Genomic DNA, 56,903 nt, shown 5'->3' with positions numbered 1-56,903 from the left:
CCACCCGGCCAGCCAGACCAGCGCGTCCCCCAGCGGCGGGACCACGACCGTCGCCAGTGCCGCGAGCAGGCCCAGCACGGTGGCCGCGGGGACCGCGGGCGCGGCGAGGAGGTTGGCCGGCAGGGAGACCGGGCTGACCAGCCCGGACAGCGCGGCGACGAGCGGCGCGGTGGCCAGTCCGGCGGCCGCCGCCACGGCCACCGCGTCGGCCACCGACCGCGGCCAGCCCCGGCCGCGGAGCCGTCGTGACCAGTTCCGCGCGAGCAGGACGATGGCCGCCGTCGCCGCGAACGACAGCGCGAAGCCGGCGTCGCGGGCCAGGTCGGGCTCCACCAGCAGAAGCACGACGACGGCGCCGAGGAGTGCGGGGAGGGCCGCCCGCGACCGGCCGCTGGCCAGCGCGAGGAGGGTGACCGCGCCCATCGCCGCGGCCCGGAGCACGCTCGCGCTCGGCCGGGCCAGCAGCACGAACCCGACCAGCGCCGCGGCGGCCACGAGGGCCTGGACCCGCCGGTCCACCGCCCGGCGGCGCAGCGGGGCGAGGACCCCGGTGAGCACGATGGCCACGTTCGCGCCGGAGACCGCGGTGAGGTGGGCGAGCCCGGCCCGCTGGAAGTCCTCCACGAGCACCGGGTCCATGGCGCGGGTGTCGCCGACGACCAGGCCCGGCAGCAGCCCGCCCGGCCGCGGGCCCAGGACGCGGACGGCGGCGTCGGCCAGGCCGTCGCGCAGCGCCCCCGCGGCCCGCTGGGCCCAGGGCGGCTCCCCGAGGACGGCCGGTGGCCCGCGTGCCGACAGCCGGGCCACCAGTCCGTCCGTGGGATCGGCCGGTGACACGGTGGCCCGCAGCCGCACGGGCTGTCCCGGCAGCATCCCGAGCCAGTCCTCCGCGGGCCCGAACAGGACGACGTCGTCGTCCAGACCGACCGTGGAGCCGCCGTCGTCGAAACGGGTGACAGTGCCCTCGACCACCACACGAGCCGGCCCGACGCCGCGCACCGGACGGGGGTCGCCGGCCAGGACGAGGTCGACCACCACGGTCCGCCGCGCCTCAGCGACCGTCGCGAGCGGCGACGCCTCCCGCGCGGCGGCACGGACGGCCGCCGTGGTCGCCGTGACCGCCACGGCCGCGAGCACGCCGAGGAGCACGACCGCCCACGCCGAGTTGCGCCACCGCACGGCCAGGAGCGCGGAGGCCACGGCGACCAGTGCCGCTCCGACCAGGCCGGCGGGACCCGTCAGCGGAGCGAGGAGCGTGGTGGCCCAGGTGGCCGCGGCGACCGGTGCCAGCCGCAGGTCGACCCACGCCCACCGCCCGGAGGAGCCGCTCACACGGTCACCAGCTCGGCGAGCTCGGCGTAGATGGCCGGGCCGATCCCGGGGACGTCGTCGAGCTGTTCGACACTGGTGAAGCGGCCCTGCCCCTCCCGGTGGTCGACGATCCGCTGGGCCAGGACCGGCCCGATGCCGGGGAGGGCGTCGAGGTCGGCGACGGTGGCCGTGTTGAGGTCCACGGGGCCGCTCCCGGTGGACCCTCCGGGAGCCGGGCCGGCCGGAGCGGCTCCCGGCACGCCCACCGCGACCTGCTGCCCGTCGGACACCACCGCGGCGAGGTTGACCGAGGCGGGATCGGCCTCCGGCAGGAGGCCGCCGGCGGCCGCGACCGCGTCGGCGACGCGCGCTCCCGTGGGCAGGGTGACCAGGCCGGGCCGGTGGACGAGGCCGACCACGGAGACCACGACGGTCGTCGCCGCGTCGGCCGCCACCCCGACCGACGGGGTCGCCGGTGCCGCGGCCGACGACGGGGACGGCACCGCCGGGGTGGACGGTTCGGGTGCCGGCTCCACGTGGGGGCGGTCGAACCAGGTCCCAGCTGCCACCGCCAGCGCGGCGAGCAGCCCGGCGAGCCACAGCGCCCACGCCCCACGCCGCGCCGGGGCCAGGCGCACCGCCGGGCCGGGCACGCGGTGCCGGCCGATGCCGCCCGGCAGCCCCGACGGCGATCCCTCGTCGTGCGTCCCCGGTCCGAGGGCCGGCTCCACCGGCTCCGGATCGTCCGTCGGGTCGAGGTCGTCGTCGGGGACCCAGCCCCGCGCGCGCCCGCCCTCGGCGAGGAGGACACGCAGGCGAGCGCGGATGAGATCGGCGTCGTCGCTGCGGCGAGGAGGGAGGCGCACCGGCCGGACGCTAGGCAGGTCGGTGCGCGGTCGAGGCGGTCCCGGGACGACTGTGGACACGACCCCCGCCTGTGGACGACGGGACCAGTGGTCCGGCGGCGCGGGTGCAGGCTGCCCGGGTGCCTCCGCTGGGTTCCTCAGTCCGCCGGCTGCTCGCCGTCCTCGACGGTCTGCTGGAGCAGCGGCACCGACGCCGGCGCCACGACCAGCCCCACGGCCCCGGGCCCGACGTGCGCACCGATCGCCGCCCCGAGCTCGCTGACGTAGAGCTCGCGCAGCCCCGGGAGCCGGTCCTCGAGCTCGGCAGCGAGGCGCTCGGCCCGCTCCGGTGCGGCCAGGTGGTGGACGGCGACCGACACCGGCCCGCTGTCGGCGGCCTCAACGCCGCGCTGGACCAGCCGCGACAGCGCCCGGGCGGAGGTCCGGACCTTCTCCAGGGGGACCACCCGTCCCTCCGCGACGTGCAGCACCGGCTTGACCGCCAGGGCGGTGCCGATCATCGAGGCCGCGGCCCCGATCCGGCCTCCGCGGCGCAGGTGCTCGAGGGTGTCGACGACGAAGAGCGTCCGGGTCGCGGCGGCCGTCTCCCGCGCCCTGGCCACGACGGTCGCTGCGTCCGCTCCGGCCGCGGCCGCCCGGGCGGCGGCGACGACGGCGAACCCGCTGCCCATGGCCGCCGAACGCGAGTCCACCACCGTGACGATGTGCTCGCCGACCTGCGCGGCGGCCAGGCGCGCCGCGTCGACGGTGCCCGACAGCTCCGCCGACAGGTGGATCGAGACGATCCGGTCGGCGCCCTCGGCCAGCCGCCGGCGGTAGGCGCTGACGAAGTCCCCCGGCGTCGGCCGCGAGGTGGAGACGGTCTGCCCGCGGACGCCGAGGGCACGGGCGACGTCCGCCGGACCGATCTCCGCCCCCTCCTGGCCGGAGTGGCCGGCCATGACGACGTAGAGCGGGACGACCTCGACCGAGTACTGCTCGACCAACCGCGGTGGCAGGTAGGCCGTGGAGTCGGTGACCACGGCGACGGACACGCGGCGAGGCTAGCCGCCCGTGCGCGCCGACCGGCGGCGGCCGGTCACGGCGGGCTCCCGGCGACGCCCGGTCACAGGACGGCGTCGGCGTCCTGTGCCGGCGCGGCGGCCCCCTCCTCGGGGCTGGCCCCGGCCGCCAGGGGGCCGGCTCCGGCTGGGACCGGAGGGCGCGGCTCGGAGGGCACCTGTGGCGCCGAGGTGTTGTGCCGCAGCAGCCGCCAGCGGTCGCGCTGCACCGCCAGCTCGCTCCAGGCGCAGTTGCCCAGGGGGCCGAACACCCGGCGGTGCTCCGGCCCCAGCTCCAGCAGGGCCTCCAGCAGCCGCGCGGCGGTGCCGCCGTGGGTCACCACCACCGCCGCCGGTGCCTCCGGCAGGTCGCGGAGCGCGGCGAGCGCCCGCCGCGGCACGTCCGCCGGGTCCTCGCCGCCGCGCCCGCGCACCGGCCGGCCGGCCAGCCAGTCGGCGTACTGCTCGGGGTGGCGCTCGGCGACCTCCTCGCGCGTGAGCCCCTCCCACGACCCGATGCCGACCTCGCGCAGCCGGGGGTCCAGCCGGAGCGGCACCCCGAGGACGGTGGCGAGCGACGCGGCGGTCTCGGCGGCCCGGCTCAGGTCACTGGCGACGACGACGGTCCCCTCGGGGAGCGCCCCGGTCACGGTCAGGTGGGCGGCCGCCTCGACGGCCTGCCGGCGGCCCTCCGCGTCCAGCGGGGGGTCCTGTTGGCCCTGGAACCGCCCGATGACGTTCCACTCCGTGCGCCCGTGCCGCCAGACGACCAACCGGGGCACGGGCAGCCGCAGGGCGGCGTCGGTCACCGGCCGGTCGCCTCCGAGGACACCCCCGGGTCGGCGTCGTCCTCGGCGGGCTCGGGTGGGAGGGGGGTGGGATCGGCGCTCATCGGGTCGACGTCGTCGGCCGACAGCGTCTGCCGGCTCGCCGGGAGCGGGGTGTCGGCGTCGGTGGCGGCCTGGCCGTCGGTCGGCGCGACCCGGTCGGCGAACGGGATGGTCGGGCAGTCCTTCCACAGCCGCTCGAGGGCGTAGTAGGCGCGCTCCTCGGCGTGCTGGACGTGCACGACGACGTCGATGAAATCCAGCAGCACCCACCGGGCCTCGGCGACGCCCTCCCGGCGCACCGGCTTGACGCCGTGCTGCCGCAGCCGCTCCTCGACCTCGTCGACGATCGCCTGCACCTGGCGCTCGTTCGGCGCCGATGCCAGCACGAAGGCGTCGGTGATCGCCAGCCGGTCGCTGACGTCCACGATCGAGACGTCGGTGGCCAGCTTGTCGGCGGCGGCCTGCGCCGCCAGCAGTGCGGTCTCCCGCGCCTCGGGCGAGGCGGTCATCGGGGTACCTCCTGGAGATGGGGGGACGGTGGTTCGGGAGGCTGTCCGCCGGGGCCGGTGGGAGCCGGCGGCCGGTCGTAGCTGGGGCGGTCGGCCGGCGGGGCGCCCGGGCCGTCACCGCGGGCGACGTCCTCACGCACCACGGGACGGGGGGCGACCCGCGAGTGGTAGAGCTGCCGCTTCTCGATGTACTGCACCACGCCGTCGGGGACGAGGTACCAGACCGGCATGCCGCGGCCCACCCGCTCGCGGCAGTCGCTGGAGCTGATCGCCAGTGCCGGCACCTCGACCAGGCTCACCGCGCCCTCGGGCAGGTGCGCCGCACCCAGGTCGAAGCCGGGCCGGGTCACGCCGATGAAGTGCGCCAGCTGGAAGCACCGGTCGCTGTCGCGCCAGCTCAGGATCTGGGAGAGCGCGTCGGCCCCGGTGATGAAGAACAGCTCGTCGTCGGGGCGCTGCCGCTGGAGGTCGCTGAGGGTGTCGATCGTGTACGTCGGCCCGCCGCGGTCGATGTCGACGCGGCTCACCGAGAACCGGGGGTTGGAGGCAGTGGCGATGACCGTCATGAGGTAGCGGTCCTCCGCCGGGGCCACGTCGCGGTCGCTCTTCTGCCAGGGCTGACCGGTCGGCACGAAGACGACCTCGTCCAGCCCGAAGAGGACGGCGACCTCGCTCGCCGCCACGAGGTGCCCATGGTGGATGGGATCGAACGTCCCACCCATCACCCCGACCCGCCGACCTGCCACCGATCGAGCCTATCCGGGCCGCCGAGGAGCGGCGGAGGAGGACCGGCGCCGGACGGGAGCACGGGACCCGCGGCCGGCGCCGGACGAACCCGGTCCCCACCGGCTCAGAGCGTGGTGACGAAGTCGGCCAGCTGGGCGGCGGTGCGGCACTCGACCATGTCGATGACCTCGCCGTACCGGTCGGCCGCCGAGTCGCCGCTGCCCCACAGCCGGCGCGGCTCGGGGTTGAGCCAGTGCGCGGAGCGGGACCGCCGGACGAGGTCGGCCAGCACCGGCAGTCCCGGCGGTCGGTGGTTGGTGCGACCGTCGCCCAGCACGAGCAGCGAGGTCTTCGGGCCCACGACGCCGGGCCAGCGATCGGCGAACACCTCGAACGCGGTGCCGTAGTCGCTGTGCCCGTCGAAGCCCACGACGTCGGCCTCGCGACCGATGCGCGCGACCGCGTCGGCCACGTCCGCGCCGGGGCGGAAGAACCGGGTGACCTCGTCGGTCGAGTCCACGAACGCGAACGCCCGCGCCCCGGTGAAGTGCTCGCGCAGCGCCTGGGTGAGCATCAGCGTGAAGTGGCTGAACCCAGCCACCGAGCCGCTGACGTCGCACAGCACCACCAGCTCGGGCTTGTGCACCCTGCGCGGCCGGTGGTGGGTCACCACCGGCACGCCCCCGGTCCCCAGCGACGCCCGCACCGTCTTGCGGAAGTCCAGCCGGCCCTCCCGCCCGTGCCGGCGGCGGGCCGACAGTCGGACCGCGAGGCGCCGGGCCAGCGGTGCCACGGTCCGGCGCAGCTCGGCGAGGTCGGCGGACTGGGCGCGCAGGAACTCCACCTGGTCGGCCAGCGGGCGCACCGCGTTCTTCGCGACCCTGTCCCGGCCGCGTTCGGCCGCCGTCCGCCGCCGGACCTCGGCCTCCACCGCCGCCCGGAACGCCGCCAGCCGCTCGCGGACGGTCTGCCGGGCCACCTGCTCGGCCAGCCCCCCGCGCTCGCCGTCCCCCAGCAGGCCGGCCAGCAGCTGCGCGACCAGGGTGTCCGGTGACAGGGCGCGCATCACCCGGTAGCCGAAGAACGACTGCCCGGACGGCGAGGGCGTGGCCCGACCCAGCCGGTCGACGGCCTCGCGGGCGAACCGGCGCAGCGCCTCCTCGTCGCCGTCGAGCAGCAGCTGCGCCAGCCGGTCGCGCAGCAGCCCGGCGAGGTCGACGCCGTCGGGCAGGTCGAGGGTCGACTCCGGGGCCTCCCCCGCGTCCCCGTCCCCCGCGGCGTCGTCGGGGACCGCCGGACGGTCGCCCAGCGGCCACCACAGGTCGAACAGCACGTCGTAGGCCGGCCGCTGCGCCGCCCGCTGCAGCAGCACCGCGGCCAGGCCGTGCCGCAGCTGCTCGCGGTCGAGCAGGTCGACCACGGTGAGGATCTCGGCGGCGTCGACGGCCTGGCTGATCCCGACCGGGATGCCGGCCTCCCGCACGGCCCGGACGAAGCCGTCCAGGTGCCCGGCCAGCCCGCCGGGCTCGGCCGGGGACGACGCCACCGGGGTCGCCATCAGTTCAGCCGCAGCTCGGCCGCGGCCCGCTCCTGGTCGCTGGCGTGCTTGAGCACGACGCCCAGGGTCGACCGCACCGCCGACTCGTCGAGGGTGTCCAGGCCGAGCTCGAGCAGGGTCTGCGCCCAGTCGAGGGTCTCCGAGATCGACGGGGACTTCTTCAGCTCCAGGGCCCGCAGCGCCCGGATGGTGCGCACCAGCTGCTCGGCCAGCCCCGGCGCGAGGTCGGGCACGCGGGAGAGCACGATCTCGCGCTCCCGCTCGGCCGACGGGTAGTCCAGGGCGAGGTAGAGGCAGCGCCGCTTGAGCGCCTCGGACAGCTCGCGGGTGGCGTTGGAGGTCAGCACCACCATCGGCCGGCGCACCGCGGTCACCGTGCCGAGCTCGGGGATGGTGACCTGGAAGTCGCTGAGCACCTCCAGCAGCAGGCCCTCCACCTCGACGTCGGCCTTGTCGGTCTCGTCGACGAGCAGCACCGTCGGCTCGGTGCGGCGGATGGCGGTGAGCAGCGGCCGGGAGAGCAGGAACTCCTCGCCGAAGATGTCGTCGTGGACGGTGCCCCAGTCGGCGCCGTCGGAGCCCTGCGCCGCCTGGATCCGCAGCAGCTGCTTCTTGTAGTTCCACTCGTACAGCGCCCGCGCCTCGTCCAGGCCCTCGTAGCACTGCAGCCGGATCAGCTCCGAGCCCGTCGCCGTGGCCAGCGCCTTGGCCAGCTCGGTCTTCCCCGTGCCGGCCGGCCCCTCCACCAGGAGCGGCTTGCCCAGTCGGTCGGCCAGGAAGACCGTCGTCGCGATCTGCGCGTCGGGCAGGTAGCCGGCCGTGGCCAGCCGCTTACCGACGTCGGCGACCGAGGAGAACTGCGCGGACTGCGACGGCGGGCGCGCCATGCGGCTCCTGTCAGGCGGATGTCAGGCGGAGGTCAGCCGGGTGTCCGGCGAGGGCGGCGGTCAGCGGCGGGTGTGGCCGTTGCCCGTCACGACGTAGGTGGTCGAGGTCAGCTCGGGCAGGCCCAGCGGCCCGCGGGCGTGCAGCTTCTGCGTCGAGATGCCGATCTCCGCGCCGAAGCCGAACTCCCCGCCGTCGGTGAACCGCGTGGAGGCGTTGACCAGCACCGCGGCCGCGTCCACCCCGGCGGTGAACTCGGCGATCGCGCGGGCGGAGTCGGCCACGATCGCCTCGCTGTGCCCGCTCCCCCACCGCTCGATGTGGTCCAGCGCGGCGGGCAGGTCGTCGACGACGCGGACGGCCATGTCCATCGACAGGTACTCGGTGGCCCAGTCCTCGTCGGTCGCCGGGCGGACGGCGTCGTGGGCGGCCTGCGCGGCGGCGTCCCCGTGCAGGGTCACCCCGGCGTCGGCCAGCGCGGACAGCAGCCGCGGCAGGAACGGGACGTCGCGGTGGACCAGCAGCGTCTCCGCGGAGTTGCAGACGCTCACCCGGTGGGTCTTGGCGTTGAGCACGATCGCCTCGGCCATCGCCGGGTCGGCCGACGCGTCGACGTAGACGTGGCAGTTGCCCTCACCGGTCTCGATCACCGGCACCCGCGCCTCACGCACCACCCGCTGGATCAGCGACGCCCCGCCGCGCGGGATGACCACGTCCACCAGGCCGCGGGCGCCCAGCAGCTCGCCCACCGAGGCACGGTCCGCGGGCAGCAGCTCGACCGACCCCTCGGGCAGGCCCGCCTTCGACCCCGCCTCGGTGAGGACGGCGACCAGCGCGGTGTTGGTGCGGAACGCCGAGGCCGAGCCGCGCAGCAGCGCCGCGTTGCCGCTCTTGAGGCACAGACCCGCGGCGTCCACGGTCACGTTGGGGCGGGCCTCGTAGACGATGCCGACCACGCCGAGGGGTACCCGCACCTGGCGCAGCTGCAGCCCGTTGGGCAGCGTCGAGCCGCGGACGACGTCGCCGACCGGGTCGGGCAGCGCCACCAGCTGGCGCAGCGCGTCGGCGACCCCGGCGATGCGGCCGGCGTCGAGCCGGAGCCGGTCGAGGATCGCCGAGGGCGTGCCGTCGGCCGCGGCCGCGTCGACGTCCGCGGCGTTGGCGGCCAGCACCTCGTCGGCGCGCTCGACCAGCGCGTCGGCCATGGCCAGCAGCGCGGCGTCCTTGGTGTTGGTGGGCAGGGTGCGCAGCACCCGGGCGGCGGCGCGGGCACGCAGCGCCGCGGCCCCGATCAGCGGCAGGTCGGAGACGTCGGACACGCCCGCGAGGGTACGCGGGCAGCACCACCGCCCGGCCGCTCAGACCCGCCCCGACATATGCGAGAATGATTCTCATGAACGTGACGACGACGCGCACGGTCGTGACCGCGGCGGCTGCGGCCGCCACCCTGCTGCTGGCCGGGTGCGGCGACGACGCGGCCGGCGACGCCGCGGAGGGCCAGGGCGCCCTCACCGTGGTGGCGGGCTTCTACCCGTTGCAGTGGGCCACCGAGCGGGTCGGCGGCGACCGCGTCGACGTCTCCTCGCTCACCCAGCCGGGCGCCGAGCCGCACGACCTCGAGCTCACGCCGCAGGACGTCGCGGCGGTCGCCGAGTCCGACCTCGTCGTCCACCTCTCGGGCTTCCAGCCGGCGCTGGACGAGGCCGCCGACTCCGAGGCCGCCGACCACTCCTGGGACGCCGGCTCGGCCGCGGACCTGTCGCGCACCGCCGAGGAGCACTCCCACGAGGGCGAGGCCGAGGAGCACGCGGAGGAGGGCGAGCACGCGGAGGAGGGCGGGGAGGCCGTCGACCCGCACTTCTGGCTCGACCCCACGCGGCTGGCCGCCGTCGGGGACGCCCTGGCCGACCGCCTCGCCGAGGTCGACCCCGACGGCGCGGCCACCTACGAGCAGAACGCCGCGGCCCTGCGCGCCGACCTCGAGGCACTCGACGGCGAGATGACCGCCGGGCTGGCGAACTGCCAGGTGGACACCCTGGTCACCAGCCACGACGCGTTCGGCTACCTCGCCGACCGCTACGGTCTGGAGGTGGTCGGCATCAGCGGGCTGAGCCCGTCCCAGGAGCCGAGCCCGGCCCAGCTCGCGGAGATCTCCACGCTGGTGCGCGAGCGCGGCGTCACCACCGTCTACACCGAGACCCTGGTCGACCCGGCGGTGGCCGACACCGTCGCCGCCGAGGCCGGGGTGCAGACGGCCGTCCTCGACCCGCTCGAGGGGCTGAGCGACGAGTCGGCGGGGGCGGACTACCTGTCGGTGATGCGCGCCAACCTGTCGACGCTGCAGGAGGGCCAGTCCTGCTCATGACCGACTCCCCGGCCATCCGGCTGCGCGGCGCCAGCATCGGCTACGGCGACGTGGCCATCGTCCAGGACGTCGACCTCGCCGTCGGGCCCGGCGAGGCGGTCGCCGTCCTGGGCTCCAACGGGTCGGGCAAGACGACGCTGGCCCGCGGCGTGCTCGGCCTGGCCGGCGTCCTGGGCGGCGAGGTGGAGGTGCTCGGCGCCCCGGTCGGCCGGCTGCGCGAGCGCGGCCGGGTCGGGTACGTGCCCCAGCGGCACACCGTCAGCGGAGCCGTCCCGGCCACGGTGCGCGAGGTGGTGTCGGTGGGGCGACTGGCGCGGCTCGGGGCCTTCCGGCGGCTGCGTCCCGCCGACCGTGCCGCGGTGGCCGAGGCCGTCGCCGCCGTCGGGCTCGCCGACCGGCTCCGGGACCCGGTGGCCTCGCTCTCCGGCGGGCAGCAGCGCCGCGTGCTCGTCGCCCGCGCGCTGGCGGCCGAGCCGGAGCTGCTGGTCATGGACGAGCCGACCGCCGGCGTGGACGCCGCCAGCCAGGAGGCCCTGGCCGGTGTCCTGGCCGGGGTGTCCGCCGCCGGGACCACACTGGTCGTCGTGACCCACGAGACCGGCCCCCTGAGCGGCGTCCTGACCCGGGCGGTCGTGGTGGACCACGGCCGGATCCGCTACGACGGTCCGCTGACCGGGGCCGGGCCGCAGACCGGCGGCCACCACCACGCCGACGAGCCGGCCGGTCCCCCGGCCACGGGTTACCGCATCGACCAGCCCCGGGTGACGACGGACGGGGGGCGCTGACGTGGAGATCCTCGACTTCGGGTTCATGCAGCGCGCCCTGCTGGCGTCGCTGATGGTCGGGCTGGTCGCGCCCGCGGTCGGCGTCTTCCTGGTGCAGCGCCGGCTCTCGCTGCTCGGCGACGGGCTGGGCCACGTGGCGCTGACCGGCGTGGCGATCGGGGTGCTCACGTCGACCGCCCCGGTCGGGACGGCGCTGGTCGCCGCGGTCCTGGGGGCGGTGCTCATCGAGCTGGTCCGGGCCCGCGGGCGCACCAGCGGGGACGTCGCCCTCGCCGTCCTGTTCTACGGGGGCATCGCCGGCGGCGTGGTGCTGCTGTCGCTGGCACCCCGGGGTCAGGCGACCAACCTGGAGTCCTACCTGTTCGGCGCGATCACGACCACGAGCACCGCGGACGTGGTGGTCTTCGCCGTCATCACCGTGGTCGTCCTGGCCGCCGTCTGGGGGCTCGGGCAGCGGCTCTACGCGGTGAGCGACGACGAGGAGTACGCGCGGGCGGTCGGACTGCCGGTGCTGACGCTCAACATCGTCCTCGCCGCGCTCGTCGCCTCGACCGTGGTGCTCTCCATGCGGGTGGTGGGCCTGCTGCTCATCAGCGCGCTGATGATCGTGCCCAGCGCCGTGGCCCAGTTGCTCGCCCGCAGCTTCCGGCAGACCCTCTACCTGGCCTGCGCGATCGGCCTCGTGGTGAGCGTATCGGGGACCGCCGCCTCGTACTACACGGGCACGCCGTCGGGCGGCACGATCGTGCTGCTGGCGATCGCGGTGTTCCTCGTCGTCACCGCGGTCGTGGCGCTGCGCGAGGCGACCGCCCGCCGGCGCCACCGCGGCCGCGCCGAGGTGCACGCCGCCCACCCCCACGAGCACGGCGAGGGCTGCGGGCACGCGCCCGTGCCGCACGGCGACCACGTCGACTACGACCACGACGGGCACCTGCACGCGCCGCACCGGACCGGCACCGGGGTGCACTACGACGAGCACGGGGAGCACGCCGCGCCCCCGGCCGACCCGGTGCGGCGGGCATGAGCGCGCAGACCCCGGCCGAGGTCCCCGGCCGCCGGCAGACCCGGCAGCGCAGCGCGGTCCTCGCCCTGCTCGAGGACCTCGACGGGTTCCGCACCGCCCAGGACCTGCACGCCCTGCTGCGCGAGCGCGGCGACCCGGTGGGGCTGGCGACGGTCTACCGGGCGCTGCAGGCCCTGGTCGACGACGGACTGGTCGACGTCCTGCGCGGCAGCGACGGGGAGGCCGCGTACCGGCGCTGCTCCCCGGTGCACCACCACCACCTGGTCTGCCGCTCCTGCGGGCGCACGGTCGAGGTCGCCGACCCGCCGGTCGAGCGGTGGGCGGCGCGCGTCGCCGCCGAGCACGGGTTCGCCGACGTGCAGCACCAGCTGGAGGTCTTCGGGACCTGCTCGAGTTGCGCGAGCGCCGGTCAGCGATAGGGGTCGGTGATCTCCCGCAGCCGGGTGAGCGCCTCACGCAGCCGGCTCGTCGTCTCCTCCCCGAGGTGCGCCGTCCACTCCGCCTCGACCTCGGCCTCCACCCGCCGGGCCAGCGCCACCGCCCGCTCGCCCCGCTCGGCCATCTGCACCAGCCGGGCGCGGGCGTCGGTCGGGTCGGGGACCCGCCGGACGTACCCGGCCCGTTCCAGCTGGTCGACCAGGTGCCCCGCGGTCTGCTTGGTCACCAGCGCCTGCTCGGCCAGGTCGGTGAGGCGGGTGCCGCCCACCCCGATCCGCGCGGCGATCCGGCCCTGCGCCGCGGTGAGGTCGTCGAAGCCGGCCGCGGCGAGGGCCGCGAGGATCCGCGCCTCCATGGCCCGGTGCGGGTAGAAGCACAGCAGCCCCAGGTTCTGCCGGTCCTCGGTCACGAGCCCCCTTGACGATGGTCAGATCCTCTGACGGAATGGTCAGATCATCGTACTGACTCGGGAGGGGTCATGGACCTCGACGACGTGTGGCGCAGCATCGACTCCGAACGGTCGAGCCTGGCCGACCTCCTGGAGGAGCTCTCGCCCGCCGAGTGGGAGGCGCCGTCCCTGTGCGACGCCTGGCGCGTCCGCGACGTCGCCGCCCACCTCACGCTGGCCCACATGGGCCCCGCGGCGGCCACGGTCGCCGTCATCCGTGCGCGCGGCAGCTTCGACCGGATGATCCGCGACACCGCCCTGCGCGCGTCGCACCGGCCCGTCGAGGAGTACCCGCGCCGGTTGCGCGCGATGGTCGGCTCCCGGCGGCGGGCGCCGCTGGTCACCCCGCTGGAGCCGCTCGTCGACGTCCTCGTGCACGGCCAGGACGTCGCCGTCCCGCTCGGCCGCGACCGGCCCGTGCCGGCTGCGGCCGGTGCCGCGGCGGCCACGCGGGTGTGGGAGATGGCGTTCCCGTTCCGGGCACAGCGGCGACTGCGCGGGCTGCGCCTGGCCGCGACCGACGTCGGGTGGTCCGCCGGCTCGGGCCCGGTCGTGGCGGGCCCGATCGCGGCACTGCTGCTGCTCCTCACCGGGCGGGAGGAGGCGGCCCTCCCCCGGCTCGACGGGGAGGGGGCGGCGCGCCTGGCGGCCGGCCGAGCGGCGGGCACGTCCCGCTGACCGGCCCGTCGGCCACACCTCACCCTGGCGATCGATAATCGTTATCAGCTACGGTCGGCGCTGAGCCCGCTCGACACGGAACTGCCCGGAGCACGCCCGGCGGCACGGGAGGGTGCGCGGACGACGTCGACGGGGGACCACGCATGTCGAGCCACCTGCCCGAGCCCGTCGCCCCGAGCGCCGACCGGTCGCCGTCCCCGTCGTCGATCGAGCGGGACTCGCGGCTGCCCGGTCCCCGCGACTTCCTCGTCGGGCTGCTGGTCCAGATCGTCGTCGTGCGGCTGCTGTGGCCCGACCTGTTCGACATCCCGGCGCTGCAGGCGTGGTCGACCGTCTTCGTGGCGGTCTGCCTCCAGGCGCTGCCCTTCCTGGTGATCGGCGTGCTGCTGTCGGCCGCCATCACGGCCTTCGTCCCGCCGTCCTTCTTCGAGCGGGCCCTGCCGCGGCGGTCGGCCCTGGCCGTGCCCGTGGCCGGGCTCTCGGGCGCGGTGCTGCCCGGGTGCGAGTGCGCGTCGGTCCCGGTCGCCGGGAGCCTGGTCCGCCGTGGGGTGGCCCCGGCCGCCGCCCTCGCCTTCCTCCTCTCGGCGCCGGCGGTCAACCCCGTCGTCCTGGTGGCCACGGCCGTCGCCTTCCCGGAGGAGCCGCTCATGGCCGTCGCCCGCTTCGCCGCCTCGATCGCGGTCGCCCTGGTCATGGGGTGGCTGTGGGCCGCGTTCGGCCGCGGCGACTGGCTGCGGCTCCCCCGCCGGGCCGAGCACCCCTCGGGTGCGGGGCGGCTGGAGGTGTTCCGGGAGGCCGCGCAGCACGACCTGCTGCACGCCGGTGGCTTCCTCGTGATCGGGGGGCTGACGGCGGCCACGCTCAACGTCGTCGTCCCGCGGACCTGGCTGGACGGCGTCGCGGACTCGGCCGTCCTCTCGATCGTGGTCCTCGCCGTGCTCGCGGTCGTGCTGGCCATCTGCTCGGAGGCCGACGCCTTCGTCGCCGCCAGCCTGACGTCGTTCAGCCTCACGTCCCGCCTGGTGTTCCTGGTCGTGGGTCCGGTGGTGGACGTCAAGCTCGTGGCACTCCAGTCGGGCACGTTCGGCCGCCGGTTCGCCCTGCGGTTCGCCCCGGTGACCTTCGCCGTCGCGGTGCTGTCCGCGCTCGCGGTCGCCTGGGTCGTGTGGTGAGGAGGCCGACGTGGACCGCCTGACCCGGTACCTGCTGCTCGTCCTGCTCGGGGGCATCACCCTGCGGGTCGCGCTCACCGACGCCCACCTGGCCTACGTGCAGGCCGGGTTCCGACCGCTGCTGCTCGGTGCGGCCGTCGTCCTGCTGGTGCTCGGCCTCGTGGGGGTGGTCCGGGAACGGCCGCGGGCCCAGGCGGCCGCGCCCCCGGAGGAGACGGCCGCGCCCCGGGAGCACGACCACGGGCACGGCAGCCCGCGCGTGGGGTGGCTGCTGCTCCTCCCGGTCGCGGTGCTGCTGCTCGTGGCGCCGCCGGCACTCGGGTCGTTCACCGTCGCCCGCCAGGCCCAGCAGGTCGTGGTCCCGGAGGACCGGCAGGCCGTCGCGATCGGCCCGGACGACCCCGGCACCGACCACCGGACGATGACCCTGTTCGACTACTCGCTGCACGCGCTGGCCGCCGACACCGGCGACCTCGACGGGCGGCTCATCCGGCTGGTCGGGTTCGTCACGCCGCGGGAGGGCGGCGGCTGGTACGTCTCCCGCATCGGCATCAGCTGCTGTGCCGCCGACGCGGTCGCGTTCACCGTCGTGGTCGACGCCCCGCAGGGGGACCTGGCCGCCGACCAGTGGGTGGAGGTCGTCGGCACGTGGGCCCCGCCCCGGCCGCACCCGGCAGCCGGCTATCCCGAGGCCGTCATCTCCCCCCGTTCGGTGACGCCCGTCGACGCGCCCGCCGACACCTACCAGGGGTGAGCGGCGCTCCGGCTGGGGTGCTCTCAGCCGCCGCGGCGCGCCAGCCGGTGGCGCAGGCCGGCGCGGACGGCGGGCCACTCGGCGTCGGTGATGGAGAAGACGACGGTGTCGCGCAGGGAGCCGTCCGGCTGCCGCCGGTGGTTGCGCAGCACGCCGTCCTGCTTGGCGCCGAGCCGGGCGATCGCCGTCCGGGACTGCAGGTTGTGCCAGTGCGTCCGGAACTCGACGGCCAGGCAACCCAGGACCTCGAAGGCGTGGGTCAGGAGCAGCAGCTTGCTCTCGGCGTTGACCCCGGTGCGCTGCGCCGAGGCGGCCGTCCAGGTCGAGCCGATCTCCAGCCGCGGGACGTCGGCCTCGACGTTCATGTAGGTCGTCATGCCGACGGCGGCCCCGCCGGTCCGCCGGACCGTGAACGGCAGCATCGTCCCGGCGGCCTGCTCGGCCAGGCGGCGCTCGATCTCCCCGCGCATCCCCTCGGGCGAGGGCACCGAGGTGTACCAGAGCTCCCACAACCGGCCGTCGCGGACGGCGTCGACGAGCTCGTCGTGGTGCTCGGGGCCCAGCGGCTCGAGGGTGACCAGGTCGCCGGTCAGGGTCACCGGCTCCAGGCCGGCCACGTCAGCGGTCCCGCAGCGCGCGCAGGGCGTTCTTGCGGGCCTCGCCGGTCAGCCGGTCGAGGAAGACCTTGCCGTCGAGGTGGTCGACCTCGTGCTGCAGCGCCCGCGCCATGAGCCCGGTGCCCTCCAGGCGCAGGGGCTCGCCGTGCACGTCGAACCCCTCGACGACGGCGTGCATCGCCCGGACCGTCGGCGCCCAGATGCCGGGGATGGACAGGCAGCCCTCGTCGCCGTCCTGGACCTCCTCGGACAGCTCCGCGATCCGCGGGTTCACCACGTGCCCGATGACGCCGTCGACGTTGTAGGAGAAGACCCGCAGCCCCACCCCGATCTGCGGCGCGGCCACGCCGGCCCGCCCGGGGTTGTCCACGGTGTCCTCCAGGTCGCGGACCAGCGCGGCCAGCTCCTTGTCGAAGGAGCGCACCGCGTCGGCGGGGGTGCGCAGGACCGGGTCTCCGAGCTCGCGGATCGGGCGGATCGTCACGCGCGGCAGTCTCTCAGCCCAGGGAGGGACGCCGGACGAGCACCAGCTCGTCGCGGTGCACGATCTCCCGCTGGTACTCCGGGTCCAGCTCGCTGGACTTGCGGCCGAGCAGCGGCGGCAGCTCCCGCGCGTCGTAGGCGACCAGGCCCCGCGCGACGACGACGCCGTCCGGGCCGACCAGCTCGACGGGGTCGTCGGCGAGGAAGTCCCCCACCACCCCGGTGATGCCGGCGGCCAGCAGCGAGGCGTGCCGCTCCCGGACCGCGCGCACCGCGCCCTCGTCGAGCAGCAGCCGGCCGCGGGGCCGGGTGGCGAACCGCAGCCAGAACTGGCGGGCCCGCGGCCGCGGGCCCATGACCGCGAAGAAGGTGCCGACGGACTCGCCCGCCAGCGCGGCGGCCGCCCGGGCGGTGGAGGTCACGACGACCGGGACGCCGGCGTGCGCGGCGATGAGCGCGGCCTCCACCTTGGTCGCCATGCCCCCGGTGCCCACGCCGTTGCGGCGCGCGCTGCCCAGGGCCACGACGTCGAGGTCCGCGGGGTCGCGCACGGTCTCCAGCAGCCGGGCCGGGCCCTTGCGCGGGTCGCCGTCGTAGACGCCGTCGACGTCGGAGAGCAGCAGCAGCGCGTCGGCCCGGGCGACGTGCGCCACCAGCGCGGCCAGCCGGTCGTTGTCCCCGAACCGGATCTCCTCGGTGGCCACCGTGTCGTTCTCGTTGACGATCGGCAGCACCCCGAGGGTGAGCAGCCGCTCCACGGTCCGCTGGGCGTTGCGGTAGTGGCTGCGGCGGGTGAGGTCGTCGGCGGTGAGCAGCACCTGGCCGACGGTGACCTGGTGCTTGGCGAAGGCGTCGGCGTAGGTCTGTGCCAGCCGCACCTGCCCCACGCTGGCCGCGGCCTGGGCCGTGGCGAGGTCCCGGGGGCGGCCGGTCACGCCCAGCGGCGCGAGCCCCGCGGCGATCGCGCCGGAGGAGACGAGCACGACCTCCGTGCCCCGGGCGCGCAGTGCGCCGAGGACGTCGACCAGCGCGGTCAGCCGTACCTCGTCCAGGCCGCCGGGGAGCGTGGTCAGCGAGGAGGAGCCGACCTTGACCACGACCCGCCGGGCGCCGGCGATCTCGGAGCGGAGGGTCATGCGTCGTCGTCCTCGTCGGGCAGGTCGTCGTCGGTCCAGGTCTCGGTGAGCTCGTAGGGCACCCGGCGGGCCCGCTTGGCCGCCAGTCGCTCCTCGGCGCGCACCCGGTGCGGCGCGTCGATCCGGGCGTCGGTGCCGCGCCCGCCGAGGCCCGCGGTCTCCTCCGCGGTCAGCGTGCCGGCCGGGAGGGTCGGCACGAAGTCGAAGGTGACGTCGCCGATGGTGACCGCGTCGCCCTCCCTTGCCCCCGCCTCGGCGAGGGCGTCCTCGACGCCGAGCCGGTTGAGCCGGTCGGCGAGGTAGCCGACGGCCTCGTCGTTGGTGAAGTCGGTCTGGCGCACCCAGCGCTCGGGCTTGACGCCGCGCACGACGAACGCGCCCTCGTCCTCCGGGTCGGCCTCGACGGTGAAGCCGGTGTCGTCCACCGCGCGCGGGGTGAGGGTGATCCGCACCGGCTCGGGGGCGGGCAGCGCGGCTCGGTACTCCTCCACGGCCGCCGCCAGCGCGAAGCCGAGCTCCTTGAGCCCCTCCCCCGTCGCCGCGCTCACCGGGAAGACCAGCAGGCCGCGGGCCTCCAGCGGCTCGCGGACCAGGTCGACCAGGTCGCGGGCGTCCGGGACGTCGATCTTGTTGAGGACGGCGATCCGCAGCCGGCCCACGAGGTCCTCGCGGTACTGGGCGAGCTCGTGGGTGAGCGCGTCGATGTCGCTCTCCGGGTCCCGGCCGGGCTCCATCGTGGCCATGTCGATGACGTGCACGAGGACGGCGCAGCGCTCGATGTGCCGGAGGAACTCCAGCCCGAGGCCCCGCCCCTCCGAGGCGCCGGGGATCAGCCCGGGGACGTCGGCCATCGTGAAGGCGACGTCGCCGGCCCGGACCACGCCGAGGTTCGGGACCAGCGTGGTGAACGGGTAGTCGGCGATCTTCGGGCGGGCCGCGGACATGGCGGCGATCAGGGAGGACTTCCCCGCCGAGGGGAACCCGACCAGGCCGACGTCGGCGATGCTCTTGAGCTCGATGACCGCGTCGAAGGCCTCGCCCGGCTCACCGAGCAGCGCGAAGCCGGGCGCCTTGCGGCGGGTGTTGGCCAGCGCGGCGTTGCCGAGGCCGCCCTTGCCGCCGGAGGCCAGGACGACGCGGGTCCCGGCGCCGACCAGGTCGGCGATCACCCGGCCGTCGGGCGTGCTGACCACCGTGCCGGCGGGGACGCGCAGGACGCGGTCCTCACCGCGGGCGCCGTGGCGGTTGCTGCCCTCCCCCGGGCGGCCGTTGCCGGCCTTCTGGTGCGGCCGGTGGTGGAAGTCCAGCAGCGTGTGGACGTTGGGGTCGACCTCGAGGACGACGTTGCCGCCATCCCCGCCGTTGCCGCCGTCGGGACCCCCGAGCGGCTTGAACTTCTCGCGGTGGATCGACGCGACACCGTGGCCGCCGTTGCCGGCTGCCACGTGCACGACCACGCGGTCGACGAAAGCGGCCATGTCAGTTCTGTGTCAGTTCTCTGTCGTCAAGCGCCACGAGCGCACGGGCCGACGGCCCGTGCGCTCGTGAGCGGAGTGGAGGAGGTTCAGGCCTCGACCGCGGAGATGGAGACGGTCTTGCGACCCCGCCGCGTGCCGAAGGTGACCGCGCCCGGCTGCAGCGCGAACAGCGTGTCGTCGCCGCCGCGGCCGACGCCGAGACCCGGGTGGAAGTGGGTACCGCGCTGGCGCACGATGATCTCGCCGGCCTTCACGACCTGACCCCCGAAGCGCTTGACGCCGAGGCGCTGCGCGTTCGAGTCGCGGCCGTTGCGGGAGGACGAGGCGCCCTTCTTGTGAGCCATGTCGGCGTCAGCCCTTCGTGATGTCGCGGATGACCACGTCGGTCAGCGGCTGACGGTGGCCCTGACGCTTGTGGTAGCCGGTCTTGTTCTTGAACTTGTGGATGCGGATCTTCGGGCCCTTGCCGTGGCCGACGATCTCGCCGGTCACGGTCACGCCCGCCAGCGCCTGCGCGTCGCTGGTGACGGTGTCACCGTCGACCAGGAGCAGGGCCGGGAGGGTGACGGTGTCGCCCGCCTCACCCACGAGACGGTTGACCGTGAACCGGTCGCCCACGGCCACCTTGTGCTGCCGGCCACCGGCCTTCACGACTGCGTACACCACTGACTCCTCGATCGCTTCGTGTCCTGCGTGCACCCCGGCGTCGGACGCCGGTGCTGGACGGGCTGCTCGCCTCCCAGGCGGCACCGAGTGGTGCCCCGCCCGGGGCGGTGCAACCCGACCAGCGTACCCGAGCGGGCGGCACCGGGTCGAACCGGTGCCGGACCGCCCGGGGTGAGGGCCGTCTCCGTCAGGAGGCCGGCGGCCCGGCCGGGCGGCTGGCGGCCCGGCGACGGCGCGGGCGGGTGACCACGGCCGCGGTGCCGGTGCCGTCGTCCGCCGCCGGCGGTGCGGCCTCCGGGGCCTCCTCGGCGGGCTGCTCGTCCATCGGCCCGGCGTCGTCCGGCCCGGCCCCCGCGGGCACCGTCTCCTCGTCGGCTGCGCCCACCGGCGCCTGAGCCTGCGGCGCCGGGGCCGCAGGCTCAGGCGACTCGGGTGCCGGGGCCTGCGGCGCCGGCGACTCGGGTGCCGGCGAGGAGGGCTGCTCCGCGACCGGCGCGGTCCCCTGCTCCGGAGCCGGTGGTCCCGGCACCTCGGCCGGGACGACCGCGTCGGGCTGGTCGGGCTCGGCGGCGGCGACGGTCTCCGGGACCGGCTCGGCCGCCGCCGCACCGGTCTCCACGACCGTGCCCACGACTGTGACGTCCGGGTTGGTGTCCGTGTCCGGCGCCCCGGCCGCCGCCAGCACGGCCGCGTCCTCGGCGGCGCGCTCCTCGCCGGCCTGGCCGCGGTTGCGGCGGCCGCGGTTGCGGCGACCGCCGGAGCGGCCCTCGCCGTCGGGCTCGCCGGCTCCCGGGACCTCCGCCGCGACCGACACCGTCTCGCGGACCTCGGGCTCCGGAGCCGCGGCGTCCCTGCGGCCGGCGTCCTTGCCGCCGCCGCCGGAGTCCTTGCCGCCGCTGGAGTCCTTCTGCGCCGCGTCCTTGCCGCCGCCGCCCCGGTCCGAGCGGCCCTGGTCGCGCCGGCCGTTGCCGCCGTTGCCCGCGCCACCGCCGGAGCCGTTGCCACCGCCCCGCCGGCGCTCGTCCACCGGGTCGGTGTGCACCAGCACGCCCCGGCCGCGGCAGTGCTCGCACGGCTCGGAGAAGACCTCCAGCAGGCCCTGGCCGACCCGCTTGCGGGTCATCTGCACCAGGCCCAGCGAGGTGACCTCGGCGACCTGGTGCTTGGTGCGGTCACGGCCCAGGCACTCGGTGAGCCGCCGCAGCACGAGGTCCCGGTTGCTCTCCAGCACCATGTCGATGAAGTCGATGACGATGATGCCGCCGATGTCGCGCAGCCGGAGCTGGCGGACGATCTCCTCGGCCGCCTCCATGTTGTTGCGCGTGACGGTCTGCTCCAGGTTGCCCCCGGAGCCGGTGAACTTGCCGGTGTTGACGTCCACGACCGTCATCGCCTCGGTGCGGTCGATGACCAGCGAGCCGCCCGAGGGCAGCCACACCTTGCGGTCGAGGGCCTTGGCCAGCTGCTCGTCGATGCGCAGGTCCCGGAAGACGTCGCCCTCGCCGGTGAAGCGGGTCAGCCGGCCGGTCAACTCCGGCGAGACGTGCGCGACGTAGGCCTCGACGGTGTCCCAGGCGTCGCCCCCCTGCACGACGAGCTCCTTGAAGTCCTCGTTGAAGACGTCGCGGATGACCCGGATCGCGAGGTCGGGCTCGCCGTAGAGCAGCGCCGGCGCGCTGGACGAGGACTCCGACTTCTTCGAGATGACGTCCCACTGCGCCTGCAGCCGGGCGACGTCCCGGGTCAGCTCCTCCTCCGACGCCCCCTCGGCGGCGGTGCGGATGATGACGCCGGCGTCCTCGGGGACGATCTTCTTCAGGATGTCCTTGAGCCGCTGCCGCTCGGTGTCGGGCAGCTTGCGGCTGATGCCGGTCATCGAGCCGCCGGGCACGTACACCAGGAAGCGGCCGGGCAGGTTGATCTGCTGCGTCAGCCGGGCGCCCTTGTGGCCGATCGGGTCCTTGGTGACCTGCACCAGCACCTTGTCACCGGACTTCAGCGCCTGCTCGATGGAGCGCTGCTTGCCGGTGAGGCCGGCGGCGTCCCAGTTCACCTCGCCGGCGTAGAGGACGGCGTTGCGGCCCTTGCCGATGTCGACGAACGCCGCCTCCATGCTGGGCAGCACGTTCTGCACCCGGCCGAGGTAGACGTTGCCGGCGAAGGACGTCGCCTGCGCCTGGGTGACGTAGTGCTCGACGAGGACGTCGTCCTCGAGGACGGCGATCTGCGTGCGCTCGCCGCGCTGCCGGATGACCATCTTCCGGTCGACGGCCTCGCGGCGGGCGAGGAACTCGGCCTCGGACAGGATCGGCGCGCGGCGGCGGCCGCTGTCCCGGCCCTCACGGCGGCGCTGGCGCTTGGCCTCCAGCCGGGTGGACCCGGTGACGCCCTTGACGTCGTCGTCACTGGTGGTGCGGCCGTCGCGGCCGGCCCGCTCGGGGCGCTCCTCCTCGGCGCTCTCCGCGCGGTCCTCGCTGCTGCCCCGGCGGCGGCGCCGACGCCGGCGGCGGGTGCTCGAGCCGGCCTCGCCCTCGTCGCCCTCGGCGGTGTCCTCGCCGGTGTCGGTGTCGGACTCGTCCTCGTCGGAGTCCTCGGCGCCCTGCTCGTCCGCGGCGTCCTCGTCCTCGGACTCGTCGGCGTCCTCGGCGTCGGCGCTGTCCTCACCGCTGCGGCCCCGGCCCCGGCCCCGGCGGCCACGGCGGCGGCGCCGGCTGCTCCCGGCCCCGCCGTCCTCGCGGTCCTCGGTCGCCTCGTCGGTGTCGGCGTCGGTCTCGGGAGCGTCCTCGTCGGTGTCGACGTCCTCGGCGGGGCCGGTCGGCTCGTCGGTGCCCGCGCGCCGGCGGGACCGGCTGCGCCGGCTGCGCGGCGCCGGGGTCTCCTCGTCCTCGAGGTCGTCGGCGGTGTCGACATCGGGTTCGTCGACCGCGGGGGACTCGGCGACGGGGCGGCGGCTGCGCCGGCGCGGCGCGGGCGGCGCCTCGGGCTCGGCCGGGGCGACGAAGCTGACGAACGCGGGCACGGTCGGGGCGACCGGCGGCGGGGCGACGTAGGCGCCGGGGTCGGCGGCACCGGCCGGGCGGGTGGCCCGCCGGCGCGGGCGGGCGATGACGGCCGTCGGTTCCGGGGAGCTGAACTGCGCGCCGAACCGGGAGACCGGGTGGTCCTCCGGCTCGGGGTCGCCCTCCTCGGTCGCGGCCTCGGACTCCTCGGGGTCCGGCGTCGCGGCCTCGAGGTCCTCCTGGGCGTCGTCGGCGGCGGAGGGGTCGGCCCCCTCCTCGGGGGCGGCCGGGGCCGCTCCGCTCTCGTCGGTCCCGGCCGGGGTCGCCGTGGTGGTGTCGTCGTCGTTCTGGTCGGCCACGAGGGCTCGCCTCCTGTGCGGTGCTCCCGGGCGCCGATCACGAGGACTGGCGGCCGCGCAGGAGCACGGGTTGGGCGGGTCGGGCGGCCGCGCCGATCAGGGCGGCGCGCTCGACTCGCGAAGTCTGTGGGCCGGCGCCCGGCGACGGGATGTCGCGGCCGGGTGCCGGGTGGTGCGGTGGAGCAGGTCTGCGGTGGTGCTGGGGGTGCGTCACGTCTGGCAGCCGTGTCGCGCGACGGCGCGAGCCCCTCCGGTCAGATCGCCGCGTGCTCCCCCTGGCAGCGGGTGCGCGCCGCGCGGTCCGGACCGAGCGGGTCGGCCACGGTCCCGCTGTCGTCGAGCCGGCCCTGCGCCTCACGCACGGCCCGAGGGGGCGACGGCGGGCGCAGGTCGGCGACGGCAGCCAGCGCGGCCAACACGTCGTCGGGTCGAACGGCGGGCGTCACCTGCCGGACGACCATGGTCAGTATGGCACAACCTGCTGTGCCCCCCGCCGCAGCGGAGGCCACGGCCCCCCGCGCGTCGACGTCCCGCAGGCCGTTCTTGGTGCGCTTGGCGACCGTGACCTCGTCCCGGGCCAGGAAGGCCGCGACGGCGGCCGCGAGGTCCTCGGGCGCCACGCCCGGGAGCTCGACGCGCCAGGCGCCGGCGTCGATGCGGTCGGCCAGGGAGCCTCCGCCCTCGGCCGCCTCGACACACTCGAGGACGTCGATGCCCGGGGGCAGGGAGGCGTCGAGCGCCGCCCGCACCGCCTCGGGGTCGCACCGCTCGGCGAGGCCGATCTCGACGTACTCGGCCTCGCTGGCCGCGCCGGTGGGCGCCGCGCCGACGTAGCTGATCTTCGGGTGCGGGGTGAACCCGGCGGAGAACGCCATGGGCACCCGCGCCCGGCGCAGCGCCCGCTCCAGGGCCCGGGCGAGGTCGCGGTGCGAGGCGAAGCGCAGCGGGCCGCGCTTGGCGTAGCGCAGCCGCAGGCGCTGCACGGTCGGCGGCGGGGGCGGACCCTCGGGCTGGCGGGCCACTACCGGCCGACGACCGTGAGCGGCAGCAGGCTGCGCCCGGTCGGCCCGATCTGGATCTCGGTGCCGTTGGTCGGGCAGACGCCGCAGTCGTAGCAGGGGGTCCACCGGCAGTCGGCGACCTCCTCCTCGGAGAGCGCGTCCTGCCAGTCGTCCCAGAGCCACTCCTTGTCCAGCCCGGAGTCCAGGTGGTCCCAGGGCAGGACCTCGTCCTGCGTGCGCTCGCGGGTGGTGAACCAGGCCAGGTCGACACCGAGGGGGGTGAGCTCCGCGGCGGCGGCCGCCGTCCAGCGCTCGTAGGAGAAGTGCTCGCTCCAGCCGTCGAACCGCCCGCCCTCGCGCCACACCCGCTCGATGACCCGGCCCACGCGGCGGTCACCGCGCGAGAGCAGGCCCTCGACCACGCCGGGCTGACCGTCGTGGTAGCGCAGGCCGATGGAGCGGCCGACGCGGCGGTCGGCGTTGATGGCCTGCCGGAGCAGCCGCAGCCGGGCGTCGATCGTCTCGGCGCTGGCCTGGCCGGCCCACTGGAACGGCGTGTGCGGCTTGGGCACGAAACCGCCGATGGAGACGGTGCAGCGGATGTCCTTGCGGCCGCTGGCCTCCCGGCCGGCGCGGATCACCTCGACCGCGAGGTCGGCGATCTCCAGCACGTCCTCGTCGGTCTCGGTCGGCAGACCGCACATGAAGTAGAGCTTCACCTGCTGCCAGCCGTTGGCGTAGGCGGTCGTGACGGTGCGGACCAGGTCGTCCTTGGAGACGGTCTTGTTGATGACCCGGCGGATCCGCTCGCTGCCGCCCTCGGGGGCGAAGGTCAGCCCGGAGCGGCGGCCGTTGCGGGAGAGCTCGTTGGCGAGGGTGACGTTGAAGGCGTCGACGCGGGTGCTCGGCAGCGACAGCCCGGTGTTGGTGCCCTCGTAGCGGTCGGCGAGCTCCTTGGCGACCTGGCCGATCTCGGAGTGGTCGGCCGACGAGAGCGACAGCAGGCCGACCTCCTCGTAGCCGGTCGCGCGCAGGCCCTGGTCGACCATCGAGCCGATGCCGGTGATGGACCGCTCCCGCACCGGGCGGGTGATCATGCCGGCCTGGCAGAACCGGCAGCCGCGGGTGCAGCCGCGGAAGATCTCCACGCTCATCCGCTCGTGCACGCTCTCGGCCAGCGGCACCAGCGGCGTCTTCGGGTAGGGCCACTCGTCGAGGTCCATGACGGTGCGCTTGCCGACCCGCGCGGGGACGTCGTCCCGGGTGCGGGTCACGGCCGCGATGGCGCCGTCCGCACCGTAGGAGACCGCGTAGAAGCGCGGGACGTAGACACCCTCCACCCGGGCGAGGCGGGCCAGCAGCTCGACGCGCCCGCCGGGGCGGCCCTGCTCCTTCCACGCCTTGACGACGTCGGTGATGTCCCCGACGACCTGCTCGCCGTCGCCGAGGACGGCGCAGTCGACGAAGTCGGCGATCGGCTCCGGGTTGAACGCCGCGTGCCCGCCGGCGACGACCACCGGGTGGGTCTCGTCCCGGTCCACGGCGTGCAGCGGGACGCCGGCCAGGTCGAGGGCCTCGAGCAGGTTGGTGTAGCCCAGCTCGGTGGCGAAGCTGACGCCGAGCAGGTCGAAGTCGCCGACCGCGCGGTGGGCGTCGACCGTGAACTGGCCGACGCCGTGCTCGCGCATCAGCGCGGCGAGGTCGGGCCAGACGGCGTAGGTGCGCTCGGCCAGGGCGTCGGGGCGCTCGTTGAGCACCTCGTAGAGGATCATCAGGCCCTGGTTGGGCAGCCCGACCTCGTAGGCGTCCGGGTACATGAGCGCCCAGTGGACGGCGACGTCGTCCCACGCCTTGACCTGCGCGTTGAGCTCGCCGCCGACGTACTGGATCGGCTTCTGCACCTGCGCGAGGAGCGGTTCGAGACGGGGGTAGAGCGTCTCCCCGACGGTATGGAGCGTTTCACCGTTCATGACCCGTCCAGGGTAGACGGCGGTCCTCGCCCGGCGAGATCTGCACACCGGCGGCCGTCACGGGCCCGGTGACCGCCGGTGGCAGATCTCGCCGGGAGTACCCGCTCAGCCCAGGTCGGGGAAGAACAGCTTGATCTCGCGCTCGGCGGACTCGGGCGAGTCGGAGCCGTGCACGATGTTGCTCTGCACCTCGAGGGCGAAGTCGCCGCGGATGGTGCCGGGCCCCGCCTTGACCGGGTCGGTGGCGCCGGCCAGCGCGCGGAAGGCCTCGATCGCGCGGGGGCCCTCCACCACCAGGGCCACCAGCGGCCCGCTGGTGATGAACTCGACCAGCGAGGCGAAGAACGGCCGCTCGCGGTGCTCCGCGTAGTGGGTCTCGGCGACCTCGGCGGTCAGGGTGCGCAGTTCGGCGGCGACCAGGCGCAGCCCCTTGCGCTCCAGGCGGGTGATGACCTCGCCGACCAGGCCGCGGGCGACGCCGTCGGGCTTGACGAGGACCAGAGTGCGTTCAGTCACGAGGCGGGAGCCTACGGGGACGCGCCGCCGGACCACCCGGCGTGCCCTGGACAGGGCGTTCATCACCCCGGCGGGTGGGGTTCCTCCAGTCGGCCCGAGGCGGGGCCGATGGGCCTCCCATGCCGTTCTGCAGGATGCTGCTCCGCGCCGCCGCCGTGGGCACGACGGCCCTCGTGGGCCTCGCCGTCGCCTCCCCCGCGTCTGCGGAGGAACCGGTGAGCCCCGAGGTCGACGCCGTCCCGGCGGTGCTCGACGAGGAGCTGTCCGCTGCCGAGGAGCGGTCGCTGTCGGCGCTGACCGACGGCACGGGCGTGCAGCTGGACGCCTTCGTCGTCACGCCCGACGGCCCGGAGGTCATCACGCTCGACGCCGGCGACGCGGCGGACGCCGAGGCGGCGGTGGACCTGCTCGAGGCCCAGCCCTCGGTGGAGGCGGCCGACCTCACCGTGCCGGTCCACCCCGACGCGGGGGCCCGTGCGCAGTACGGCAACACGATGCTCCGGACCGCGGAGGCCGTCGCGGAGGTCGACAACCCGCTGTCCGACGTGATCGTCGCCGTCCTCGACACCGGCGTCGCGCCACACGCCGAGCTGGCCGCCGCGATGGTGCCGGGCCAGAACTTCACGACCTCCCCGGGCGGGGCGCTCGAGACCACCGACCGGCACGGGCACGGCACGCACGTCGCCGGCACCATCGGCGCCGACGCCGGCAGCCAGGTCGAGGGGGTCGCTCCCGGGGTGCGGATCATGCCGGTCAAGGTCCTCTCGGACGAGGGACCCGGGCAGTCCACCTGGATCACCCGGGGCATCATCTGGGCCGCGGACAACGGCGCTGACGTGATCAACATGTCGCTCGGCGGCGGGAGCGGCTCCGGGACCTACCGGTCCTCGGTCGCCTACGCCCGCTCCAAGGGCGTCACCGTCATCGCGGCGGCCGGCAACGACAACACCTCGCTCCCGCACTGGCCGGGAGCCGAGGCCGGCGTGATCGCGGTCGCCGCCGTGGACGACGCCCAGGAGAAGGCGTCGTTCTCCAACTACGGCAGCTACGTCGACCTCGCCGCACCGGGCGTCTGGATCACCTCCACCGACGTGTCCGGCGGCTACTCGGACATGAGCGGCACGTCCATGGCCTCTCCTCACGTGGCAGGCGTGGCCGCTCTCGTGAAGGCCGCTGCCCCGGGTTCCACGCCCGACCAGGTCGAGCAGGCGATGATCGCCGGCGTCGCGGACCTGGGCGCGGCCGGCCGCGACGACGTCTTCGGGCACGGCCTGGTCAGCGCGCTGCGGGCGGTGCGCGCCGCCAACGCCATGGAGGCCGGCACGGCACCTCCGGCCAACCGGGCACCGGTCGCCGACGACGAGGCGGTCAGCCTGTCCTACGACTCCGGCCCGCAGGTCATCGACGTCCTCTCCGGCGACACCGACGCCGACGGCGACGCGTTGGCGGTCGCGTCCTCCACCCAGGGCTCGCGGGGCACGGTCACCGCCGACGGTGCCGGGCTGCGCTACACGCCGTCCGGCCCCGGGCCGTTCACCGACAGCTTCACCTACGTCGTCACGGACCACAGGGGCGGCACCGCGACCGGCACGGTGCGCATCGAGGCCGGCGGACCCGACCCGTCGAACCGCGCGCCGGTCGCCGGCGACGACCGGGTGAGCCTCACCTACAACTCGTCTCGCACCCAGGTCTACACGTGGGGCAACGACACCGATCCCGACGGGGACCGCCTCCGGGTCGTGGCCGTGTCCCAGCCGTCGTTGGGGACGGCGGAACTCAGCTCCGGGTACGTCTACTACACGCCACCGCGGGACACCTCCGGTGCCACCTCGTTCGAGTACCAGGTGGCCGACGGCCGGGGCGGGCTCGACACCGCCCGGGTCGACGTCGTCATCCGCGAGCCGAACCGGGCACCCGGCACCGCCCCCGATCGCCTCGTGGTGCGCCACGACGCCCCGTACGCGGACATCGACGTGACGGCCAACGACACGGACCCGGACGGCGACGCGTTGCGCGTCTCCGCACTCGGGACGGCGACCGCAGGCACACCGAGCCAGCTGTGGGACTCCCGGACGGTGCGCTACACGCCGTCCGGCGACCTCCCCGACGGCGCCACCGACACCTTCACGTACACGGTGGTCGACGGCCACGGCGGCACGGCCACCGGGCGCGTCGAGGTGGTCGTGGACCCGACCCCCGTGGCCGGCGCACCGGGCGCTCCCGGCCTCGCCGGCGTGACCACGGGTGACGGCAGCGTGGTCCTGCGCTGGAACGCTCCAGCCGCCGGCGGCACGTCCCCCATCAGCGGCTACCGGGTGCGCACGTTCGAGAACGGCAGCCTGGTGTCGACGACCACCACGGGGGCGGTGACCAGCACGACGGTCACCGGGCTGCGCAACCGGCAGGTCCACACCTTCGCCGTCGCTGCCGTCAACGCGACGGGCACCGGTCCCGACTCCGGCCGCCTCACGGCGGTTCCCGGGGCATCCGCTCCTGGCGCCCCGGTCGTCACCGCGGTGTCGGCGGGCGACGGGTCGGTCACGGTGACGTGGTCGCCACCGGCGGACGACGGTGGCATGCCGATCACCGGCTACAGCCTGTTCACGTACCGCAACGGCTTCAACACCGGACCGAACTACGGGCTGTCGACCGGGATGCGCAGCCTCGTGATCCGGAACCTGACCAACGGCACCCCCTACGCCTTCACCCTGACGGCCTCCAACGCCGTCGGGGCCGGCGCGGCCTCCCCGCGCACCACGGCGGTCACCCCGCGGACGGTGCCGGGGGCGCCGGTGATCGGCGCCACGACCGCTCGCAACGGTGCCGCCGTGGTCTCGTGGTCGGCGCCGGCCTCCGACGGCGGCGCGCCGATCACCGGCTACACGGTGCGCACCCACGCCGACGGGGCTCTGGTGCGCAGTGACTCGGTGGCGGCGTCCGCCCTCGACACCACCGTGGGCGGCCTGGTCAACGGCACCGCCTACACGTTCACGGTGGCGGCGACCAACGCCGCTGGCCCCGGGCAGGAGTCGCTGCACAGCGCGCCCACCGTCCCGGACGCGTCGGCCACCGCGCCCGACGCACCGACGATCGGGCGGGTCGAGCCCGGCAACGGGTCGGTGCGGGTGCACTGGACCGCCCCGTCCTCGGACGGCGGCAGCACGATCACCGGCTACGAGGTCCGGACGTTCCGGAACGGCACCCTGTTCTCTACGTCGACGGCGCCGGCCACGGCGACCAGCGCCCTCGTCACCGGCCTGGGCAACGGGACCGCCTACACCTTCCGCGTGGCCGCGCGGAACGCGGTGGGCGTCGGGGCCGGCTCGGCCACGAGCCCGTCCGTCGTCCCCCAGGCACCGGCCGCCGTCCCGGGGACGCCGGTGCTCGGCGCCCCGGTCGCGGGCCGCTCCTCGGTGACCGTCCGGTGGACCGCGCCGGCCGCGAACGGGTCACCGATCACGTCCTACACGATCCGCGCGTACCGCGGGACGGTGTGGGTGCGGACCGTGACCGTGGCGGCCACCGCCCGGGCCACGACGCTGACCGGCCTGGCCAACGGCAGCGCCCACCGGTTCACCGTCACCGCCGTCAACGGGGTCGGCACGGGTCGGGCGTCGGCCCTCAGCGCGGCCGTCACGCCGCGGACCGTGCCGTCGGCCCCGCGCGTCGGGACGCCGACCGCCGGGCGGGGCGCGGCCGTCGTCCGCTGGACCGCCCCGGCCACCGACGGCGGGTCCGCGATCACCGGCTACGTCGTGCGCGCCTACCGCGGGTCGGTGTGGGTGCGGACCGTGACCGTGCCGGCCACCGCCCGGGCCACGACGCTGACCGGCCTGGCCAACGGCAGTGCCCACCGGTTCACCGTCACCGCCGTCAACGCGGTGGGAACCGGTGCGGTCTCCGGGTACAGCGCCGCCGTCACCCCGCGCACCGTGCCCTCGGCTCCGGCGATCGGCCGGCCCACGGCGGGCAACGCGGCGGTGACCGTGCGCTGGGCCGCACCGTCGAGCACCGGGGGGGCCGCGATCACCGGCTACACGGTCCGCGCCTACCGCGGCACCACGCTGGTGAAGACGGTCACCGCCCGCGCCGGCAGCACCGCCCTCACCGTTCCGGGCCTGGTCAACGGCGCCGCGTACCGGTTCACCGTGGCCGCGGCCAACGCCGCCGGCACCGGCCCCGCCTCCGCGGTCAGCGCCACGGTCACGCCGCGGCGTTAGCCGGCGCTCGGGCCGGCGTCCCCCCGGGACGGCCGGTCGGTCGGGCCGGCGTCGTCCTCCTCCGCGAGGCGCGCCGGCCCGGGCTCGCCGAACGGGGAGCCGAGCAGCTCCTTGCGGATCTGCAGCAGGTAGAGCCAGATCAGCACGAACGCGCCGGCGACGAACCACATGACGCTGTTGAAGAAGCCCGTCGCCAGCAGCGGCAGCTGCAGGACGGTGCCGGCCACCAGTCCCCAGGACCGGCGCTGCACGCCGGAGGCGAGGACCAGCACCACGGCCAGCACGAGCAGCGCGGTGAGCCGGCCGCCGGTCAGCCCGGGGCCGCTCTGCGCGATGCCGCGGGGCACGAAGAGGACGGCGATCCCCTCCAGCACCAGCACGGCGGCCGCCGCACCCCGCAGCGCGCGGGCCGCCCGGACCGGGTCGGGCGCGGTCACGGGACCTGCCCGCCCATCAGCGTCCGGGCCTCCCCCGCCGTGACGACGCTGCCGGTCACGAGCACACCCGAGCCGCCCAGCGCGTCGTCCGGGCCGGCCTCGGCGAGCTCGATCGCGGACTCCAGCGCCTCGGGCAGCAGCGGGTGCACGCTCACCCGGTCGCTGCCGAAGACGTCGACGGCCAGCGCGCCCAGCTCGTCGGCGGGCAGCGCGCGCGGCGAGCTGTTCTGGGTGACCACCAGCTCGGCGCAGACGGTCTCCAGCTCCCGGAGCATCCCCTCGAGGTCCTTGCCGCGCACCGCGCCGACCACGCCGACCAGCCGGGTGAAGTCGAACGACTCGCGGATCGCCTCCACCGTCGCGGCCATCCCGGCCGGGTTGTGCGCGGCGTCGACCAGCACCGTCGGGCTGGTGCGCACCCGCTCCAGCCGCCCGGGTGAGCGGACGGCGGCGAACGCGGTGCGCACCGTCTCGACGTCGATCGTCCCGGTCGCCGCCCCGGCCCCGAGGAAGGCCTCGACGGCGGCCAGCGCGGTCGCGGCGTTCTGCGCCTGGTGGGCGCCGAACAGCGGGAGGTAGACCTCGTCGTACTCGCCGCCCAGGCCCTGCAGCCGCAGCTGCTGCCCGCCGACGGCGACCCGCCGGTCGAGGACGCCGAACTCGGTGCCCTCGCGGGCGACCACGGCCTCCACCTCGACCGCCCGCCGCACCAGCGCGTCGAGTGCCCCCGGCTGCTGGTGGGCGAGGACGGCGATCGCGTCGCGCTTGATGATCCCGGCCTTCTCGCCGGCGATCGTGGCGACGTCGGGCCCCAGGTACTCGGCGTGGTCGAGCGCCACGGGCGTGACGACGGCGACCCGTGCGTCGGCGACGTTGGTCGCGTCCCAGGTGCCGCCCATGCCGACCTCGATGACGGCGACGTCGACCGGCGCGTCGGCGAACAGCGCGTAGGCCATGCCGACCATGACCTCGAAGAAGCTCATCGGGTGCTCGCCGGCGGAGTCGACCATCTGCACGTAGGGCGCGATGTCGTCATGGGTCTCGACGAACCGCTGGGCACCGACCGGCTCGCCGTCGAGGACGATCCGCTCGCGCACCGACTGCAGGTGCGGGCTGGTGAAGCGGCCCACCCGCAGGCCGAAGCCGCGCAGCAGCTCGTCGACCATCCGCGCCGTCGTCGTCTTGCCGTTGGTGCCGGCGACCTGGACGACCGGCATCGCGCGGTGCGGGGAACCGAGCAGGTCGACCAGCGCGGAGATGCGGCCCAGGGACGGTTCGAGCCGGCTCTCCGGCCAGCGGGCCAGCAGTTCCTTCTCGACGCGGGTGAGGTCGGCGTCGTCCCCGGAACCGGTGCTGCTCATCCTCCCCAGGATGCCAGCCGCCGCCTTCTTAGGATGAGGGACATGGACACCCGCATCGCGACCCCGGACACAGCTGCCCCGGGAGCCGGGAGCGGCGTACCCGAGAAGCCGTCACTGGACGGGCTCGAGGAGAAGTGGATCGCCCGCTGGACGGCGGAGGACACCTACGCCTTCGACCGCGCGGCCGCGCTGGCGGCGCCCCGCGAGCAGGTCTACTCGATCGACACCCCCCCGCCGACCGCCAGCGGCTCGCTGCACGTGGGGCACGTCTTCAGCTACACCCACACCGACATCGTCGCCCGCTACCAGCGGATGCGCGGCAAGCACGTCTTCTACCCGATGGGCTGGGACGACAACGGCCTGCCCACCGAGCGCCGCGTGCAGAACTACTACGGCGTGCGCTGCGACCCCTCCCTGCCCTACGACCCCGACTTCGAGCCGCCGGCCAAGCCCGGCAGAGACCAGCAGCCGGTCTCCCGGCGCAACTTCGTCGAGCTCTGCGAGCGGCTGACCGCCGAGGACGAGCTGGCCTTCGAGCAGCTGTGGCGCCGCGTGGGCCTGTCGGTGGACTGGACCAACGTCTACCGGACGATCTCGGCGTCCTCCCGGGCCACCGCCCAGCGCGCGTTCCTGCGCAACCTGACCCGCGGGGAGGCCTACGCGCAGGAGGCGCCGACCCTCTGGGACGTCACCTTCCGGACGGCGGTCGCCCAGGCCGAGCTCGAGGACCGCGAGCGGCCCGGCGCCTACCACCGGATCTCCTTCCACGCTGGTTCCGGGCCGGTCTTCATCGAGACCACCCGCCCCGAGCTGCTGCCCGCCTGCGTCGCGCTGGTCGCCCACCCCGACGACGAGCGCTACCAGCCGCTGTTCGGCCAGACCGTGCGGACGCCGGTGTTCGACGTCGAGGTGCCGGTGGTGGCGCACCGCCTGGCCGAGCCGGACAAGGGCTCGGGCATCGCGATGATCTGCACTTTCGGCGACCTCAACGACGTCACCTGGTGGCGCGAGCTGCAGCTGCCGACCCGCGCGGTCATCGGGTGGGACGGCCGGCTGGTCGCCGACCCGCCGCCGGGGCTCTCCTCCGACGGCGCGGCCTCGGCCTACCGCGAGCTGGCCGGCAAGACCGCGCACGCCGCCCGCGAGCGGATGGTGGAGCTGCTGCGCGAGTCCGGCGACCTGCACGGGGAGCCCAAGGCGATCACCCACCCGGTCAAGTTCTTCGAGAAGGGCGACCGGCCGCTGGAGATCGTCACCACGCGGCAGTGGTACATCCGCAACGGCGGGCGGGACGCCGACCTGCGAGAGGCGCTGCTGGCCCGGGGCCGGGAGATCCAGTGGGTGCCCGAGCACATGCGGCACCGGTACGACAACTGGGTCGAGGGCCTCAACGGCGACTGGCTGATCAGCCGGCAGCGCTTCTTCGGCGTCCCGTTCCCGGTCTGGTACCGGCTCGACAGCGAGGGCGAGCCCGACTACTCGCAGCCCCTGCTGGCCCCCGAGGAGTCCCTGCCGGTCGACCCGTCGTCCGACGTGCCCGAGGGCTACACCGAGGACCAGCGCGGCGTGCCCGGCGGCTTCATGGCCGACCCCGACGTCATGGACACCTGGGCCACCTCCTCGCTCTCGCCGCAGGTGGCCTCGGGCTGGGACACCGACCCGGAGCTGTTCACGCACGTCTTCCCGATGGACCTGCGCCCGCAGGCGCACGACATCATCCGGACCTGGCTGTTCTCGACCGTCGTCCGGTCGCACTACGAGTTCGGTAGCGTGCCGTGGTCGCACGCGGCGATCTCCGGCTTCGTCGTCGACCCCGACCGCAAGAAGATGTCCAAGTCGAAGGGCAACGTCGTCACGCCCATCGACGTGCTCGACCGCTTCGGCACCGACGCCGTCCGGTGGCGGGCCGCGGGCGCCCGGCCGGGCGCGGACTCGCCGTTCGACGAGGCGCAGATGAAGGTGGGCCGGCGGCTGGCCATCAAGATCCTCAACGTCGGCAAGTTCGTGCTGGGGCTCGGGGCGTCGGCCGACCTCTCGGCCTCGGCCGTGACCGAGCCGATGGACCTCGGCCTGCTGGCCGGGCTGGCCGCCGTCGTCGACGAGGCCACCGAGGCGATGGAGGCCTACAACTACACCCGCGCCCTCGAGGTGGCCGAGGCGTTCTTCTGGACGTTCTGCGACGACTACGTGGAGCTGGTGAAGTCCCGCGCCTACGGCTCCGACGACGCCGCCCGCTCGGCGCAGGCCGCCCTGGCGATCGCGCTGTCGGTGCAGCTGCGGCTGTTCGCGCCGGTGCTGCCGTTCGTCACCGAGGAGGTCTGGTCCTGGTGGCAGTCCGGCTCGGTGCACCGCGCGCCGTGGCCGGCCGCCGCCGACCTGCCGACCGGCGGGGACCCGGCGGTGGTGTCGGTGGTCGCGACCGCGCTGGCCGGGGTCCGCAAGGCCAAGTCCGACGCCAAGCAGTCGATGCGGGCCGACGTCGAGTCGGCGACGGTGACCGCGCCGGCCGAGCAGGTGCCGCTGGTGGAGGCCGCCCGCCGCGACCTCACCGAGGCCGGCCGGATCGCCACGCTGGAGATCGTCGCCGGGGAGGGCCCGCTGGCCGTGGACGTCGTCCTGGCGGAGCAGCCCACCCAGGCCTGACCGGCGTGCGCTGAGGCCGGCCGCTCCCTGCGGTGATGTGCGGTCGTGGCGCGTTCTGAGCCCGGAACGCGCCACGCCCGCACATCGCTGAGCCCTCCACAGGCTCGGCGCCCCTCCACGGACCCGGCGATCGGACCCCGCCGGGTCGCGCGGCCGTCCACGGTGGCGCGGTGGCCCGTGACCTCGCCCGTCTCCTCGGACCCTACGGCGTCGCGCGGGTGGCCGACCTCGCCGGGCTGGTGGACCGGCACACCGTCGGCCGCTGGGTCGCCTCCGGGCGGCTGCTGCGACCCCACCGGGGCGTCGTCGCCCTGCCCGACGCCTGGGACGACTGGCAGACCCGGGCACTCGCCGGCGTCCTGGCCACGGAGGGCACGCTCAGCCACTGGACGGCGCTGGCCGTGTGGCGTGTCGTCGCCCCGGCATGCCGCGGTTCGTGCAGCAGCACCCCGTCGTCCTGCCCTTCGGCAGGGTGTACCTGGACGCCGCCGTCCCCGAGGTGAGGATCGCGGTCGAGCTCGACGGGGCGGCCTTCCACGGCAGCGCCGCCGACCGGGAGCGGGACACCCGGCGGGACGTCGCGCTGGCTGCCCGCGGCTGGGTCGTGCTCCGCTTCAGCTACCGACGGCTGACCCGCGAGCCGGAGTCCTGCCGGCGGGAGATCCTCGCCGTCTGCCGGGCCCGCCGGGGACTGCTCGTCCCGGGGTGATGTGCACCTGCGGCGCATCCTCGACGGGGAGTGCGCCACGTCCGCACACCACCCGGCCGGGGAGGCGTCCCGGCCCCGGGAACGCGAACGGCCCGCCTCCCTGTCGGGGGGCGGGCCGTCGGCGGTGCGGTGGTTACGCGCTCTTCTCGCGCGGGGCGCGGGAGGGCTTGCGGGGCACGATCGTCGGGTTGACGTGCTCGAGCACGACCTCCTTGGTGATCACCACCGAGGCGACGTCCTCACGGCTGGGCACCTCGTACATCACCGACTGGAGGACCTCCTCCATGATCGCCCGCAGCCCACGGGCGCCGGTGCCGCGGAGGATGGCCTGGTCGGCGATCGCCTCGAGCGCGTCGTCGGTGAACTCCAGGTCCACCCCGTCGAGCTCGAACAGCCGCCGGTACTGGCGCACCAGGGCGTTCTTCGGCTCGGTGAGGATGTTGATCAGCGCCTGGCGGTCCAGCTTCTCGACGCTGGTGATCACCGGGAGCCGGCCGATGAACTCGGGGATCATCCCGAACTTCAGCAGGTCCTCGGGCATGACCTCGCCGAAGACGTTGGCCTCGTCCATCTCCTTCTTGCTGCGGATCTCCGAGCCGAAGCCGATGCCCTGCTTGCCGGCCCGCGCCTCGATGATCTTCTCCAGCCCGGCGAAGGCGCCGCCCACGATGAACAGCACGTTCGTCGTGTCGATCTGGATGAACTCCTGGTGCGGGTGCTTGCGACCGCCCTGCGGCGGCACCGAGGCCGTCGTCCCCTCGAGGATCTTCAGCAGCGCCTGCTGCACGCCCTCGCCGGAGACGTCGCGGGTGATCGACGGGTTCTCGCTCTTGCGGGCGATCTTGTCGACCTCGTCGATGTAGATGATCCCGGTCTCGGCCCGCTTGACGTCGTAGTCGGCGGCCTGGATCAGCTTGAGGAGGATGTTCTCGACGTCCTCACCGACGTAGCCGGCCTCGGTGAGGGCGGTGGCGTCGGCGATGGCGAACGGGACGTTGAGCATCCGCGCGAGCGTCTGGGCCAGGTGCGTCTTGCCGCAGCCGGTGGGGCCCATCAGCAGGATGTTGGACTTGGCCAGCTCGACCGACTCGTCCCGGCTGCCGGCGTTGCCGGCCTGCACCCGCTTGTAGTGGTTGTAGACCGCCACGGAGAGTGCGCGCTTGGCCTTGTCCTGGCCGATCACGTACTGCTCGAGGAAGTCGTGGATCTCCTTGGGCTTCGGCAGCTCGTCGAACTTCAGGTCCGACGACTCCGAGAGCTCTTCCTCGATGATCTCGTTGCAGAGGTCGATGCACTCGTCGCAGATGTAGACCCCGGGGCCAGCGATGAGCTTCTTGACCTGCTTCTGGCTCTTCCCGCAGAACGAGCACTTGAGCAGGTCACCGCTCTCACCGATTCGTGCCACCTGCTGACCTCCACCTCGGGGAATCAGGCCCTGGTCTCAGGTACCTGCGTGTGAACTCTGCCGATGTCCCATGGTCCGGCCCCGCCTGTCGTGGTGCTCCGCGAGGCTCTCCTCCCGGCGCGGGGGCCGGGGATCGGGCGCTCGCCGACGGTACCTGCCGGCATCGGCCCCGGAGGGCGATGACTCGCCCGCCGGTGGGATGCCGACCACATGCGTCCCGTCCCCCTCGACGGTACGGGTCGAGGGCGCGACACGCGCCCCCTCGACCCGTACCGAATTCAGGGGATCAGGCCGGGAGGGCGTTCAGCTTCCGGCTCTGGATGACCTGGTCGACGATGCCGTAGGCCTTGGCCTCGTCCGCGGTCAGGATCTTGTCGCGCTCGATGTCGGTGCGGACCTGGTCGATGGACTGCCCCGTGTGCCGGGCCAGGATCTCCTCCATCTGCGACCGCACCCGCTGGATCTCGGCGGCGTGGATCTCCAGGTCCGACACCTGGCCACCGGACTCACCCGAGGGCTGGTGGATGAGCACGCGGGAGTACGGCAGCGCCAGGCGCTTGCCCGGCGTCCCGGCCGCGAGCAGGACGGCGGCGGCGGAGGCGGCCTGGCCCATGCAGACGGTCTGGATGTCGGGCCGGACGAACATCATCGTGTCGTAGATGGCCATCAGCGAGGTGAAGGAGCCACCGGGCGAGTTGATGTAGATCGTGATGTCGCGGTCCGGGTCGGCCGACTCGAGGGTGATGAGCTGGGCCATCACGTCGTTTGCCGACGCGTCGTCGATCTGCACCCCGAGGAAGATGATGCGCTCCTCGAAGAGCTTGTTGTACGGGTTGGACTCCTTCATGCCGTAGCTGGTCCGCTCCACGAAGGAGGGCAGCACGTAACGGCTGGAGGGCATCTGGAAGCTCATCGGTGTTCTCCTCGCAGCCGTCAGTTGTCGGTGACCGGGTTGGCGCTGTCGGTCATGGCCGCCCGGCTGACCACGTGGTCGACGAAGCCGTACTCGAGGGCCTCCTGCGCGGTGAACCACCGGTCGCGGTCGGAGTCCTTCTCGATCTGCTCGATGCTCTGCCCGGTGTGGAAGGACTGCAGCTCGTTGAGCTCGCGCTTCGTGCGCCGGAACAGGTCGGCCTGGATGGCGATGTCCGAGGCGGTGCCGCCGACACCGGCCGAGGGCTGGTGCATCATGATCCGCGCGTGCGGCAGGGCGTAGCGCTTGCCCTTGGTGCCGGCGGTCAGCAGGAACTGGCCCATCGAGGCGGCCAGGCCCATGCCGTAAGTGGCGACGTCGCAGTCGATGAACTGCATCGTGTCGTAGATGGCCATGCCGGCCGTCACGGAGCCGCCGGGCGAGTTGATGTAGAGGTGGATGTCCTGCTTGGGGTCCTCAGCCGACAGCAGCAGCATCTGGGCGGCCAGCTGGTTGGCGATGACGTCGTCGACCTGGCTGCCCAGGAAGATGATGCGCTCGCGCAGCAGGCGCTCGTAGACCGAGTCGTTGAGGTTCATCCCCCCGGCAGCGGCACGCATGAGCGGCGCGCCGGCCAGGTTCGGGTTGGTGCTCACGGGTGCGGTGACCTCCGTAGGACTGTGGTGCAAGGCTCGGTGGGCGGGCTGGGTGGTGCGGGGCCCGGGAGGGGCCCCCAGGGACGTCGTCCCCCGGTGCTCGCCGGAGTCTGCGTCGACCCTAACGCGGCGGCGGGGGGCGACAGTCCCGGCGCGGGGGGTGTTCGCCGTGGGCGCAGCGGCGGTCGCGCTCCTGCCCGGGACGAGCGACGCCGCCCCTCCCCTGGTTCGGGGTGGGACGGCGTCGGTCGTCGAACTGGGAGGGCCCGTCGTCAGGCCTTGGCGGCGTCCTCGGTGTCCTCGGACGCGCCGTCGGCGGGGTCGGCAGCGTCGGCGGTGGTGTCGGCAGCGTCGGCGGCCTCGGCCTCGGGGGTCTCCTCCGCGGCGGGCTCGGCGGCGGGCGCCTGGACCGTGCGCGGACGCGCGGCCTCGAGGTCGACGACGTTGCCCGAGGCGTCGGTGATCGTCGTCTGCTCGAGCAGCTGGGCGAGGGTCTTGGTGCGGCGGACGTCGGCGACGAACTCGGCGATGTTGCCGCCCTGCTGCAGCTGCTGGGCGTACTGCTCCGGGCTCATCCGGTTGCGCTGCGCCTGGGCCATGATCTGCGCCGAGAGGTCCTCGTTGTCGACGGTGACCTCACGGGCGTCGGCGATCGCGTCGAGGATGAACTGGGTGCGGACCGCCTCCTCGATGTTCTTGCGCTGGTCGGCGTCGTAGGCCTCGCGACTCTCGACGCCGGACATCTGCAGGAAGCTGTCCCAGTCCATGCCGGCCTGCTGGAGCTCGCCGCTCATGGCGCGGTCGCGCCACTCGATCTCGCGCTCGACGAGCTGCTCGGGAACGGGCACCTCGATGGTCGACAGCAGGTGCTCGACCAGCTTGTCGCGGGCCTGCGCGCCCTGCTGCAGCACCTTGGTGCGCGACAGCCGGGTGCGGACGTCGTCGCGCAGCTCCTCGAGGGTGTCGAACTCGCTCGCGGTGGAGGCGAACTCGTCGTCGAGCTCGGGGAGCTCCTTGGTCTTCACCGAGCGGACGGTGACGGTGACCTCGGCGGTCTGCCCGGCGTTCGGGCCGTTGAGCAGCGCCGTCTCGAAGGTCTTGGACTCGTCGGCGGACAGCCCGCGCAGGGCGTCGTCCAGGCCCTCCATGAGGCTGCCGGAGCCGACCTCGTAGGACATGCCGGTGGTCGAGCCGTCCTCGAGGACCTCGCCGTCGAGCTTGGCCTCGAGGTCGATGGAGACGTAGTCGCCGTCCTCGACCGGGCGGTCGACGGCGGTCAGCATGGCGAAGCGCTCGCGCATGACGGAGATCTGCTGGTCGATCTCCTCGTCGGTGACCTCGACGTCGTCGACGGTCACGGACAGGTCGTCCAGCGACGGCAGCTCGATCTTGGGGGCGACGTCGACCTCGGCGGTGAAGGCGAGGGTGTCGTTGTCGTCGAGGCGGGTGACCTCGATGTCGGGCTGGCCCAGGACGCGGACCTGGTTCTCCCGCACGACCTCGGAGTAGACCTCCGGGATGGCGTGCTGGACGACCTGCTCGAGCACCAGGGGCCGGCCGACGCGGGTGTCGATGACCCGGTTGGGCACCTTGCCGGGGCGGAAGCCGGGCACGCGCACCTGGCGGCCGAGCTCCTTGTAGACCTCACCGAAGGCGTGGTCCAGGTCCCCCCACGGCACCTCGATCGCCATCCGGACCCGCGTGGGGCCCAGTTCCTCGATGGTGCTCTTCACAGCGGCAGTGCTCCTCGATCGAAAGACAGGTCGGGCGCCGGGCCGGTCCGACGGCGCCGGGTCGACCCACGAGTCTAGAGACGTCGCGGGAACGGACGCGGCGGCGGGAGGCGCACACGGCAGCTCCACGACGTCGGGGTGGCGGGATTTGAACCCACGGCCCCCCGCTCCCAAAGCGGGTGCGCTACCAAGCTGCGCCACACCCCGTGGCATGTCGAGTCTAGGTGGCCGCCGCGCTGCGGGCCGTCGGGCCGTGAAGGGGGCCGGCACCTGGGCCTCCGACGACCGGAGAAAACGGTGCCGGAGCCGTTCCGCACGGGGACGATCGACTCCGGGACCGGTCGAGGGACGGCGGTACGAGAAGGTCCGTTCCCCGCCGGCGCGAACCCAGGGCCACTCCCCGGGCGAGGCCACCAGCCCTCGGCCCTCCGCAGCGGCGCACGGCGTCCGCCTGACACACGGGTGACGCCGTCCGCCGATCTCGGCCTGCCGGGAGACCGATCTCCGGGGGGACCGCGCCGCTCACCTCCGCTGGGACGGGGTGACCTCCGACCAGTTCCAGCTGGTCCTGCTCCTGGCTCCCGCAGAGGGGCCCCGGCCGGCCGGCTGCCTGTCACGGCGGCTCCAGCACCGCGGGCCCACCCTCACGGCCGTCGAGGTGTGGGACAGCGCCGAGGCCGGCGATCGGATGGACGACCTCGTGCACACAGTCCGCACGGCCGGTATCAACAGCCGCCGCAGTCGCTCTTGTTGTCCGTGCCCGCCATGCACCTGACCGCCTACCGGCGGCCGGCTCGGCTGCCGGCGCTCCCACGCCAGCCCGGGGCCCCTGACCGCGAACGACTGCCGACCGGGTCCTCCACCCGCGTCCGCTGACCCACCTACCCGACCCCACGAGGAGTCACCGTGTCCACCACCGCAACTGCCACCCCTGCGGCGACCCAGGCCAGCACTGCCCTCCCGGCGCCCCGCCAGAGCTCCGAGACCACGGGCCCGATCGCCGCCGAACCAGCGGGCGCGCCGATGGAGGTCGACTGGGTCTACCCCGAGGCCCACTACGCGCTCGAGCACTGCCGCTACTGCCGCCCGGTGTAGCGCGTCGCGACAGTCCGGGAGGTCGCGACCGGAGGAGCACCCGCGGCGGTTAGGCTGTACCTGCACCGCCGCGGGTGTAGCTCAATGGCAGAGCCCCAGCCTTCCAAGCTGGCCATGCCGGTTCGATCCCGGTCACCCGCTCCACGCACCACCGCAGGTCAACCCGGCCGTCAGGTCCTCTGGAGGAGTACTGGAGGAGCCTCCGGGATGCCCGTTTCGGACCCCTGGGGCCCCTTGTGCCAGGCGGCCGAGCTGCCGGGCGAGATCTCAGCGAGCGGCACGGAATCCACAGGGAACGTCTTCCAGTCCTGCCGACCGACATCGACCACTTCTGACCACAGCGTCCCGATCTCCACCGTCGGCTTCCCGGCGGCAGCACGTCGGGCTGCGGTCCCCGCCGCTCTCGTCGGCGCCGACCCACGCGAGTGGTCGCGCGCTACTCGTGTCTGGTCGATGCCGACCCGGTCGCCGGCACGTCGGGCACCGTCGGTAGCGGCATCGTCCCCCGCCGATCCGCACCCGAGAACGGCCGCACGTCATCGGTGACGTCCCCGCACACCCGGCCCGCGTTCAGGCACCCCTCCACCAACGTCTGCATCTCCCCCGGGTCCCACGCCAGGATCGCGTCCGCGTGCAGCCCGTACGGCGACAGCCCGCCCTCGAACCGCATCCCCTCGTACGTCGCCCCATCCGCGTACGAGGACTCCAGCGACAGCTGCGGGATCGCCACCGGGTGCGACGCCGGGCACTCACCGCCCCGCGGATACGCCATGTGCGCGACCCCGTCCAGCCACAGGTCCACCCCGTCCCAGCACTGCGGGAACTGGACGTCCGACCGCAGGAACTGCCCCGGCCCACAGTCCACCGCGGTGTCGTGGACGGAGTCCACCAGCCCGTACGACGTCCCCACGCACAGGTAGTCGATGTCCAGCGGTTGCCGCGACGTCGCCATCGGATCCCCCGCCACCAGACGCAGACCGAAGGGCGCCGGCTCGATCAGCTGCGGGTCCACCTCACCGGCCCGGTAGTAGGCGCGGAACGACTCGGGCACCACCGGCTGACCGGCGTGATCCACCAACGTCGGCTGCCAGTACGCCGACCGGTCCGCCGAGTCCTTGCACCCCGAGCCCTCCGCGAACAACTGGCCAGCCGTCGACGACGCGTGCACCGCCGGGTTCCCCCCGAACGTGTGCAGATGAGGCCACGACCCACCCGGGTTCAGGATCGGGTCGATGTGCGCCGTGCCGACCTGGTCGCACTCCACGATCCAGTGCACGTCCACCGGCACGGCCTGCACGGCGGCCGTGTCCGGGGCGGGAGTCATCGCTGCGGCCACCACGAACACCGCCGCCACCGACGCAGCCACACGACCCCACATCTCCGAGCGCTCCCGTCATCCAGCCCCGAGCGCACGTCCAGCAGGAACGACTCCCGCTCCTGCTGCCCGGGCCTCGGGACCCACACGTTCGGGACGCGCCCGCTCATCGCGCGCCTGTCCCGACACCACCCGCTCCAACCGGCCCGACACCCACACCGCAGCTCCCGGCAGCGCGCCCGCCACCGCCACCCACCGCACCGGCAACGCCAGCCACAACGGAACGAGCACGACCACGCCCCTGCACCTCCGCTCCCCGACCCGGCGCAGCGCCCCCGCCGGACGGCGGGACTCGCAGGTGAGGGTGCCACCGGCAACCCGCCGTTGGCACCCGGCAGACGACCGCGACGCCGAGATCGCCCGTGCCCGCCACACCGTGCTGAGCGCAGCCGGACGACGATCCCGAGCGGAGCGACCAGCAGGCGCCGGGCGCGGTGGGCCACGGGTGGGTCGTGCCCGACCGCCGGGTCACGTGTGGGTCAGCCCCTCGTCCAGAAGCCTGGGTGGACCGCTGACCAGCACAGACAGGGTCACAGGACCACGCCTGCCGAGCTGGCCGTGCGGGTTCGATCCCCGTCACCCGCTCCACGCACCGACCAGCTCGTGTGCCCCTCTGCCAGAGGGGGTTGCCGCGCCGTGCGGTAGTCAGCTCGTGGCTGGTCAGGAGCACGTGTACCGCCCTGGGCAGATCGTGCCCACCAGCGGGATCTCCCGGTGCCCCGGAGGCGATGGGGACCACGTCCTCGAGTCCACCGACGTCAAGGGGCACCGCTTCCCGCCGCTGCCGGCCGGCTGCACCGGCAGCGGCGGGGTCCTGGAACGGGCCGCCGGCACCGCTAGGAGCGAGCCGCGGCCGCCCGCATCGGCAGCCCCGGTCATCGGGACGCATGCCCGCTGGCCGAGGCTCGGTCAGATGCGGTCGAGGATGGCCAGCACGTCCGGATGGCCGGCGACGACCATCGGGGCCAGGTCGCGGACCTTCACGTTGAGCGCCTGGCTGAGCCGGGCCAGCCGGGCGAACGACTCCTCCGCTGACGCGCCGGTGCGGGCGATCAGCACGCCTTTGGCCTGGTCGATGACCGCCCGCGAGGTCAGCGCGGTCTCCAGGCCGGCCGCCAGTCGTTCCAGCGCCGCCCGCTCGGCCACCTCGCGCAGCATGGCGGCGACCGCCGCGGCGACCAACTCGCCCAGGCGCATGCTGTCGCCGGTGAACGCGCCCGGGCGGTCGCTGTAGACGTTGAGCACCACCCACCGCTCGTCGGGCAGCTGCGCCGGCACGGCCAGCACGCTGCGCACGCCGGCGTCGGTGAGCAGGCGGCGCAGCCGCGGCCAGCGCTCGTCGGTGGTGACGTCGGCGGTGACGACGAGGGCCTGCTGCTCGTAGGCGTCCTGGCAGGGTCCCTCCCCAGCGGCCATCTGGGAGCCGTCGAAGACCTGCGCGGTGGTCTCGTCGCTGGCCAGCAGTTCCGGCTCCAGCGGCGGGCCGACGTTGATGCTCAGCGCGGTGGCGCCGGGTACAGCCCCGCGCACCACGGTCGCGATCCGGCGCAGCAGCCGCTGCTCATCGCCGGAGTCCAGCGGCAGGAGGATCAGCTCGGCGAACGCCCGGGCCATCGCCATCCCCGTCCCCTCCGCGCCGGGCCCGCCCGGCCCGCGAGGGCCCTCGGTCGCCGGTTCAGTGATCGACGCCCCGCCAGCCGGGGGCATCGCTACGGCCTCCCCGTCCCGCCATTCGAGGCCCAGCCAGTGGAGCACCGCCGGCCCCGGCGAGGCTGCCTCCGGCCAGCCGAACAGCCGGACCGGGCGGGCCTGCCCGTCCCGGCCGTGGAAGGTGACGTCGACGTGGACCTCGCTGCGCTCGCCGCTCGCCAGCGCCGAGAGCGCCTGGCGCAGCCGGCCGCGGTCGGCCAGGTCGACCGCGGCCGGCAGGACCCGACGGGGCAACCGGACGGCGGGCAGTCCGAGCAGCTGTGCCGCGGCCGGGTTGCCGTGCAGGATCAGCCCGGCCGCGTCGGTCTGCAGCAACGCCACCGGCAGCGTCTCGGAGAGCTGGTGTTCTCGGCGCCGTCGGTCGGCGGCCAGCAGCTCCTCGATCGTCTCCTGCTGTGCGCGCAGCTCCTCCTCGGCGACCCGCAGTCCTCGTAGGCGACCTCGAGCTCGGTCAGCGCCTCGGACAGCTGCTGTCCCGGCGCCGGCGAGGCGTCGCGGAGGCGGTCCAGCGCGGCGGCGATGACGGCGGAGTCGACCTGCAGCGGTGGATCGGCCACGGCGCCCTCCTCCCCCCGGGGGGGATCACTGCGTGCTCTGTGCGCGCCACCGCAGCCTACGGCCGGCCGGCCAGGCAGCGTGGGCATGCACCGTCCTCTGACGTCCGCACCGACGTGATCACCGGCCCCGTTCCGGTCAGCGAGCCGGTGAGGCGCGCCGCACCCCGCCCCTGTCCCGCGACGCACTGGCCGCCTCGCGCACGTTGCCACCGACCGTGGGTGGCCGACGTGGACAGGCCGACCGGGTGCGATCTCCCCGGCATGCGCGTGATCGCCCTCGCCAACCGGCACGGATGGCGGATGACCGTGGTCCAGGCGCGACCGGACCGGAGCAGCGGACTGACTGACCCGGCTGCGACCGGCCGACCAGGTGACCCCGTCCGGCAGTGCACCGGCCGCGCCCCGTCCCGGTCGTGGCGCGTCGCCGCCGCGTGGCACGCCTGCCCGAGACCTCTGCCCGTCCTGCGGTGCCGGGCGCGATGTGGCCGGCCTGCGCCGACCGTGGGCACCGACGCGAAGGGAGGACTACCGTGGCGATGGGTCGACGCCCAGCCCCGCGATGCCGCTGGTGAACAACGGCGCGCTGAAGCCACGACGCAGGGCGGAGGACCCCCTGACCAGCCGAGAGGGACGCCAGGGAACCTGGCCTCCCGAGCGGGCCACGAGGGTCGACCGCCGTCAGCCGGCGGGGTCCGGCGCGTCGAGGAACTCGGTCAGCATCGGCCGGAGCCACTCCCAGCGGTCGAGGACGCCGCTGCCCTCGGGCATGAAGTGGGTCGTGCCGGGCAGCACCGCCAGCCGCGCCCGGGAGAGTCCGGCCAGGTCGCCCATCGCCCCGCCGCCGAGCAGCCGGAACAGCTCCACGGCGTGCTCGAGGGTGATCGCGTCGGCGTCCCCGACGACGACCATCGTGGGCGCGGGGATCCCCCGCACGTCCTCGGCCGGCCACGCGAACGGCGTCATGTCGAGGGTCTTCAGCTTCTCCACCAGGACGGGGAAGGCGTCGGGGTCCGGGGCGATCGCGCGGTAACCGGCCTCCAGCGGGGAGCCGGCGAATGCCTCGGGCGTGATCGACGGGATCATCGCGGCCAGTTCGGGCTGCATCCCGTCCCAGGTGTAGGACGCCGAGATCACCACCAGCCGGCGGACGACGCCGGGGTGGCGGATGCCGACCTGCAGCGCTGCAGCCCCGCCCATGCTGTAGCCCACGACGTCGGCCCGGGCGACCCCGAGGTGGCCGAGCAGGGCGGCCGCGTCGTCGGCGAGCCCCTCGTAGGTGATCGGCCGGTCGGCGTCCGTCGTCCGACCGTGGGCCTGCAGGTCGCACACGACGACCTGCCGTCCGGCGACCAGGTCGGACAGCAACGGCCCGAAGTCACCGGTCGACATGTAGGCGCCGTGGAGCAGCAGCACCGGCACGTCGTCCGGGTCTCGGAGGTCGCCGTGGACCTCGTAGTACATCCGCAGCCCGTTGACCGGCGCGTACCCGGTCTCCGTTGCGGTGGGGTCGGCCACGTCAGCCACCTCGACCTCCGATCAGCCCCGATCGGTCACCTTGTAGGGAGCGCCCGACTTGTCGTAGGTGGTCCACTCGCCGACCTCGCGGCCCCGGTCGAAGGAGCCCGACCGGAGTGTGGTGCCGTCGAGCCGGAACCACTCCCAGTACCCGTGCGGCCGACCGTCGACGACCGGGCCGCGGGCACGCAGGGAGCCGTTGCGGTGGAACTCCTCGTGGAACCCCTCGGTGAACTCGGTCTGCGGCACGTCAGGGCGTCCGGGCGGCGTCAGCCGGCTCGACGGGCAGGCCCAGCCGGCGGAAGAGGTCGTTGTCGAGGTCGAGGAAGCTCGAGATGTGGGCGATGCGGCCCTCGCGCACCTCGAGCACGTGCAGCGCCCACGGCTCGTGACCACCCCCTGGCCGCGGCCGGTACTGGGCGAACGCCGGCGCGCCGTTGGCCCGCGTCGGCAGCACCCGAGACCCCTCGCACTTCGAGCCCGGCCCGAGCATCCAGGTGCCGATGTCGGCCGGCCCCTTGAGCCACATCTCGAACGGCGGCATGTGCTGGGTGGCGTCCTCGTGGAGCAGCGCGACGAAGGCGTCGATGTCGTAGCGCTCGAAGGCGTCGACGTAGCGGTCGAGCAGGTCGCGCTCGTCGTCGTCCAGCGGCTGGGGGCCGATCTCCCCGCCGACCTCGGCCAGCGTGGCACGGGCCCGCTGCAGCGCGCTGTTGACCGAGGCGACCGTGGTGTCCAGCAGCGTGGCCACCTCGTCGGCCTTCCAGCGCAGCACCTCGCGGAGCAGCAGGACGGCGCGCTGCCGCGGCGGCAGGTGCTGCAAGGCGGCGACGAAGGCCAGCCGGATCGACTCGCGCTGCACCGCCTGCTCGGCGGGGTCGGCGTCCTCGGCGACCACCTGGCGGTCGAGCACCGGCTCCACCCACGCCGTCGCCGGCTTCCGCGCGGCGAGGGACGCCTCCACCGGCTGCCACGGTGACCCGGAGAGGTCCATGGGCAGGGCGCGGCGCTGCCGACCCGAGAGCTGGTCGAGGCAGACGTTGGTGGCGATGCGGTACAGCCACGACCGCAGCGCCGACCGCCCCTCGAAGTCCGCCAGCCCCCGCCAGGCGCGGACCATCGTCTCCTGGACGGCGTCGTCGGCGTCGAACGCCGAGCCCAGCATCCGGTAGCAGTAGCCGGTGAGCTCCCGCCGGTGCTCCAGCAAGCGGGGGTCGAGCTCCTCGCTGACGACGGTCACGTCTCCTCCTCGTCTCGACGGCCGCGACAGCAGACCACAGGGCACCGACGGAACGGGAGGGGTCGCGCCCTACTGGTAGCTGATCAGCTGGGGTCGGGGGCTGACCTGCGCGATCGTCTCCTCGGGGCTGAGCATCGGGGCGTCCTCGTCGTAGAAGTTCTTCCAGCCCCAGTACACGGCGTCCGGGTTCGTCTGCCGGAGCGTGCGCCAGGTCGCCTGCTTGTCCCCCTGACCCCCCTGGCCGTCCGCGTGCACCATCACCGCCAGCTCGTCGCGGGAGGTGTCCAGCCGCTCGCGCTCGGGGATCATCCGCACCTGGAACTGGTGCAGCACCAGCAGCTTCTGCGGCAGCGCGTTCTCGCGGGTGAGGTCGGCGAGCCAGGTCACCACTCTGTTCACCTCGTCGATCGACACCGACCCGATCTGGGTCAGGTGCACCTGCCCCGGCGCCAGCCGCCACTCCGGGTCCAGCGCGAGCCCGACGTGGGGCAGTTCCAGCAGGGAGCGGTACTGCTCGGCCTGGGCGACGAAGTCGGTGCGGCCGGGCTGCAGGTCGATGACGACGTAGAGCCCCGCCTCCCCCGCCGCCTCCACCCACGGCCGCAGGTCCTCGGCAGGCACCTCGGTGGAGTAGTTGCCGTCGGGGCCGGCGAACTCCGAGGCCACCGTCGCGATGATCTCGAAGGCCGGGACGACGGTCGCGTCGGTCACCAGCGCCTCGTACGGCGCCGCGTGCTCACGGGCCCGCTCCACCGAGGCCGCGGCGTCCTGCTCGCCGAGGACGCCCAGCGCGCCGCTGCCCGGGTGCCCGTAGAGCGCGACGAGGAAGTGCTCCGGGAACAGCACCTGGCCACCGCCGGGCAGCTGGGTGCCGGTGGCCGCGGTGTCGAGCTTCCACTCCAGGCCGTCCTCCGCGGCGAACCCCGTGCCCAGGGCCACGACCGCGTCCGGCGGCGAGTCGGCCATCAGGTCGACCAGCTCCTCCGAGGCCCGCGGGTCGGTCGCGCCGCCGGTGAACTGCACCCGCGCGCCGGCGGCCCGGGCGGTGGCGATCCCGGCCACCGACTCCGGCGTCCCGGTGGCCAGCACCAGGGTGCCCTCGAGCGGCTCGGCGCGCTCGACGCCGGGCAGGGCCTCGACACCGTCGTCCGCGGCAGGGGTGTCCCCCGGCGGCTGCAGCGCGACCGGGGCGTCCGGGTCCAGCCCGGCGACCGCCTCGGCCGCGGCGTCGGCGTCCACCTCCTGCGTCTCGGCGAGGTCGAGGCCCGTGGCCTCGGCGACCGACTCCGCAGCGGCCGGGACGGCGACCACCTCGGGCCCGCCCTCGCCGAGCCCGTCGGCCTCGCCCACGGCGAGCACGGTCGTGGCACCCAGGCGGTCCAGCTCGGCGGTGAGGGCGTCGGCCGCTCCGCCGTCGGCCGGCTGCAGCAGCAGCGGGACGCCGAGACCCGCGGCAGCGGAGGCGCCCAGCAGCGTGCCGGCGTCGTCGCCGTCCCGGGCCACGACGACGACCTCGGCGGTGTCGAAGAGCGCGCGGCTGGCCGACGCGGCCGAGGCGACCGGGTCCTCGTCGGCGACCAGGGTGAGCCGGGCGTCGGGGACCGACGTCGTCGCTCCCAGCGACTCCTCCGCGTCGGCCTCGGTGTCGTCGGTGAAAGAGCTGCAGCCGCCGGCGAGCAGCGCTGCGGCCAGGACGATCGGCACGGCCTTGGAGCGCACGGCTCCCTCCCCCGCCGGGCGTGCGGTCGCGCGGGGACGCGACGTCGACGGCGCGCCCGGCTGTCGGGACCCTAACGGGGCGGGGTGCTGGACACCGGTCCCGCCGCGCCACGAGCATCGGCCCCGACATGACCAGCGCACTCCTGTCGGGCCAGCCCGACACCCGATCGACCGGCTGGCGGGATGGGTCTGGCCCCCTCCCGCGGCCAGGCTCGACGGCATGACCACCGACACCGCCGTCCTGCCGACCGTGTCCCCGACCTCGAGCGCCCCGGGCCGCCCGTCCGGCCGGCTGCGCCAGCTGGGCGTCGACACCGGCTACTCGCTGCTCGCCTTCCCCCTCGGCATCGCCGCCTTCGTCCTGGTCGTCACCGGGCTGGCCGCCGGCACCGGGCTGCTGGTCGTGTGGATCGGCGTCGCCGTCCTCGCCGGCACCCTGGTCGCCGCTCGCGGGCTGGCCACTGCCGAACGGTCCTGGTTGCCCGCGGTGCTCGGCGCCCCGCTGCCCCGCCCGGCCTACCGCCGCGCCGAGGGACGGGCGGTGCGCCGGCTGACCACGCCGCTGCGCGACCCGCAGTGCTGGCTGGACGCCCTGCATGCGCTGGTCCGGTTCCCCTTCGCGATCCTGGGCTTCGTCGTCACGGTGACGTTCTGGGCGGTGGCGCTCGGCGGCCTGACGTACGGCCTCTGGGACTGGGCGCTGCCCGACGCCTCCGCCGACCCGGACAACACCGACCTGCTCGAACTGCTCGGCTTCGAGTCCACGCTGGTGCGCCGGACCCTCCTGTACGCGGGGATCGGCGTCGTGTTCGCGCTGCTGCTGCCCCTCGCCGTCCGCGCCGTCGCGGTGCTGCAGGCGCAGATCGGACGGGCGCTGCTGACCTCCCGCGCCGCCACGCAGGCCGAGATCGGCCGGCTCTCCGAGGGCCGCGACGCCGCCGTCGCCGCCGAGGCGGTGGCGCTGCGCCGGCTCGAGCGGGACATCCACGACGGGCCGCAGCAGTACCTGGTCCGGCTCGGCATGGACCTCTCCCGCGCGCAGCGGCAGCTCGACCGCGACCCGGCCGCGGCCCGCGCGACCCTGGGCGAGGCCGCCGGCCTGGCCAAGGAGGCGCTGGAGGAGCTGCGCGCCCTCTCCCGTGGCATCGCGCCGCCGGTGCTCGCCGACCGCGGCCTGGCCGCCGCGCTCGCCGCGATCGCGGCCCGCTCGCCGGTGCCGGTCGAGCTCTCCGTCGACCTGCCCGAGCAGCGACTGGCGCCCGCGGTCGAGAACACCGCCTACTTCGTGGTGAGCGAGGCCCTGGCCAACGTGGCCAAGCACAGCAGCGCCACCACCTGCCAGGTCGTCGTCGTGGCGGCCGGGCCGGCGCTGCGGGTCACCGTCGAGGACGACGGCACCGGTGGCGCGGTGCTCGCCCAGGGGCACGGCCTGTCCGGGCTGGCCGACCGGCTGCGCGCGGTGGACGGCGTCCTGACCGTGGACAGCCCGCGCGGGGGACCCACCCGGCTGGTGGCGGAGCTGCCGTGCGGGTCGTGATCGCCGACGACTCGGTGCTCCTCCGGGAGGGCCTGGTGCGGCTGCTCGAGGACGAGGGCTGCGAGGTGGTCGCCGCCGTGGGCGACGGCCCCTCGCTGGTCCGGGCGGTGGCCGACCACCGCCCGGACGTCGCCGTGGTCGACGTCCGCATGCCACCCACGCACACCGACGAGGGGCTGCGGGCCGCGGTGGAGGCCCGCGCCGGCGTCCCCGGGACGGCGGTCCTCGTGCTCTCGCAGTACGTCGAGGTGGCCTACGCCGACGAGCTGCTCGCCGACGGCCGCGGCGGCGTGGGCTACCTGCTCAAGGACCGGGTCACCGACCTCGACTCGTTCCTGGGCGCCCTGACCGACGTCGTCGCCGGGGGCACCGTGCTCGACCCCCAGGTGGTGGCCCAGCTGTTCGCCCGCCGCCGGGCCGACGACCCGGTGCGCCGGCTGACCCCGCGGGAGCGCGAGGTCCTCGGCCTGATCGCGGAGGGCTCCTCGAACAGCGCGATCGCCCGGCGGCTGGTGGTGACCGAGGGCGCCGTGGAGAAGCACACCCAGCGGATCTTCGCCAAGCTCGGCCTCAACCAGGACGAGGACCAGCACCGCCGGGTGATGGCGACCCTGGCCTACCTGCGCTCCTGAACCGAGTCGAACTCCGCGCGCAGGCGGGCCGGCGCCCGCAGCCGCCACGCCCCGGTGAGCAGCTCGGCGAGCTCCCCACGGTCGGCCGCGGCCAGGTCGACGACGACCATCGTGGAGTTGCGGTAGTGGTGCGGCACGGAGAAGACGGCGGGCCGCTCGGCGGCCAGCGCGCGGTTCTCGCCCTCGGCCAACGGGATGGCCACCCACGTCTCCTCCGGCGGCATCGAGGCGAAGATCCTTTCCCGCACGCGCAGGCACGCCATGTCCCAGGCCGGGCGCTCGGTGGTCTCGGGCAGGGCGAGGACGACGGCGCGGACGTCGTCCGGGGTGGCGGCCATGGCGCAGGGTGGCACCGGGGACCGACAACCGGTTCGCACACCGTCGGAGGGTGCCGGTAGACAGACCCGGGTGACCGATCTCGCCGACGCCCTGCGCCCCGCCACCGCCGAGGAGTGGCCGGCGTTCAGCCGCGCCCTCTTCGACGTCTTCGCCGAGCCGGCGCCCCGGTCCTTCGTCGACGCCGTCCCCGCGCACGCCGAGCTGGACCGCACCCTGGGCCTGTGGGAGGGCGACCGGGTGGTCGCGACGTCGGGGATCTACAGCCGCGAGCTGACCGTGCCCGGCGCGGTCGTGCCGTGCGCCGCGGTGACCTGGGTGACCGTCTCCCCCACCCACCGGCGGCGCGGCGTGCTGACGGCGATCATGCGGCGCCAGCTGACCGAGGTGCACGAGCAGGGCCGGGAGCCGGTGGCCGCGCTGTGGGCGTCGGAGGGCTCGATCTACGGCCGGTTCGGGTACGCGCCGGCCACCTGGCGGGGCAACCTCTCCGGCACCGTCGACCGGCTGCGGCTGCGGCCCGGCCTGGACGTCGGCGAGGGACGGGTCGACCTGGTGCCCGTCGCGGAGTACCGGGCCGCCGCGGTGGGCCTGCACGACCGGGTGCGCCGGCTCGTCCCGGGCAACCTGGCGCGCGACGACCGGTGGTGGGACCGCGCGCTGCGCGACGACCCCGACGAGCGCCGGGGCGCCACCGAGCGGCGGTACGTGCTGCACACCGAGCCCGACGGCACGGTCACCGGCTACGCGGCCTACCGGGTGAAGGCGGCCTGGACCGACGACAGCGAGGCCGACGGCACGCTCACCGTGGAGGAGGTCCGCAGCACGAGCACGCCGGCCTACGCCGCGCTCTGGCGCTTCCTGACGTCGATCGACCTGGTCCGCACGGTGAAGGCGCCGTCCCAGCCGGACGACGACCCGCTGCGCCACCTGCTCGCCGACCCGCGGGCGCTGCACGCCCGGCCGGCCGACGCGCTGTGGGTGCGCCTGGTCGACGTCGGCCGCGCCCTGGCCGCCCGCCGCTACCCGACGCCGATCAACCTGGTGTTCGAGGTCCGGGACGCCTTCTGCCCGTGGAACGACGGGCGCTGGGCGCTGACCGCCGGCCCGTCCGGGGGCTTCTGCGCGCCGACCGACAGCGACCCCGACCTGGTCGTGGACGTGGAGGCGCTGGCCGCCGCCTACCTGGGCGGGACGTCGCTGGCGACGCTGCAGGCGGCCGGCCGGGTCACCGAGGTCAGCCCGGGGGCGGTCACGCTGGCCGCGACGGCGTTCCGCTGGCCGGTCAGCCCGTGGTGCCCGGACGAGTTCTAGGAGGACCCCGCTGCCCCCACCACTCGCTCCGCTCCCGGCGGGCCCCTGCAGCGGGGCCGCTCGGGCCGTCCAGCGGCTAGACCGGCTCCTCGCGGGTGGGCAGGCCGCCGGCCGGGCGGCGCCGGTTCTGCTCGTAGTCGGTCACCAGCCCGATGCGGCGGGCGTGCCGCTCGTCGCCGCTGAACGGCGTGGCGAGGAAGGTCAGCACCAGCTCGGTGGCCTCCTCGACGCTGTGCTGGCGGGCGCCGATGGAGACCACGTTGGCGTCGTTGTGCTGGCGGGCCAGCTCGGCGGTCTCCCGGTTCCACACCAGCGCCGCCCGCACGCCGGGCACCTTGTTGGCCGCGATCTGCTCGCCGTTGCCCGAGCCGCCGATCACCACGCCGAGGCTGCCCGGCTCCACGACCGTCCGCTCGCCCACCTCGAAGCAGTACGGCGGGTAGTCGTCCTGGGCGTCGTACTCGTAGGCCCCGCAGTCGACCGGCTCGTACCCGGCGTCGGCGAGCGCCTGCTTGAGGTGCTCCTTGAACTCCAGCCCGGCGTGGTCGGTCCCGACGAAGACGCGCATGGCGGGGAGTCTGTCAGGCTGCCGGGGTGGCGGTGCTGGGGGTCGACGGCTGGCGCGGGCAGTGGGTCGGCGCGCGGCTCGACGGGCGCCGCGTGGAGCTCACCGTGCTCCCCGACGCCGCCGCCGTCCTCGCCGTGCCCGACGTCGAGGTGGTCGGCATCGACATGCCGATCGGCCTGTCGGACGACGGTGTCCGCGCCTGCGACGTGGCCGCCCGGTCCGCGTTGCGCGGGCGCGGTGCGGCCGGCTCGGTGTTCCCCGCCCCGGTGCGCGCGGTGCTCGCCGCCCGGGACCACGCCGACGCGCGGCGGATCTCCGTCGAGGCGACCGCCGGTCGGTCGCTGTCGGCGCAGTCCTTCCAGCTCGTCCGCTCGATCGCGGCCCTCGACGGCGCGCTGGGCGACCCTCCTCCCGACCGCGTCGTCGAGGTGCACCCCGAGCTGGCGTTCCGCGAGCTGGACCCGCGTGTCCACGACCCCAAGTCGAGCGCGCGCGGCCACGCGCAGCGGATCCGCGCCCTGGGACCGGTCATGGACGTTCTGGACGCGCTCGCCGACGCCCCGGCCGGCGTCCCTGTGGTCGACGCGCTGGACGCGTGCGCGGCCGCCTGGTCGGCCCGGCGGATCGCCGAGGGGACCGCGGAGTGCGTCGGCGACGGCACCCGCGACGCCCGCGGCCGGCCGATGCGGATCTGCTGGTGAGGTTCGAGGAGGTCGCCGACGGGGTGTTCGTCCGGCGGCACGAGTCCCTGGACCTCAACTGCGGGCTGGTCGTGGGCGAGGGTGCCTGCCTCGTCGTCGACACCCGCTCGGACCTCGGCGAGGCCGCCGACCTGATCGCCGCCGTCCGCCGGGTCACGGCGTCCCCCTGGACGGTGGTGGACACCCACGCCCACTACGACCACTGCTTCGGCAACGCCGCATTCCGCCCGGCGACGATCTGGGGGGCGCGCGGGTGCGCGGCCGCCCTCCGCGCCACCGGCGAGGCGCAGCGCGCCGCGCGGGTGGCCGAGCTGCTGGCCGAAGGGGACCCGGCCTCGGCCGAGCGGGTGCGGCAGGCCCCGCTGGACCCACCGGACGCCGTGGTCGACGACGCCGCGGTCCTGGACGTCGGCGGCCGCGAGGTGGTGCTGCGGTTCCTGGGCCGCGGGCACACCGACTCGGACCTGGTGGTGGAGGTCGAGGACGGGATCGTGTTCGCCGGCGACCTCGTCGAGGAGGGTGCGCCCCCGGCGTTCGAGGACGCCTTCCCTGCCGAGTGGCCCGCGACCCTCGGCCGGCTGCACGCGCTGGCGCGGGGCCCGGTCGTCCCGGGGCACGGGGCGGTCGTGGACGCGGCCTTCGTGGGCGCGCAGCGGGAGGAGCTGCTGGCGGTGCTGGCCGCCGTCCGGGCCGGCCGGCCGACCGCCGGGCCCTACGACGAGGCGACGATGCGCACCGCCGCCGGTCGGATCGGTCCCGAGCGTGCGAGGGGCGGATGAGACACGGCCCCTCTGCCGGGTCCCGCCGCCGGCCCCGTCCCGAGGCTCGCGCCGAGCGGGCGAGACGTGAGGAGGACGGGGTCCTCCCACGGTGGGGAGCAGAGGGGTCCTTCGTCAGGTGAGCCGGCGGACGACGGGCAGCGGCAGCACCCGCAGCGCCGCGGACACCGGCCGCCACGGCCACTCCGGGACGTAGGCCCGCGCCGGCTCCCGCTCGATCGCCGCGGTGAGGGCGTCGACGCCGCGGTCGAGACCGACGGTGAACGGGCCGCGACGGCCGACGTTGATGTCGGTGGCGATGTAGCCGGGCAGGACCGTGGTGACGCGGATGCCGGTGCCGAGCAGGTCGGCGCGGATCCCCTCGGCCAGGGAGTTGAGCGCGGCCTTGCTCGCGCCGTACGAGGTCCGGGTGCCGTGCATGCCGCGGACCGAGGCGACCGAGGAGATGACGACGAGGTGGCCGGCGCCCTGCGCGCGGAACAGCTCCACCGCCGCCTCGCACTGGGCGTGGGTGCCGAGCACGTTGGTGAACAGCGTGGCCCGGTTCGCCCAGGCCCGGCCGGTGCCCACCGCCGCGCCCTTGCCGATGCCGGCGTTGGCAATGAACCGGTCGATGCCGCCGAGCCGGCCGGCCAGGTCGGGGACCACCTTCTCGACCGCCGTGGCGTCGTCGACGTCCAGCTCGGCGGTGACCACCCGGATGCCGGGGTGTGCCGCGAGCAGCTCGTCGCGGAGGGCGTCGAGCCGGTCGGTGCGGCGGGCGGCGAGTGCGAGGTCGCGGCCCTTCGCGGCGAACCGGCGGGCCATGCCCTCGCCGAGGCCGGAGCTGGCGCCGGTGATCAGGATGCGCTGGCGAACGGGGTGCGGCACCCGCCCAGGATGCCGCAGGGCCGGACAGCGGAGTGCGGGAGGCGAGGAGACCTCGCCTCCCGCACCCCGGTGCGGCGTCAGCTGTGGCGGGTCAGCTCCAGGGCGTCGGCGGGGACCGAGTCCATGTCGGGGCCGGAGAGCCGGGTGCGCTTGAGCTCCCAGAAGTCGGGCAGGTTGGCCAGCAGGACGGCGCCGTCGAAGGCCTTGCCGGCGTCCTCACCGGTCGGCACCTTGCTGATCACCGGGCCGAAGAACGCCACGCCG

At 74.9% G+C, this 56,903-nt stretch carries 53 protein-coding genes and 2 tRNA genes (2 of these 55 cut by a window edge); 17 read left to right on the top strand and 38 right to left on the bottom strand.

All coding sequences use genetic code 11. From position 1 onward, the window contains the following. From ACI79I_RS01410 to ACI79I_RS01370, 9 genes are all read right to left on the bottom strand, one after another. Nucleotides 1-1,332 carry the beginning of a ComEC/Rec2 family competence protein gene (locus ACI79I_RS01410; protein ID WP_456990309.1) on the bottom strand. Its footprint begins 1,413 nt before the window's first position, so the window shows 1,332 of its 2,745 coding nt (coding positions 1-1,332); it begins with the start codon at nt 1,330-1,332; the stop codon falls past the left edge of the window. After that, the gene (locus ACI79I_RS01405) at nt 1,329-2,177 is read right to left on the bottom strand and encodes a ComEA family DNA-binding protein (RefSeq protein WP_456990307.1); all 849 of its coding nucleotides are present in this window, start codon (nt 2,175-2,177) and stop codon (nt 1,329-1,331) included. Before ACI79I_RS01405 ends, ACI79I_RS01410 begins: the two co-directional genes overlap by 4 nt. Before the next feature lie 137 nt (nt 2,178-2,314). Beyond that, nucleotides 2,315-3,211 (bottom strand): DegV family protein, encoded by an 897-nt coding sequence (locus tag ACI79I_RS01400; RefSeq protein ID WP_456990305.1) that lies wholly within the window; start codon nt 3,209-3,211, stop codon nt 2,315-2,317. A gap of 71 nt (nt 3,212-3,282) precedes the next feature. Continuing rightward, nucleotides 3,283-4,026 (bottom strand): histidine phosphatase family protein, encoded by a 744-nt coding sequence (locus ACI79I_RS01395; protein WP_456990303.1) that lies wholly within the window; start codon nt 4,024-4,026, stop codon nt 3,283-3,285. Beyond that, nucleotides 4,023-4,556, bottom strand: a complete 534-nt coding sequence (rsfS, locus tag ACI79I_RS01390; protein WP_456990300.1) for a ribosome silencing factor — start codon at nt 4,554-4,556, stop codon at nt 4,023-4,025. The genes ACI79I_RS01395 and rsfS overlap by 4 nt, the downstream gene beginning before the upstream one ends. Next, a complete protein-coding gene (gene nadD, locus ACI79I_RS01385; protein WP_456990298.1) occupies nt 4,553-5,239 on the bottom strand; it encodes a nicotinate-nucleotide adenylyltransferase in 687 nt (228 codons plus the stop codon). Before nadD ends, rsfS begins: the two co-directional genes overlap by 4 nt. A gap of 167 nt (nt 5,240-5,406) precedes the next feature. Continuing rightward, nucleotides 5,407-6,840 (bottom strand): vWA domain-containing protein, encoded by a 1,434-nt coding sequence (locus tag ACI79I_RS01380; RefSeq protein WP_456990296.1) that lies wholly within the window; start codon nt 6,838-6,840, stop codon nt 5,407-5,409. Then, on the bottom strand, nt 6,840-7,727 hold the full coding sequence (locus ACI79I_RS01375; protein ID WP_456990294.1) for an AAA family ATPase: 888 nt from the start codon (nt 7,725-7,727) through the stop codon (nt 6,840-6,842). The genes ACI79I_RS01380 and ACI79I_RS01375 overlap by 1 nt, the downstream gene beginning before the upstream one ends. Nucleotides 7,728-7,787: 60 nt before the next feature. After that, on the bottom strand, nt 7,788-9,044 hold the full coding sequence (locus tag ACI79I_RS01370; protein ID WP_456990291.1) for a glutamate-5-semialdehyde dehydrogenase: 1,257 nt from the start codon (nt 9,042-9,044) through the stop codon (nt 7,788-7,790). Nucleotides 9,045-9,118: 74 nt separating this feature from the next. Between ACI79I_RS01370 and ACI79I_RS01365 the strand changes: the two genes are divergently transcribed. From ACI79I_RS01365 to ACI79I_RS01350, 4 genes are read left to right on the top strand one after another with little or no spacing between them, the layout of a single operon-like run. After that, nucleotides 9,119-10,090 (top strand): metal ABC transporter substrate-binding protein, encoded by a 972-nt coding sequence (locus tag ACI79I_RS01365; RefSeq protein WP_456990289.1) that lies wholly within the window; start codon nt 9,119-9,121, stop codon nt 10,088-10,090. Next, complete coding sequence (locus ACI79I_RS01360) at nt 10,087-10,875, top strand: metal ABC transporter ATP-binding protein (protein ID WP_456990287.1); 789 nt, start codon at nt 10,087-10,089, stop codon at nt 10,873-10,875. Before ACI79I_RS01365 ends, ACI79I_RS01360 begins: the two co-directional genes overlap by 4 nt. A gap of 1 nt (nt 10,876) precedes the next feature. Next, nucleotides 10,877-11,899, top strand: a complete 1,023-nt coding sequence (locus ACI79I_RS01355; RefSeq protein ID WP_456990285.1) for an iron chelate uptake ABC transporter family permease subunit — start codon at nt 10,877-10,879, stop codon at nt 11,897-11,899. Then, entirely contained in the window at nt 11,896-12,318 is a 423-nt protein-coding gene (locus ACI79I_RS01350; RefSeq protein WP_456990283.1) for a Fur family transcriptional regulator, read from the top strand. Before ACI79I_RS01355 ends, ACI79I_RS01350 begins: the two co-directional genes overlap by 4 nt. On the opposite strand, the gene ACI79I_RS01345 is transcribed toward ACI79I_RS01350, so the two are convergent. Beyond that, the gene (locus tag ACI79I_RS01345; protein ID WP_456990281.1) at nt 12,309-12,746 is read right to left on the bottom strand and encodes a MarR family winged helix-turn-helix transcriptional regulator; all 438 of its coding nucleotides are present in this window, start codon (nt 12,744-12,746) and stop codon (nt 12,309-12,311) included. The genes ACI79I_RS01350 and ACI79I_RS01345 overlap by 10 nt on opposite strands. A gap of 69 nt (nt 12,747-12,815) precedes the next feature. Here ACI79I_RS01345 and ACI79I_RS01340 point away from each other — a divergent pair, with 69 nt between their 5' ends. From ACI79I_RS01340 to ACI79I_RS01330, 3 genes are all read left to right on the top strand, one after another. Then, nucleotides 12,816-13,463, top strand: a complete 648-nt coding sequence (locus ACI79I_RS01340; protein ID WP_456990279.1) for a maleylpyruvate isomerase family mycothiol-dependent enzyme — start codon at nt 12,816-12,818, stop codon at nt 13,461-13,463. 143 nt (nt 13,464-13,606) lie between these two features. Next, nucleotides 13,607-14,635: a permease gene (locus ACI79I_RS01335; RefSeq protein WP_456990277.1), complete on the top strand. Its 1,029-nt coding sequence runs from the start codon at nt 13,607-13,609 to the stop codon at nt 14,633-14,635. A 10-nt stretch (nt 14,636-14,645) separates the two neighbouring features. After that, nucleotides 14,646-15,389: a TIGR03943 family putative permease subunit gene (locus ACI79I_RS01330; protein WP_456990275.1), complete on the top strand. Its 744-nt coding sequence runs from the start codon at nt 14,646-14,648 to the stop codon at nt 15,387-15,389. A gap of 23 nt (nt 15,390-15,412) precedes the next feature. On the opposite strand, the gene ACI79I_RS01325 is transcribed toward ACI79I_RS01330, so the two are convergent. The 10 genes from ACI79I_RS01325 to ndk form a co-directional block, all read right to left on the bottom strand. After that, the gene (locus tag ACI79I_RS01325; RefSeq protein WP_456990273.1) at nt 15,413-16,006 is read right to left on the bottom strand and encodes a GNAT family N-acetyltransferase; all 594 of its coding nucleotides are present in this window, start codon (nt 16,004-16,006) and stop codon (nt 15,413-15,415) included. Nucleotide 16,007: 1 nt separating this feature from the next. Continuing rightward, a complete protein-coding gene (gene def, locus ACI79I_RS01320) occupies nt 16,008-16,490 on the bottom strand; it encodes a peptide deformylase (RefSeq protein ID WP_456990271.1) in 483 nt (160 codons plus the stop codon). A 13-nt stretch (nt 16,491-16,503) separates the two neighbouring features. Beyond that, nucleotides 16,504-17,625, bottom strand: a complete 1,122-nt coding sequence (gene proB / locus ACI79I_RS01315; protein ID WP_456990269.1) for a glutamate 5-kinase — start codon at nt 17,623-17,625, stop codon at nt 16,504-16,506. Next, nucleotides 17,622-19,103: a GTPase ObgE gene (gene obgE, locus ACI79I_RS01310; RefSeq protein ID WP_456990267.1), complete on the bottom strand. Its 1,482-nt coding sequence runs from the start codon at nt 19,101-19,103 to the stop codon at nt 17,622-17,624. Before obgE ends, proB begins: the two co-directional genes overlap by 4 nt. Nucleotides 19,104-19,189: 86 nt before the next feature. Next, nucleotides 19,190-19,447, bottom strand: a complete 258-nt coding sequence (gene rpmA, locus ACI79I_RS01305; RefSeq protein ID WP_012947748.1) for a 50S ribosomal protein L27 — start codon at nt 19,445-19,447, stop codon at nt 19,190-19,192. 7 nt (nt 19,448-19,454) lie between these two features. Next, the gene (rplU, locus tag ACI79I_RS01300) at nt 19,455-19,766 is read right to left on the bottom strand and encodes a 50S ribosomal protein L21 (RefSeq protein WP_456947582.1); all 312 of its coding nucleotides are present in this window, start codon (nt 19,764-19,766) and stop codon (nt 19,455-19,457) included. Between the two features lie 190 nt (nt 19,767-19,956). Next, entirely contained in the window at nt 19,957-23,127 is a 3,171-nt protein-coding gene (locus tag ACI79I_RS01295) for an Rne/Rng family ribonuclease (protein WP_456990264.1), read from the bottom strand. Between the two features lie 254 nt (nt 23,128-23,381). Beyond that, nucleotides 23,382-24,110 (bottom strand): TIGR03936 family radical SAM-associated protein, encoded by a 729-nt coding sequence (locus ACI79I_RS01290; protein WP_456990262.1) that lies wholly within the window; start codon nt 24,108-24,110, stop codon nt 23,382-23,384. Nucleotides 24,111-24,148: 38 nt separating this feature from the next. Then, on the bottom strand, nt 24,149-26,098 hold the full coding sequence (locus tag ACI79I_RS01285) for a TIGR03960 family B12-binding radical SAM protein (RefSeq protein ID WP_456990260.1): 1,950 nt from the start codon (nt 26,096-26,098) through the stop codon (nt 24,149-24,151). A 105-nt stretch (nt 26,099-26,203) separates the two neighbouring features. Beyond that, entirely contained in the window at nt 26,204-26,614 is a 411-nt protein-coding gene (ndk, locus tag ACI79I_RS01280; protein WP_456947578.1) for a nucleoside-diphosphate kinase, read from the bottom strand. 119 nt (nt 26,615-26,733) lie between these two features. Here ndk and ACI79I_RS01275 point away from each other — a divergent pair, with 119 nt between their 5' ends. Next, nucleotides 26,734-30,834: a fibronectin type III domain-containing protein gene (locus ACI79I_RS01275; protein WP_456990258.1), complete on the top strand. Its 4,101-nt coding sequence runs from the start codon at nt 26,734-26,736 to the stop codon at nt 30,832-30,834. On the opposite strand, the gene ACI79I_RS01270 is transcribed toward ACI79I_RS01275, so the two are convergent. After that, nucleotides 30,831-31,271, bottom strand: coding sequence for a DUF4233 domain-containing protein (locus ACI79I_RS01270; protein ID WP_456990256.1), 441 nt, complete (start codon nt 31,269-31,271; stop codon nt 30,831-30,833). The genes ACI79I_RS01275 and ACI79I_RS01270 overlap by 4 nt on opposite strands. Beyond that, nucleotides 31,268-32,632: a bifunctional folylpolyglutamate synthase/dihydrofolate synthase gene (locus tag ACI79I_RS01265; RefSeq protein ID WP_456990254.1), complete on the bottom strand. Its 1,365-nt coding sequence runs from the start codon at nt 32,630-32,632 to the stop codon at nt 31,268-31,270. Before ACI79I_RS01265 ends, ACI79I_RS01270 begins: the two co-directional genes overlap by 4 nt. A 42-nt stretch (nt 32,633-32,674) precedes the next feature. On the opposite strand from ACI79I_RS01265, the gene valS reads away from it, so the two are divergent. After that, on the top strand, nt 32,675-35,275 hold the full coding sequence (gene valS / locus ACI79I_RS01260) for a valine--tRNA ligase (protein WP_456990252.1): 2,601 nt from the start codon (nt 32,675-32,677) through the stop codon (nt 35,273-35,275). Nucleotides 35,276-35,699: 424 nt separating this feature from the next. Next, entirely contained in the window at nt 35,700-35,984 is a 285-nt protein-coding gene (locus tag ACI79I_RS01255; protein WP_456990250.1) for an endonuclease domain-containing protein, read from the top strand. Between the two features lie 133 nt (nt 35,985-36,117). On the opposite strand, the gene clpX is transcribed toward ACI79I_RS01255, so the two are convergent. The 5 genes from clpX to ACI79I_RS01230 form a co-directional block, all read right to left on the bottom strand. Continuing rightward, on the bottom strand, nt 36,118-37,389 hold the full coding sequence (gene clpX, locus ACI79I_RS01250) for an ATP-dependent Clp protease ATP-binding subunit ClpX (RefSeq protein WP_456948404.1): 1,272 nt from the start codon (nt 37,387-37,389) through the stop codon (nt 36,118-36,120). 286 nt (nt 37,390-37,675) lie between these two features. Continuing rightward, nucleotides 37,676-38,302, bottom strand: coding sequence for an ATP-dependent Clp protease proteolytic subunit (locus ACI79I_RS01245; protein WP_456948403.1), 627 nt, complete (start codon nt 38,300-38,302; stop codon nt 37,676-37,678). Nucleotides 38,303-38,322: 20 nt separating this feature from the next. Then, nucleotides 38,323-38,958 (bottom strand): ATP-dependent Clp protease proteolytic subunit, encoded by a 636-nt coding sequence (locus ACI79I_RS01240; protein ID WP_456948402.1) that lies wholly within the window; start codon nt 38,956-38,958, stop codon nt 38,323-38,325. A gap of 272 nt (nt 38,959-39,230) precedes the next feature. Then, nucleotides 39,231-40,691 (bottom strand): trigger factor, encoded by a 1,461-nt coding sequence (gene tig / locus ACI79I_RS01235; protein WP_456990247.1) that lies wholly within the window; start codon nt 40,689-40,691, stop codon nt 39,231-39,233. A 133-nt stretch (nt 40,692-40,824) separates the two neighbouring features. Continuing rightward, nucleotides 40,825-40,898: transfer RNA gene (locus tag ACI79I_RS01230), tRNA-Pro, on the bottom strand. Between the two features lie 699 nt (nt 40,899-41,597). Here ACI79I_RS01230 and ACI79I_RS01225 point away from each other — a divergent pair. Continuing rightward, a complete protein-coding gene (locus tag ACI79I_RS01225) occupies nt 41,598-41,786 on the top strand; it encodes a hypothetical protein (RefSeq protein WP_456990245.1) in 189 nt (62 codons plus the stop codon). Nucleotides 41,787-41,856: 70 nt separating this feature from the next. After that, a tRNA-Gly gene (locus tag ACI79I_RS01220) sits at nt 41,857-41,930 on the top strand. A gap of 292 nt (nt 41,931-42,222) precedes the next feature. Here the strand turns inward: ACI79I_RS01220 and ACI79I_RS01215 are convergent. The 7 genes from ACI79I_RS01215 to ACI79I_RS01185 form a co-directional block, all read right to left on the bottom strand. After that, complete coding sequence (locus ACI79I_RS01215; protein ID WP_456990243.1) at nt 42,223-43,152, bottom strand: DUF1996 domain-containing protein; 930 nt, start codon at nt 43,150-43,152, stop codon at nt 42,223-42,225. Nucleotides 43,153-44,070: 918 nt separating this feature from the next. Continuing rightward, nucleotides 44,071-45,192: an ANTAR domain-containing protein gene (locus tag ACI79I_RS01210; protein WP_456990241.1), complete on the bottom strand. Its 1,122-nt coding sequence runs from the start codon at nt 45,190-45,192 to the stop codon at nt 44,071-44,073. Next, nucleotides 45,159-45,428: a hypothetical protein gene (locus ACI79I_RS01205; protein WP_456990239.1), complete on the bottom strand. Its 270-nt coding sequence runs from the start codon at nt 45,426-45,428 to the stop codon at nt 45,159-45,161. The genes ACI79I_RS01210 and ACI79I_RS01205 overlap by 34 nt, the downstream gene beginning before the upstream one ends. A gap of 678 nt (nt 45,429-46,106) precedes the next feature. Beyond that, complete coding sequence (locus ACI79I_RS01200; RefSeq protein ID WP_456990237.1) at nt 46,107-46,943, bottom strand: alpha/beta fold hydrolase; 837 nt, start codon at nt 46,941-46,943, stop codon at nt 46,107-46,109. Between the two features lie 21 nt (nt 46,944-46,964). Next, on the bottom strand, nt 46,965-47,192 hold the full coding sequence (locus ACI79I_RS01195) for a toxin-antitoxin system YwqK family antitoxin (protein ID WP_456990235.1): 228 nt from the start codon (nt 47,190-47,192) through the stop codon (nt 46,965-46,967). Nucleotide 47,193: 1 nt separating this feature from the next. Next, nucleotides 47,194-48,183, bottom strand: a complete 990-nt coding sequence (locus ACI79I_RS01190; RefSeq protein ID WP_456990233.1) for a sigma-70 family RNA polymerase sigma factor — start codon at nt 48,181-48,183, stop codon at nt 47,194-47,196. A 69-nt stretch (nt 48,184-48,252) separates the two neighbouring features. Further along, nucleotides 48,253-49,902 carry a hypothetical protein gene (locus ACI79I_RS01185; RefSeq protein WP_456990231.1) on the bottom strand — a complete coding sequence of 550 codons (1,650 nt, stop codon included), beginning with the start codon at nt 49,900-49,902 and terminating at the stop codon, nt 48,253-48,255. 220 nt (nt 49,903-50,122) lie between these two features. Here ACI79I_RS01185 and ACI79I_RS01180 point away from each other — a divergent pair, with 220 nt between their 5' ends. Together ACI79I_RS01180 and ACI79I_RS01175 are read left to right on the top strand one after the other, a co-directional pair. After that, nucleotides 50,123-51,439 (top strand): sensor histidine kinase, encoded by a 1,317-nt coding sequence (locus tag ACI79I_RS01180; protein ID WP_456990229.1) that lies wholly within the window; start codon nt 50,123-50,125, stop codon nt 51,437-51,439. Continuing rightward, the gene (locus tag ACI79I_RS01175; RefSeq protein WP_456990227.1) at nt 51,427-52,071 is read left to right on the top strand and encodes a response regulator; all 645 of its coding nucleotides are present in this window, start codon (nt 51,427-51,429) and stop codon (nt 52,069-52,071) included. The genes ACI79I_RS01180 and ACI79I_RS01175 overlap by 13 nt, the downstream gene beginning before the upstream one ends. Here ACI79I_RS01175 and ACI79I_RS01170 read toward each other — a convergent pair. Further along, the gene (locus ACI79I_RS01170; RefSeq protein ID WP_456990225.1) at nt 52,056-52,409 is read right to left on the bottom strand and encodes an MmcQ/YjbR family DNA-binding protein; all 354 of its coding nucleotides are present in this window, start codon (nt 52,407-52,409) and stop codon (nt 52,056-52,058) included. The two genes, ACI79I_RS01175 and ACI79I_RS01170, sit on opposite strands and share 16 nt — an antisense overlap. Before the next feature lie 70 nt (nt 52,410-52,479). On the opposite strand from ACI79I_RS01170, the gene ACI79I_RS01165 reads away from it, so the two are divergent. Further along, on the top strand, nt 52,480-53,721 hold the full coding sequence (locus tag ACI79I_RS01165) for a GNAT family N-acetyltransferase (RefSeq protein ID WP_456990223.1): 1,242 nt from the start codon (nt 52,480-52,482) through the stop codon (nt 53,719-53,721). A 76-nt stretch (nt 53,722-53,797) separates the two neighbouring features. Here the strand turns inward: ACI79I_RS01165 and ACI79I_RS01160 are convergent, their stop codons facing one another. Continuing rightward, the gene (locus ACI79I_RS01160) at nt 53,798-54,289 is read right to left on the bottom strand and encodes a ribose-5-phosphate isomerase (protein ID WP_456945927.1); all 492 of its coding nucleotides are present in this window, start codon (nt 54,287-54,289) and stop codon (nt 53,798-53,800) included. A gap of 26 nt (nt 54,290-54,315) precedes the next feature. On the opposite strand from ACI79I_RS01160, the gene ACI79I_RS01155 reads away from it, so the two are divergent. Next, on the top strand, nt 54,316-54,990 hold the full coding sequence (locus ACI79I_RS01155) for a DUF429 domain-containing protein (RefSeq protein ID WP_456990220.1): 675 nt from the start codon (nt 54,316-54,318) through the stop codon (nt 54,988-54,990). After that, on the top strand, nt 54,987-55,769 hold the full coding sequence (locus ACI79I_RS01150; protein WP_456990218.1) for an MBL fold metallo-hydrolase: 783 nt from the start codon (nt 54,987-54,989) through the stop codon (nt 55,767-55,769). Before ACI79I_RS01155 ends, ACI79I_RS01150 begins: the two co-directional genes overlap by 4 nt. Before the next feature lie 114 nt (nt 55,770-55,883). On the opposite strand, the gene ACI79I_RS01145 is transcribed toward ACI79I_RS01150, so the two are convergent. Both ACI79I_RS01145 and ACI79I_RS01140 read right to left on the bottom strand, forming a co-directional pair. Further along, nucleotides 55,884-56,639 carry an SDR family oxidoreductase gene (locus tag ACI79I_RS01145; RefSeq protein ID WP_456990216.1) on the bottom strand — a complete coding sequence of 252 codons (756 nt, stop codon included), beginning with the start codon at nt 56,637-56,639 and terminating at the stop codon, nt 55,884-55,886. A 77-nt stretch (nt 56,640-56,716) separates the two neighbouring features. Continuing rightward, a protein-coding gene (locus ACI79I_RS01140) for a mycothiol-dependent nitroreductase Rv2466c family protein (protein WP_456990214.1) crosses the window boundary here: on the bottom strand, nt 56,717-56,903 show its 3' end. 479 nt of this gene lie beyond the right edge of the window; 187 of the gene's 666 nt are visible here — the last part of the coding sequence; its start codon lies off the right edge, out of view; it ends in the stop codon at nt 56,717-56,719.

It is taken from the genome of Geodermatophilus sp. SYSU D01105 (genome assembly GCF_054050095.1).
This window is presented reverse-complemented; position numbering and strand designations above follow the sequence as displayed.

What these genes read in the sequence shown, in the direction of transcription:
- rsfS (WP_456990300.1), bottom strand. Translation starts at nt 4,556, where the DNA reads ATGACCGCCTCGCCCGAGGCGCGGGAGACCGCACTGCTGGCGGCGCAG.
- ACI79I_RS01380 (WP_456990296.1), bottom strand. Translation starts at nt 6,840, where the DNA reads ATGGCGACCCCGGTGGCGTCGTCCCCGGCCGAGCCCGGCGGGCTGGCC.
- ACI79I_RS01375 (WP_456990294.1), bottom strand. Translation starts at nt 7,727, where the DNA reads ATGGCGCGCCCGCCGTCGCAGTCCGCGCAGTTCTCCTCGGTCGCCGAC.
- ACI79I_RS01365 (WP_456990289.1), top strand. Translation starts at nt 9,119, where the DNA reads ATGAACGTGACGACGACGCGCACGGTCGTGACCGCGGCGGCTGCGGCC.
- ACI79I_RS01360 (WP_456990287.1), top strand. Translation starts at nt 10,087, where the DNA reads ATGACCGACTCCCCGGCCATCCGGCTGCGCGGCGCCAGCATCGGCTAC.
- ACI79I_RS01350 (WP_456990283.1), top strand. Translation starts at nt 11,896, where the DNA reads ATGAGCGCGCAGACCCCGGCCGAGGTCCCCGGCCGCCGGCAGACCCGG.
- ACI79I_RS01340 (WP_456990279.1), top strand. Translation starts at nt 12,816, where the DNA reads ATGGACCTCGACGACGTGTGGCGCAGCATCGACTCCGAACGGTCGAGC.
- ACI79I_RS01335 (WP_456990277.1), top strand. Translation starts at nt 13,607, where the DNA reads ATGTCGAGCCACCTGCCCGAGCCCGTCGCCCCGAGCGCCGACCGGTCG.
- proB (WP_456990269.1), bottom strand. Translation starts at nt 17,625, where the DNA reads ATGACCCTCCGCTCCGAGATCGCCGGCGCCCGGCGGGTCGTGGTCAAG.
- obgE (WP_456990267.1), bottom strand. Translation starts at nt 19,103, where the DNA reads ATGGCCGCTTTCGTCGACCGCGTGGTCGTGCACGTGGCAGCCGGCAAC.
- rpmA (WP_012947748.1), bottom strand. Translation starts at nt 19,447, where the DNA reads ATGGCTCACAAGAAGGGCGCCTCGTCCTCCCGCAACGGCCGCGACTCG.
- ACI79I_RS01285 (WP_456990260.1), bottom strand. Translation starts at nt 26,098, where the DNA reads ATGAACGGTGAAACGCTCCATACCGTCGGGGAGACGCTCTACCCCCGT.
- ACI79I_RS01275 (WP_456990258.1), top strand. Translation starts at nt 26,734, where the DNA reads ATGCCGTTCTGCAGGATGCTGCTCCGCGCCGCCGCCGTGGGCACGACG.
- ACI79I_RS01265 (WP_456990254.1), bottom strand. Translation starts at nt 32,632, where the DNA reads ATGAGCAGCACCGGTTCCGGGGACGACGCCGACCTCACCCGCGTCGAG.
- valS (WP_456990252.1), top strand. Translation starts at nt 32,675, where the DNA reads ATGGACACCCGCATCGCGACCCCGGACACAGCTGCCCCGGGAGCCGGG.
- ACI79I_RS01255 (WP_456990250.1), top strand. Translation starts at nt 35,700, where the DNA reads ATGCCGCGGTTCGTGCAGCAGCACCCCGTCGTCCTGCCCTTCGGCAGG.
- ACI79I_RS01245 (WP_456948403.1), bottom strand. Translation starts at nt 38,302, where the DNA reads ATGAGCTTCCAGATGCCCTCCAGCCGTTACGTGCTGCCCTCCTTCGTG.
- ACI79I_RS01180 (WP_456990229.1), top strand. Translation starts at nt 50,123, where the DNA reads ATGACCACCGACACCGCCGTCCTGCCGACCGTGTCCCCGACCTCGAGC.
- ACI79I_RS01170 (WP_456990225.1), bottom strand. Translation starts at nt 52,409, where the DNA reads ATGGCCGCCACCCCGGACGACGTCCGCGCCGTCGTCCTCGCCCTGCCC.
- ACI79I_RS01160 (WP_456945927.1), bottom strand. Translation starts at nt 54,289, where the DNA reads ATGCGCGTCTTCGTCGGGACCGACCACGCCGGGCTGGAGTTCAAGGAG.